Annotated in this window: 52 protein-coding genes (1 of these 52 running past the window's edge); 36 read left to right on the top strand and 16 right to left on the bottom strand. The window is 65.8% G+C overall.

The window, feature by feature from the left end:
• Window positions 1-171, top strand: partial view of a LysR family transcriptional regulator gene (locus AC6LJW_RS13695; protein ID WP_498087558.1) — the 3' portion only. It extends 741 nt beyond the left edge of the window; only the last 171 of its 912 coding nucleotides appear in the window; the start codon falls outside the window, past its left edge; its stop codon occupies window positions 169-171.
• Between the two features lie 13 nt (window positions 172-184).
• On the opposite strand, the gene AC6LJW_RS13690 is transcribed toward AC6LJW_RS13695, so the two are convergent.
• The gene (locus tag AC6LJW_RS13690; protein ID WP_056562068.1) at window positions 185-568 is read right to left on the bottom strand and encodes a hypothetical protein; all 384 of its coding nucleotides are present in this window, start codon (window positions 566-568) and stop codon (window positions 185-187) included.
• 42 nt (window positions 569-610) lie between these two features.
• Window positions 611-1,063 carry a DUF4189 domain-containing protein gene (locus tag AC6LJW_RS13685; protein WP_162253553.1) on the bottom strand — a complete coding sequence of 151 codons (453 nt, stop codon included), beginning with the start codon at window positions 1,061-1,063 and terminating at the stop codon, window positions 611-613.
• 188 nt (window positions 1,064-1,251) lie between these two features.
• Between AC6LJW_RS13685 and AC6LJW_RS13680 the strand changes: the two genes are divergently transcribed.
• The 3 genes from AC6LJW_RS13680 (at window position 1,252) to AC6LJW_RS13670 (ending at window position 3,323) form a co-directional block, all read left to right on the top strand.
• On the top strand, window positions 1,252-1,674 hold the full coding sequence (locus tag AC6LJW_RS13680; protein WP_056562063.1) for a ribbon-helix-helix domain-containing protein: 423 nt from the start codon (window positions 1,252-1,254) through the stop codon (window positions 1,672-1,674).
• A gap of 29 nt (window positions 1,675-1,703) precedes the next feature.
• Entirely contained in the window at window positions 1,704-2,801 is a 1,098-nt protein-coding gene (locus AC6LJW_RS13675; protein WP_498087557.1) for an extracellular catalytic domain type 1 short-chain-length polyhydroxyalkanoate depolymerase, read from the top strand.
• 117 nt (window positions 2,802-2,918) lie between these two features.
• The gene (locus tag AC6LJW_RS13670; protein ID WP_056566636.1) at window positions 2,919-3,323 is read left to right on the top strand and encodes an Imm1 family immunity protein; all 405 of its coding nucleotides are present in this window, start codon (window positions 2,919-2,921) and stop codon (window positions 3,321-3,323) included.
• Here AC6LJW_RS13670 and AC6LJW_RS13665 read toward each other — a convergent pair.
• The 4 genes from AC6LJW_RS13665 to AC6LJW_RS13650 form a co-directional block, all read right to left on the bottom strand.
• Window positions 3,313-3,813 carry a hypothetical protein gene (locus AC6LJW_RS13665; protein ID WP_498087556.1) on the bottom strand — a complete coding sequence of 167 codons (501 nt, stop codon included), beginning with the start codon at window positions 3,811-3,813 and terminating at the stop codon, window positions 3,313-3,315. The two genes, AC6LJW_RS13670 and AC6LJW_RS13665, sit on opposite strands and share 11 nt — an antisense overlap.
• A 123-nt stretch (window positions 3,814-3,936) precedes the next feature.
• Entirely contained in the window at window positions 3,937-4,314 is a 378-nt protein-coding gene (locus tag AC6LJW_RS13660) for a DCC1-like thiol-disulfide oxidoreductase family protein (protein WP_056562054.1), read from the bottom strand.
• 85 nt (window positions 4,315-4,399) lie between these two features.
• Window positions 4,400-4,609 carry a hypothetical protein gene (locus tag AC6LJW_RS13655; RefSeq protein ID WP_498087555.1) on the bottom strand — a complete coding sequence of 70 codons (210 nt, stop codon included), beginning with the start codon at window positions 4,607-4,609 and terminating at the stop codon, window positions 4,400-4,402.
• A 100-nt stretch (window positions 4,610-4,709) separates the two neighbouring features.
• A complete protein-coding gene (locus AC6LJW_RS13650) occupies window positions 4,710-6,083 on the bottom strand; it encodes an HdeD family acid-resistance protein (RefSeq protein ID WP_498087554.1) in 1,374 nt (457 codons plus the stop codon).
• Between the two features lie 277 nt (window positions 6,084-6,360).
• On the opposite strand from AC6LJW_RS13650, the gene guaB reads away from it, so the two are divergent.
• From guaB to AC6LJW_RS13635, 3 genes are all read left to right on the top strand, one after another.
• The gene (gene guaB / locus AC6LJW_RS13645; RefSeq protein ID WP_056562050.1) at window positions 6,361-7,821 is read left to right on the top strand and encodes an IMP dehydrogenase; all 1,461 of its coding nucleotides are present in this window, start codon (window positions 6,361-6,363) and stop codon (window positions 7,819-7,821) included.
• Between the two features lie 100 nt (window positions 7,822-7,921).
• Window positions 7,922-9,514: a glutamine-hydrolyzing GMP synthase gene (gene guaA / locus AC6LJW_RS13640; protein WP_056562047.1), complete on the top strand. Its 1,593-nt coding sequence runs from the start codon at window positions 7,922-7,924 to the stop codon at window positions 9,512-9,514.
• Window positions 9,515-9,723: 209 nt separating this feature from the next.
• Window positions 9,724-10,863, top strand: coding sequence for a hypothetical protein (locus tag AC6LJW_RS13635; RefSeq protein WP_498087553.1), 1,140 nt, complete (start codon window positions 9,724-9,726; stop codon window positions 10,861-10,863).
• A 179-nt stretch (window positions 10,864-11,042) separates the two neighbouring features.
• Here the strand turns inward: AC6LJW_RS13635 and AC6LJW_RS13630 are convergent, their stop codons facing one another.
• A complete protein-coding gene (locus AC6LJW_RS13630) occupies window positions 11,043-11,840 on the bottom strand; it encodes an aminoglycoside adenylyltransferase family protein (protein ID WP_498087552.1) in 798 nt (265 codons plus the stop codon).
• Between the two features lie 90 nt (window positions 11,841-11,930).
• On the opposite strand from AC6LJW_RS13630, the gene AC6LJW_RS13625 reads away from it, so the two are divergent.
• Together AC6LJW_RS13625 and AC6LJW_RS13620 are read left to right on the top strand one after the other, a co-directional pair.
• Entirely contained in the window at window positions 11,931-12,743 is an 813-nt protein-coding gene (locus tag AC6LJW_RS13625; RefSeq protein WP_498087551.1) for an SDR family NAD(P)-dependent oxidoreductase, read from the top strand.
• A gap of 71 nt (window positions 12,744-12,814) precedes the next feature.
• Entirely contained in the window at window positions 12,815-13,504 is a 690-nt protein-coding gene (locus tag AC6LJW_RS13620) for an imm11 family protein (RefSeq protein ID WP_498087550.1), read from the top strand.
• A gap of 75 nt (window positions 13,505-13,579) precedes the next feature.
• Here the strand turns inward: AC6LJW_RS13620 and AC6LJW_RS13615 are convergent, their stop codons facing one another.
• Window positions 13,580-15,193: an NAD(P)/FAD-dependent oxidoreductase gene (locus AC6LJW_RS13615; RefSeq protein ID WP_498087549.1), complete on the bottom strand. Its 1,614-nt coding sequence runs from the start codon at window positions 15,191-15,193 to the stop codon at window positions 13,580-13,582.
• 104 nt (window positions 15,194-15,297) lie between these two features.
• Window positions 15,298-16,338 carry an MBL fold metallo-hydrolase gene (locus AC6LJW_RS13610; protein ID WP_498087548.1) on the bottom strand — a complete coding sequence of 347 codons (1,041 nt, stop codon included), beginning with the start codon at window positions 16,336-16,338 and terminating at the stop codon, window positions 15,298-15,300.
• 125 nt (window positions 16,339-16,463) lie between these two features.
• Here AC6LJW_RS13610 and AC6LJW_RS13605 point away from each other — a divergent pair, with 125 nt between their 5' ends.
• On the top strand, window positions 16,464-17,108 hold the full coding sequence (locus AC6LJW_RS13605) for a TetR/AcrR family transcriptional regulator (protein ID WP_498087547.1): 645 nt from the start codon (window positions 16,464-16,466) through the stop codon (window positions 17,106-17,108).
• A 40-nt stretch (window positions 17,109-17,148) separates the two neighbouring features.
• On the opposite strand, the gene AC6LJW_RS13600 is transcribed toward AC6LJW_RS13605, so the two are convergent.
• Complete coding sequence (locus tag AC6LJW_RS13600; protein WP_498087546.1) at window positions 17,149-17,715, bottom strand: hypothetical protein; 567 nt, start codon at window positions 17,713-17,715, stop codon at window positions 17,149-17,151.
• 365 nt (window positions 17,716-18,080) lie between these two features.
• On the opposite strand from AC6LJW_RS13600, the gene AC6LJW_RS13595 reads away from it, so the two are divergent.
• The 6 genes from AC6LJW_RS13595 (at window position 18,081) to AC6LJW_RS13570 (ending at window position 26,704) form a co-directional block, all read left to right on the top strand.
• Window positions 18,081-18,794 (top strand): gluconate 2-dehydrogenase subunit 3 family protein, encoded by a 714-nt coding sequence (locus AC6LJW_RS13595; RefSeq protein WP_427984714.1) that lies wholly within the window; start codon window positions 18,081-18,083, stop codon window positions 18,792-18,794.
• A gap of 3 nt (window positions 18,795-18,797) precedes the next feature.
• Window positions 18,798-20,573: a GMC family oxidoreductase gene (locus AC6LJW_RS13590; RefSeq protein WP_498087545.1), complete on the top strand. Its 1,776-nt coding sequence runs from the start codon at window positions 18,798-18,800 to the stop codon at window positions 20,571-20,573.
• A gap of 12 nt (window positions 20,574-20,585) precedes the next feature.
• Window positions 20,586-21,905, top strand: coding sequence for a cytochrome c (locus AC6LJW_RS13585; RefSeq protein ID WP_498087544.1), 1,320 nt, complete (start codon window positions 20,586-20,588; stop codon window positions 21,903-21,905).
• Window positions 21,906-22,213: 308 nt separating this feature from the next.
• Entirely contained in the window at window positions 22,214-22,753 is a 540-nt protein-coding gene (locus tag AC6LJW_RS13580) for a P-loop nucleotide/nucleoside kinase family protein (RefSeq protein WP_498087543.1), read from the top strand.
• 37 nt (window positions 22,754-22,790) lie between these two features.
• A complete protein-coding gene (locus AC6LJW_RS13575) occupies window positions 22,791-24,437 on the top strand; it encodes a VRR-NUC domain-containing protein (RefSeq protein ID WP_498087542.1) in 1,647 nt (548 codons plus the stop codon).
• A complete protein-coding gene (locus AC6LJW_RS13570; protein WP_498087541.1) occupies window positions 24,434-26,704 on the top strand; it encodes an ATP-dependent DNA helicase in 2,271 nt (756 codons plus the stop codon). The genes AC6LJW_RS13575 and AC6LJW_RS13570 overlap by 4 nt, the downstream gene beginning before the upstream one ends.
• 33 nt (window positions 26,705-26,737) lie before the next feature.
• Here AC6LJW_RS13570 and AC6LJW_RS13565 read toward each other — a convergent pair whose 3' ends face one another.
• On the bottom strand, window positions 26,738-27,217 hold the full coding sequence (locus AC6LJW_RS13565; RefSeq protein WP_235512052.1) for a group III truncated hemoglobin: 480 nt from the start codon (window positions 27,215-27,217) through the stop codon (window positions 26,738-26,740).
• Between the two features lie 168 nt (window positions 27,218-27,385).
• Here AC6LJW_RS13565 and AC6LJW_RS13560 point away from each other — a divergent pair, with 168 nt between their 5' ends.
• From AC6LJW_RS13560 to AC6LJW_RS13520, 9 genes are all read left to right on the top strand, one after another.
• A complete protein-coding gene (locus AC6LJW_RS13560) occupies window positions 27,386-28,999 on the top strand; it encodes an alpha/beta hydrolase-fold protein (RefSeq protein ID WP_498087540.1) in 1,614 nt (537 codons plus the stop codon).
• A 162-nt stretch (window positions 29,000-29,161) separates the two neighbouring features.
• On the top strand, window positions 29,162-30,625 hold the full coding sequence (locus tag AC6LJW_RS13555; protein ID WP_056561994.1) for an amidase: 1,464 nt from the start codon (window positions 29,162-29,164) through the stop codon (window positions 30,623-30,625).
• A gap of 267 nt (window positions 30,626-30,892) precedes the next feature.
• On the top strand, window positions 30,893-32,512 hold the full coding sequence (locus AC6LJW_RS13550) for a methyl-accepting chemotaxis protein (protein ID WP_498087539.1): 1,620 nt from the start codon (window positions 30,893-30,895) through the stop codon (window positions 32,510-32,512).
• 8 nt (window positions 32,513-32,520) lie between these two features.
• Window positions 32,521-33,063: a chemotaxis protein CheW gene (locus AC6LJW_RS13545; RefSeq protein WP_427984703.1), complete on the top strand. Its 543-nt coding sequence runs from the start codon at window positions 32,521-32,523 to the stop codon at window positions 33,061-33,063.
• Entirely contained in the window at window positions 33,060-34,367 is a 1,308-nt protein-coding gene (locus tag AC6LJW_RS13540; RefSeq protein WP_498087538.1) for a CheR family methyltransferase, read from the top strand. The genes AC6LJW_RS13545 and AC6LJW_RS13540 overlap by 4 nt, the downstream gene beginning before the upstream one ends.
• Window positions 34,360-35,022 carry a chemotaxis protein CheW gene (locus AC6LJW_RS13535; protein WP_498087537.1) on the top strand — a complete coding sequence of 221 codons (663 nt, stop codon included), beginning with the start codon at window positions 34,360-34,362 and terminating at the stop codon, window positions 35,020-35,022. Before AC6LJW_RS13540 ends, AC6LJW_RS13535 begins: the two co-directional genes overlap by 8 nt.
• On the top strand, window positions 35,019-37,349 hold the full coding sequence (locus AC6LJW_RS13530; RefSeq protein WP_056561989.1) for a hybrid sensor histidine kinase/response regulator: 2,331 nt from the start codon (window positions 35,019-35,021) through the stop codon (window positions 37,347-37,349). The genes AC6LJW_RS13535 and AC6LJW_RS13530 overlap by 4 nt, the downstream gene beginning before the upstream one ends.
• Entirely contained in the window at window positions 37,346-38,356 is a 1,011-nt protein-coding gene (locus tag AC6LJW_RS13525; RefSeq protein ID WP_056561987.1) for a chemotaxis response regulator protein-glutamate methylesterase, read from the top strand. Before AC6LJW_RS13530 ends, AC6LJW_RS13525 begins: the two co-directional genes overlap by 4 nt.
• 34 nt (window positions 38,357-38,390) lie before the next feature.
• Complete coding sequence (locus AC6LJW_RS13520) at window positions 38,391-39,404, top strand: response regulator (RefSeq protein ID WP_056561986.1); 1,014 nt, start codon at window positions 38,391-38,393, stop codon at window positions 39,402-39,404.
• A gap of 49 nt (window positions 39,405-39,453) precedes the next feature.
• On the opposite strand, the gene AC6LJW_RS13515 is transcribed toward AC6LJW_RS13520, so the two are convergent.
• Complete coding sequence (locus AC6LJW_RS13515; RefSeq protein WP_498087536.1) at window positions 39,454-40,527, bottom strand: flavin reductase; 1,074 nt, start codon at window positions 40,525-40,527, stop codon at window positions 39,454-39,456.
• A gap of 158 nt (window positions 40,528-40,685) precedes the next feature.
• Window positions 40,686-41,621 (bottom strand): LysR family transcriptional regulator, encoded by a 936-nt coding sequence (locus AC6LJW_RS13510; protein WP_427984700.1) that lies wholly within the window; start codon window positions 41,619-41,621, stop codon window positions 40,686-40,688.
• Window positions 41,622-41,727: 106 nt separating this feature from the next.
• On the opposite strand from AC6LJW_RS13510, the gene AC6LJW_RS13505 reads away from it, so the two are divergent.
• From AC6LJW_RS13505 to AC6LJW_RS13455, 11 genes are all read left to right on the top strand, one after another.
• Window positions 41,728-43,092 carry an LLM class flavin-dependent oxidoreductase gene (locus AC6LJW_RS13505; RefSeq protein ID WP_498087535.1) on the top strand — a complete coding sequence of 455 codons (1,365 nt, stop codon included), beginning with the start codon at window positions 41,728-41,730 and terminating at the stop codon, window positions 43,090-43,092.
• 11 nt (window positions 43,093-43,103) lie between these two features.
• Window positions 43,104-44,468 (top strand): acyclic terpene utilization AtuA family protein, encoded by a 1,365-nt coding sequence (locus AC6LJW_RS13500; RefSeq protein WP_235512049.1) that lies wholly within the window; start codon window positions 43,104-43,106, stop codon window positions 44,466-44,468.
• Between the two features lie 15 nt (window positions 44,469-44,483).
• A complete protein-coding gene (locus AC6LJW_RS13495; protein WP_056561978.1) occupies window positions 44,484-44,795 on the top strand; it encodes a DUF4387 domain-containing protein in 312 nt (103 codons plus the stop codon).
• An 84-nt stretch (window positions 44,796-44,879) separates the two neighbouring features.
• Window positions 44,880-46,055, top strand: a complete 1,176-nt coding sequence (locus tag AC6LJW_RS13490; RefSeq protein WP_498087534.1) for an ABC transporter substrate-binding protein — start codon at window positions 44,880-44,882, stop codon at window positions 46,053-46,055.
• Between the two features lie 20 nt (window positions 46,056-46,075).
• Window positions 46,076-46,939: a branched-chain amino acid ABC transporter permease gene (locus tag AC6LJW_RS13485; RefSeq protein WP_056561976.1), complete on the top strand. Its 864-nt coding sequence runs from the start codon at window positions 46,076-46,078 to the stop codon at window positions 46,937-46,939.
• Between the two features lie 7 nt (window positions 46,940-46,946).
• Window positions 46,947-47,954 (top strand): branched-chain amino acid ABC transporter permease, encoded by a 1,008-nt coding sequence (locus AC6LJW_RS13480; protein ID WP_235512048.1) that lies wholly within the window; start codon window positions 46,947-46,949, stop codon window positions 47,952-47,954.
• Window positions 47,951-48,748 (top strand): ABC transporter ATP-binding protein, encoded by a 798-nt coding sequence (locus tag AC6LJW_RS13475; protein WP_056561972.1) that lies wholly within the window; start codon window positions 47,951-47,953, stop codon window positions 48,746-48,748. Before AC6LJW_RS13480 ends, AC6LJW_RS13475 begins: the two co-directional genes overlap by 4 nt.
• Window positions 48,735-49,448 carry an ABC transporter ATP-binding protein gene (locus AC6LJW_RS13470; protein ID WP_056561970.1) on the top strand — a complete coding sequence of 238 codons (714 nt, stop codon included), beginning with the start codon at window positions 48,735-48,737 and terminating at the stop codon, window positions 49,446-49,448. Before AC6LJW_RS13475 ends, AC6LJW_RS13470 begins: the two co-directional genes overlap by 14 nt.
• A gap of 21 nt (window positions 49,449-49,469) precedes the next feature.
• Entirely contained in the window at window positions 49,470-50,273 is an 804-nt protein-coding gene (locus AC6LJW_RS13465) for an N-acyl homoserine lactonase family protein (protein ID WP_427984696.1), read from the top strand.
• Window positions 50,274-50,331: 58 nt separating this feature from the next.
• On the top strand, window positions 50,332-51,735 hold the full coding sequence (locus tag AC6LJW_RS13460) for an MmgE/PrpD family protein (RefSeq protein WP_498087533.1): 1,404 nt from the start codon (window positions 50,332-50,334) through the stop codon (window positions 51,733-51,735).
• A 143-nt stretch (window positions 51,736-51,878) separates the two neighbouring features.
• Window positions 51,879-52,769 carry a LysR family transcriptional regulator gene (locus tag AC6LJW_RS13455; protein ID WP_056561963.1) on the top strand — a complete coding sequence of 297 codons (891 nt, stop codon included), beginning with the start codon at window positions 51,879-51,881 and terminating at the stop codon, window positions 52,767-52,769.
• 531 nt (window positions 52,770-53,300) lie between these two features.
• Here the strand turns inward: AC6LJW_RS13455 and AC6LJW_RS13450 are convergent.
• The 3 genes from AC6LJW_RS13450 to AC6LJW_RS13440 are packed head-to-tail and all read right to left on the bottom strand — an operon-like array spanning window position 53,301 to window position 56,772.
• Window positions 53,301-54,209, bottom strand: a complete 909-nt coding sequence (locus AC6LJW_RS13450; RefSeq protein WP_498087532.1) for an NAD(P)-dependent oxidoreductase — start codon at window positions 54,207-54,209, stop codon at window positions 53,301-53,303.
• 18 nt (window positions 54,210-54,227) lie between these two features.
• Window positions 54,228-55,259 (bottom strand): Bug family tripartite tricarboxylate transporter substrate binding protein, encoded by a 1,032-nt coding sequence (locus AC6LJW_RS13445; protein ID WP_056561959.1) that lies wholly within the window; start codon window positions 55,257-55,259, stop codon window positions 54,228-54,230.
• A gap of 37 nt (window positions 55,260-55,296) precedes the next feature.
• A complete protein-coding gene (locus AC6LJW_RS13440; protein ID WP_498087531.1) occupies window positions 55,297-56,772 on the bottom strand; it encodes an aldehyde dehydrogenase in 1,476 nt (491 codons plus the stop codon).
• Between the last annotated feature and the right edge of the window lie 188 nt (window positions 56,773-56,960).

Here is a 56,960-nt window from a genome sequence, read left to right as displayed (position 1 = left end):
GAGCTGCGTTTTGAAGGTGTCGTGTTCCGGCCGATCGGCCAGCGCGATCTCTACGCGGACATGTACCTCGCCTGGCACGCGCAGCACGACAACCCGGCACTGGATGCGTTTCTGCAGCGCGTGGCCAAGCGGAACAGCCCGGAAACTGCCGGAAGCCGAGGACAGGCGTGAGCCAGACTTCTATCTAGCGGCGCTTGGGGCGGTTCGGCGCAGACAGCGGCGCGCCGACGTGGCTGGCCAACCAGTGTTCGATCTTGTCGTCCCGGCGGGCGGCCCAATCCTTGCCGATTTCCAGAATGAGCAGGTTGCGCGTGTCGCCATAATCCTGGCCCGGAGCCTTCTGGAACATCTCGCGCCAGATCTCGGAGGCGACCAGTTCCGTCGTCACCAGCACACCGATTCCCTTCGCGTCGATCCACAAAGGCGCGGCGCGCTCATCCACGTGCGTCTTGATGTTTTCCAGGATTTTTTGCGCGAGCGCGGCGTTGTCTTTGGATGCCGCGATCAGGACCAGATACTGCCGATGGTCGCTGGACGGCTCGTCGGAATCGCCAAACGGATTTTCCATGATGCTTTCCTTTCGGGTGAATGTTGCCCGACAGACTGTAGTTCATTGGACAAGCGGGGCGGCGTAATGGGCCTGGAAATCCGTCCTTATCCCCCCGTCCGGGCCGGCGCGGACGCTTTGGTCCTCCAACTGCTGCGCCTGGGTCGAGCACGCGCTAAGCACCAGTCTGCACCCGGAACCCGTCTGGTCGCGGCATAACCCCAGGCTGTAATCGCCGGTCCGCTGTCGGTCCCACGCCTTGTCGCCGATGGCGACGATGTGCTGCGCGCCGTTCGCGGCCACCGCCACGCATTGGTTCCTGAAGCTGGCATACACCGCGCAGGTGGCCCGGGGCTCATCTTCCCGGCAAGCGGTGAGCGCGCTGCGGCGGGCCGCGGCGTCGGTGCCATACAGGATCGAGGCGTAGTAGCGATAGGTTGAAGAGACGATCAAGGCGCCGTACAGGTCGGGCGGAACCGGCTGGGCGATGGCCGCCGCGGAGCAGGCAATTGACATGAGCAATCCCGATGCAAGGCGTGGCGCCATGGAAATCCCCTGGGGTTCACGACGACGGTAGCGGAGCTCAGTCCGCCTTGCCAGCGTCAATAAGACCGGCACCCTAAGACCAGCACCCGCTGACCAGGCAGATCTATCAAGTTGAAACATCCATAGACCATCCAAGTGGATGGTTTATGATTCGATCCATGCCGCCTCGCACCTCTCAACTCGCCTCCACCCCCAAGCCTGCGGACGAAAAAATCACCATCAACCTGGGTTATGTCGACCTGGGTCAGATTGATTTGCTCGTCCAGGAAGGGTTCTACGCCAACCGCACGGATCTCATCCGCACGGCCATCCGCAATCAACTTGCCACCCACGGCGACGCCGTACGCCAGGCCGTCAGCCGCAAGACGCTTGTGCTCGGCATCCAGCACTACACCGCCCAGGATTTGCTTGCGGTCCAGGCGGCGGGCGAAATGCTTCAGATCCGGGTGCTGGGCCTGGCAACCATCGCCTCAGACGTCACGCCCGAGCTTGCGCTCGCCACGATCGAATCCCTGACGGTACTGGGGGCGCTGCATGCCAGCCCCGCCGTCAAAGCCGCCCTGCGTCAGCGCATCCGCTGATCCTCGCGGCGCAAAAAAAAGGTCACCTCATGCACCCTGACTTTCAGCACCTCATGCACCGGGCTACCCAGCTCACCCAGGCCGGCGATCTATCGGCGGCAACTGCCGCCATCCAGGCCGCCCTGCGGGGCGGGCTGGCCGCCGCGCCGCGCCGGCAGGACGATGCCGACGTCATCGACGTTGAAGCCTGGGAGGTTCCGGATCCTGCCCGGGCCTCCGACGCGACGCCGCACGTTGCCGGCGACGCTGCGCAGCCCGTCCCGAAACCCGCCGTTGCGGGCGATACGTTCACTGCGGGAACATTCCGCAATTCGTCCGGGCAGCGCGGCTACAAGCTGTATGTGCCGCCCAACCCGGATGGCGCGCCGCGTCCGCTGGTCGTCATGCTGCACGGCTGCACGCAGGACGCCGACGATTTCGCGGCGGGCACCGCCATGAATGCGGCCGCGCGCGAGCAGGGCTTTCATGTGCTGTATCCCATCCAATCGCGCGACGCGAATCCGCAGAAGTGCTGGAACTGGTTCAAGCACAACCACCAGCAGCAAGGCCGGGGCGAGCCATCTATCCTGGCCGGTATGACGCGCGAGGTCATCGCCGCCCACAACATTGATCCCACGCGCGTGTATGTCGCGGGCCTGTCGGCGGGCGGGGCCATGGCAGCAATTCTGGCGGGCGCCTATCCTGAGCTGTATGCGGCGGCAGGCGTGCATTCGGGGCTGGCTGCGGGCGCGGCGTCGGATCTGCCGTCAGCGCTGTCCGCCATGAAGGGCGTGGGCCTGAAAACCGCCGCTCCGGCCAGCCACGGCGTGCCTGTCATCGTCTTTCATGGCGACCGCGACGCCACCGTGCATCCCGCCAATGCCGACAGCGTGATCGCGGCCAGCGTGAGGCCCGGCGTGCGTGTCGAAACCGTTCGCGTGGCGGGCGCCGGCGGCAAGCGCGACAGCACCCGCCACGTGTACCGCGACGCCGCGGGCAACATCGTTGCCGAACGCTGGGATGTCCACGGCGCCGGCCATGCCTGGGCAGGCGGATCGGATCAAGGGTCCTACACGGATCGGACCGGGCCGGATGCGACGGCCGAGATGCTGCGATTCTTCTTCGCGCGCACGTCGCGCGCTCGGTGATTCGTTCACGTTCAAGCGCGGTCATGGCGGCTTGGATCATGGCCGATGTAGTATCGGCCGTGATTCCCTTGCATGCGACCCCACCTCAACGCGCCGCTAGCCGGCGAATGGAGCACCGTGAAAATCGTCAGAATCATCGAAGACATGCGTCAAGGCGACCAGGAACAGACCCGCGCGCATGAATCCCCGACCGAGGGCGACCTGCTCGCCGCCCTGGACAGGCTGGATGGCGCGGTCTTCAGTTCGACCGCCTTCGTGATTGACGACGACACGGTCATGTCGATCGGCGGTGGCGGCGACGGCGCCTATGTCGTGTTCATCTCATCCGGCGGCGACACGCGGATCCACACGCTGATCGACCCCGCCAAATCCGAGGATCACGACCAGGACCTGGTGGCGGGCGGCCAATCGGGCAGTTATCCGCAGTTCCAGTGCGTGGACCGTTCCAAGGCGGCGTCCGCACTGTTGTACTTTCACGCGCACGGCGCCGCGTCGCCGGATTTGAACTGGGCTAGCGAATAGCCACCGGCTTGCCGTAGAACACCCGCGCGCACAGCAGACCGGCGATAGCGGCGGGCAGGGCGCCCATGAACAGCGGAAATCCCAGCGCTGCCAACGACCTTTCGCGCATGCCGAACGTCAGCAAGAAGACAAAGGCATACGCCGCGCCAATGAGCCCCATGCGCAGGACGGCCAGCCAGGACGGCGCGACGGGCTTGAGCGCGCCCGCCGTCATCCCGCAAAAGAGCGCCGGCACGCCACCAAACAGATACGCCCACGGCAGCCCATAGAGACCGAACAGGAGCAGTTCCGGATCCTGGGCTCCGATGGATAGGGTCACGGCGATAAGCACCATGGCGACGGCCGGTCCCATGAATGCGAAGATCGCAGCGCCCGACAGCATGTCGCGCGACATGGCGCGGCCGGAGTCTTCAGGTCTGCGCTGCATGCGGCGGTAGACGGCAGCGGCCAGCGTAGACGCGAGAAGCAGGGCGCCAAAGATGTAGATCATCAGGTCAGTTCCGGTTGTTGGGGTGTAGAGGCTTTCGGGTGGCCGGCCTGCAGCTTGCGGATGTGCGTTCCGCAGGCGTGCGCCTCGCCGCCCGCATTGTGCGGGAATCGCGCCGCACGTGCGTCAAGGCATCTTTTTCTTGCCCAGCAACGTCAGCGTCAGGCTGCGGCCGGTGCGCATGAAGGGATACAGCGCCTTGGACAGGCAAGCGTTGCTGAAGATGGTGGCATTGAGCCGGTTGAACACATCGCTGCCCGTGCTGAGCAAAGCCAGCCGGTGGATGGCGTCCGCGCCCCAGTAGTCGCGGCCGTCCAGGTGCAAGAGCATGCCCTGGTTCAAGTCGTAGCCTTGCGCGCGATGGTGCGCGGCCAGGTCGGGATGGTCGCGCATGTTCAGCATGGCGATGGGCCCTGCGGCCTTGCGCAGCCGCATCATCCGCACGTAGTTCGAGCAGAACGGGCAATCGCCGTCATAAAGGAGGTAGTTTTCGTCGGACTGCATCGTCGGGATCCGTCGGTGTTTGCAGAAACATACCGCAAAAATCCGTTCGGGCGGTCCGCGGGCGGCAAACAGGGGGACGGCGCCTTCAGCCGCCCCGATGTCCGTGATAGCGCGGCGCCGCCACGGCGCGCGTGTTTTCCTTGTGCTGTGAACCGACCAGCGTCTTGCGCCGGGCCTCTTCGTGCTGGTGATCGGACTTTGCGCGCGCTTTGTCCGCAGGCGGCGGCGCATGCGTATCGGGCGCGGCGGCAGGGGCCGCGGGATGGGGATCGGAGCGGGAAGTTGTGGGCGTCATGATGCGTACCTGCAAAGGCAACGCGGCATATGCCGCGTTTTCACGTTACGCCCGCGTCTGGCGATTCTCCAGGCTTCAATTGCAACAGCGAGCGCGCGGATCAGGTCCGCGGCCGGCGGGCCGGCGATTCCCGGTCCTGGTTCCGCCATCCAGCGCGCAATTCGGCGATCCGGCGCAACGCGCGCTGCGACATCTTCCACCACCCGAATGGCCGCGGGTCCGCCAGCATGCTCATGGCCCGGGCGTAATCCAGAGTCAGGCCCGGGGTCCAAGCCATCGTGAGCGCACGCTTGCGGATTTGCGCGGCCACCCAAAGCTCAGGCGTCAGCAACAGCCGGATCAGCACCCGCCAGCCGGCCTCGCCGCCATGCAGGCGCCCCACAACTCCGTCAAGCGCGGCGTCCAGCGCCCGCGAAACGGTGCTTGAGCAGTTGCGGTGGGTGAGGTTGTAGGTGGCGTTCTTGCGGTACTCCTGCCAGAAGGCCGCCAGCTTGTCCGCGTCGTAGTTGCGGATCCGCACGCGCACGTTCGACGGGCACCAGGCGTTCGACTCGGTGGCGTAGTCGGGTTGATAGACCCCGGGAATGTCGTTGTCGGCCGTGGCGCGAAGCAGCGCGCCGAAGTCGTCGGGCGACCGGTCGATTTCTTCCTTTGGGTACAGGCTGATGTAGACGCCCTCAGGCGACTCCAGCGCCGCGTGGCCCGTGGAGATGACGCCGTTGACGTCGACTGCTGCGATGTAGCGGTCCACCAGCGGATAGCTGCGGGTCTGCGCCTTGGCGGAGCCCGATGGCGTCCAGACATGGACGGTCAGCGCGCGCTCGGAATCGGCGGGCGGGCCGTCCCAGATTTGAGGCGTGGCCTGTTCCGGCCCGGCAGGCGCGAAGCCCACCGACTGCGTGGCGGCAAAGGCGGGGTTGGAAGCCAGATGCCGGACGCGGCGTGCCAGCCACAGCAGCTTCGCGCCGGCGATGCCCAGGAACAGGCCAAGGCAATACGGCACGGTGCCGACGTAATTCGTGGGATAGGGCTGGAAGAAGAAGATCGCCAGCAGGATTTCCGCCACGCCGCCGGCAAACGCGTAGCGCCAGCGCTCGTAGCGCACGACGTACCCGGCGATGCATTGCAGCAACCCATCCACTAAGAACAGCGCGCCGAAGATCATCGACAGGACAAAGTGTCCGTGATGATGCCCCGCCAGAATCAGCCCGCCCGCCACGAGGACAAACAGACCTTTCGCATAGCGCAGCACGCGCTGCCCCCCGACGCCGCTGGAAGCGATCAGCAGCGTGCCCAGACCTTCGATGATGAAGAGAACGGCAAAGGCGTTGAGCGGAAAGTAGGGGGCGCCGTCCAGGGCATCGATGAACACGACGATACCGGCCACGAGGAACACCGCGCCCGCGATCGCCAGCGCGCGCCAGCGCTGCCGCAGGTAAGGGACGCCCAACAGAAGCAAGACCAACTGCGGCATGGCGGTGATCCCCGCAAAGTCGATAACGTATACACGAACATAAAAGCAGGCGGGCGCGTGCGTCAATGCGTGCCGGGTGGCCACGCCAGATTCAGCGCATGGCGGCGCACACCCTCCGGCCAGGCTCGACATGAATCGGTATGCAGTCCAGGCAAAAGTTCGCAGTCCGAAAATTGGGGCCCGATCAAGTGTCATAAATATCTACCCAGACCTATGGTTAACACCTAGTCAAAACATGCTGGCGGCGTATAATCTTGCTTTGCGCCCGGAGTTACCCATGCGTCTCGTTCAAAAAGCGCTCACCTTCGACGATGTGTTGTTGGTGCCTGCGTATTCCGAGGTGTTGCCGCGCGACACCTCCCTGGCCACGCGCCTGACTCGCAACATCAGCCTGAATATCCCGCTCGTGTCCGCCGCCATGGACACCGTCACCGAATCGCGTCTGGCCATCGCCATGGCGCAAGAAGGCGGCATCGGGATCATCCACAAGAATCTCTCCGCCGACGCCCAAGCGCGTGAAGTGGCTCGCGTCAAGCGCCACGAATTCGGCATCGTGATCGATCCGGTCACCGTCACCCCCCAGATGAAAGTGCGCGACGCCATTGCGTTGCAGCGCCAGCATGGCATCTCGGGCCTGCCGGTCGTCGAAGGCCGCAAGCTGGTCGGCATCGTCACCAACCGCGATCTGCGCTTCGAAGAAAACCTGGATCAGCCCCTGCGCAACATCATGACGCCGCAGGAACGCCTGGTCACCATGAAGGAAGGCGCCACGCTCGAAGAAGCGCAGGCCCTGATGCACAAGCACCGTCTGGAACGCGTGCTGATCGTGAACGACGGCTTTGAACTGCGTGGCCTGGCCACCGTCAAGGACATCGTCAAGAACACCGAGCACCCGATGGCCAGCAAGGACGGCCAAGGCCAGCTGCGCGTTGGCGCGGCCGTGGGCGTGGGCGGCAACACCGAAGAACGCGTGGAAAAGCTGGTTGCTGCTGGCGTCGACGTGCTCATCGTCGATACCGCGCACGGCCACTCCAAGGGCGTGCTCGAAGGCGTGCGCTGGGTCAAGCAGAACTACCCCAAGGTTGAAGTCATCGGCGGCAACATCGCTACCGCTGCCGCCGCGCGCGCGCTGGTCGAACATGGCGCCGACGGCGTCAAGGTCGGCATCGGCCCCGGCTCCATCTGCACCACGCGTATCGTGGCCGGCGTCGGCGTGCCGCAAATCCACGCCATCTCCGAAGTCGCCAAGGCGCTGGAAGGCACGGGCGTTCCGCTCATCGCCGACGGCGGCATCCGCTACTCGGGCGACGTCGCCAAGGCGCTGGCCGCCGGCGCGTTCTCGTGCATGATGGGCGGCATGTTCGCCGGCACCGAAGAAGCGCCCGGCGAAGTCGTGCTGTTCCAGGGCCGGTCGTACAAGTCGTACCGCGGCATGGGCAGCCTGGGCGCCATGACGGAAGGCTCGGCTGACCGCTACTTCCAGGACCCGGCCAACAACGCCGACAAGCTGGTCCCCGAAGGCATCGAAGGCCGCGTCCCCTACAAGGGCAGCGTGCTCGCCATCATTTACCAACTGGTCGGCGGCATCCGCGCCTCCATGGGCTACTGCGGCGCGGCCACCATCGACGACATGCGCACCAAGACCGAGTTCGTGGAGATCACCTCCGCGGGTGTGCGCGAGTCCCACGTGCACGACGTGCAGATCACCAAGGAAGCGCCCAACTACCGCGCCGACTGATCCGCACAGTCAACTACAATGTCATGCATCACGCACCGGCAGATCCGCAAAGAACAGCGGGTCTGCCGGTGCGGTTTTATTTCCAACGGGTAGAGTCTCCATGCACCAGCGCATTCTTATCCTCGACTACGGTTCGCAAGTCACCCAGCTGATCGCCCGCCGCGTTCGCGAAGCCGGCGTCTATTCCGAAGTCCACCCTGGCGACGTCGACGACGCCTTCGTGCGCGAACAGAAGGCGCAGGGTCTGAAAGGCATCATCCTGTCCGGCAGTCACGCTTCGGCCTACGAAGAAGGCTCCATGCGCGTGCCGCACGCCGTGTTCGAGCTGGGCGTTCCCGTGCTGGGCATCTGTTACGGCATGCAGTCCATGGCGCAGCAACTGGGCGGCGTGGTCAGCTTCTCCGACCACCGCGAATTCGGCTACGCCGAAGTCCGCGCCCACGGCCATACCAAGCTGCTGGAAGGCCTGGAAGACTTCAGCACGCCCGAAGGCCACGGCATGCTCAAGGTCTGGATGAGCCACGGCGACAAGGTCACCGAACTGCCCCCGGGCTTCAAGCTGATGGCGTCCACGCCGTCCTGCCCCATCGCCGGCATGGCCGACGAAGACCGCCGCTTCTACGCCGTCCAGTTCCACCCCGAAGTCACGCACACCGTCCAGGGCAAGGCCATGCTGGCCCGCTTCGTGAACGAGATCTGCGAATGCACGGGCGACTGGAACATGCCCGACTACGTCTCTGAAGCCGTCGCCCGCATCCGCGAGCAGGTCGGCACCGACGAAGTCATTCTGGGCCTGTCCGGCGGCGTGGACTCCTCGGTTGCCGCCGCACTGATCCACAAGGCCATCGGCGACCAGCTCACCTGCGTCTTCGTCGACCACGGCCTGCTGCGTCTGGACGAAGGCAAACAGGTCATGCAGACCTTTGCCGAAAACATGGGCGTGAAGATCATTCACGTCGATGCCACCGCGCAATTCATGGGCAAACTGGCCGGCGTCGCCGACCCCGAAGCCAAGCGCAAGATCATCGGCCGCGAATTCGTCGAAGTCTTTCAGGAACAAGCCGGCAAGCAACAGAGCGCCAAGTGGCTGGCCCAGGGCACGATCTACCCCGACGTCATCGAATCCGCCGGCGCCAAGACTGGCAAGGCCACGTCGATCAAGTCGCACCACAACGTGGGCGGCCTGCCCGACACGCTGAACCTGCAACTTCTGGAACCCCTGCGCGAACTCTTCAAGGACGAAGTCCGCGAACTGGGCGTGGCACTGGGCCTGCCGCCGCAGATGGTGTACCGCCATCCGTTCCCGGGTCCGGGTCTGGGTGTGCGCATCCTGGGCGAAGTGAAGCATGAATATGCCGAACTGCTGCGCCGTGCCGATGCGATCTTTATTGAAGAGCTGCGCAATACCAAGGACGAGGCCAGCGGCCTGACCTGGTACGAGCTGACCTCGCAGGCATTTGCGGTTTTCCTGCCGGTGAAGTCGGTGGGCGTGATGGGCGACGGGCGTACGTATGAGTATGTCGTGGCGCTGCGCGCGGTGCAGACGTTTGACTTCATGACCGCTGATTGGGCACCGCTGCCGCATCCGTTGTTGGCTCGCGTTTCGTCGCGGATCATCAATGAAGTGCGCGGGATCAATCGGGTCGTGTACGACGTGTCGAGCAAGCCGCCGGCGACGATCGAGTGGGAGTGATCCTGCGGTAGCGGGTTTTGCAATGGCAAAAAAGGCGCTTCGGCGCCTTTTTTGTTGCCGCAAAATGATCGCGTTTACCAACCGAAGTAACCCAATGCGAAGCTGCGCGGTCCTGGTTCAAAGCTGCAGTTCGTATGCTTTTTTATTGGTGCCAGACCATTGATATACTGCCCGATCTCATTTAGGTAACAACCAACAGGAGATATCGGATGCGCTTAAAGGCCCTTGCACTTGGTTTGATGACTATTAGTGGTACGTCGTTGGCTGCACAGGACAGCACGCAAACCTTGCAGCATGCCTTGAAGCAAGTACCGCAGGTGGTGCTGAGCGCCCCTGAAGCGATACAGATATCTTTCCTGGACGTGCAGGCGTGGCGTGGCCTTGAAAAGTCCGGGCCCACAGCTGACGCCATGCGCCGTTTGTCCATTGCCCAGGCGATCAGTCCGCTTCAATCCATTGGCCACGGTCTGGATAAGTGGTCCGATAGCGCGCATATCCCTTTCGACGAGTTGTCCTATTTTGCCGGATTTGGCCAGTCGCCCGGCAATGTCACCTACTGGGGGCTGAAGGACAAACAAGCCACGGCGAAGTTTGTGGATCGCTTGATGCAGGCCGAGTTCAAACCGGTAAGTGGCGATGTGGCCGGCCTGATGGCGAATGGTGAAGCCAATAAGCCCGATCTGACCAAAGCCACCGGACAACAGCCATGGCGGGGCACGATGGGCATGCCGACATTTGTCTTGCCGCTTGATACGGCGTTGGTGCAGGCGGCAGGGCCGACGGGAATGAAGACGCTGTCTCAGACCGCGCCGTCCGTTGCGGACAGCGAGATCGTGGCGGCCGCCGTGGCCGGGTTGAAGGAAGCCGTGCCTGCGGATGGGGGGAAGATCGTGCAAGCGGCCGTCATCTCGCCGGTGTTTGGTCTGCAAGGGGTAGATCCGGCGAAGGTGTTGTCGGGTTCGCCCGGCGATCTGGATAGCGCGAAGCAGAAGCTTCAGGCGGCCGCGGCGTCCAGCGGGCGCGGCATTCCGCCTTACTTTGCGGGCATCATTGCGGATGTGCAGGTCAAGGATGTGCCGGCGGTTGTGATTGCTCTGACGTACGCAGATTGCGCCGTCGCCCAGCAGGCGGTCGATGGTGTTGGCGCTGCGTGGAAGCAGGGCATGGCGGCGGCGGTGCGGGCCGATGTGAAGGGTCGGACCGTTCAGGCGGGCAAGCTATGCGCGGCAGTCGTCGGCCTGACTGCTCCGAAAGCTGAGAATGCGGGCAACCCGATTCTTAGCCAGATCATGAACCGCTATATGCAGCGCGACGCTTCGATTCTGCAGATCGGTTCGTCGCAGCAGTAACCGGCCGACTTCCGAATCTGCGACTTGATGTGCAGGTTTGGCAGTCGCCGCACCAAGCATAGGGGGCAGGCGGCACGCCGTGTTGCTTGCACCCGCCCTGCGCTTCAGCAGTAATGCCAGCGGCCAGCTGGACTCCCGATGACGCAAGGCGCAATGAATGTCATGCGCCGGTTTCGCCGTCAGTGGGCGGGGCAAAGACCCTCGATGATTCGGCGTGCGTGAAGGATGAACGCCTCGGTTTCAATCGCATGCCGCTGCGCCAAATCGTCCGGCGCCTGCCCAAGATAAATCGCCCGCGCGTGACTGAGGATCGGCCGATACTGCGGTTCGATCCGCGCCAGCAGCCACGCCGCCGCGTCCGCCTTCGAAGCGATTTCTCCCGTCACGGCCGTGTACCAGATGCGCGCCAGCGCCAGGATGATGTTCCGCTCGTCGTCCGCCCAGTCCTCCGGCTGGTTCCACTGGGCAACCGTGTCGAGCAGCGCACGCGTGAGATCTTGGCGCGGCACGGCTTCAAAAAGCTGGTCGGCGGGCGGGCCGACGACCGGGATGCTGTGGCCCAACACCTTTGTCAGAACGATGGCGAGGTCGTGGTCTTGCATGGGCGGCTCCACGATGCCCGCCAGCAAATCCTCGCGTAGCCATTCGCCAAACTGCAGTTCGCGGCGGGCCGGGTGGCGCCAAGGCACGACATGCTGAAGCGTCATCACGGTGACTTCAAGCGCGCGCAAACTGGGCGACTGGCCCGGTGGCGCCGAGACCGTCAGCAGTTCTATCGCCAACGCACGGAGCGTGCCCGCGTCGGGCGACTCAGTCACGGTGACGAGCAGGTCGATATCGCTGTGAGGTTGCAACCCGCGGTCGACGGCGGAGCCGAACAGATGGATCGCGGCAAGGCGGGTTCCGAGATGGCGTTCGATGAGGCGTCTGGCGTCCTCGAGCTGCGTCGCGATTGCAAGGGGCGGGGCTTGGATCATGCAAGGATAATAGCCAAGCGTCGGGGCCTTGCGCCAGCCGGATCGTTACGGCGTGCGATTCGTATCCATAACAATCTTCATCGAAGCTTCATGACCAACTACCCCCAACTATTCAGTCTTCAAGGCAAGATCGCGGTCGTACTCGGTGCGGCTTCCGGCATTGGCCAAGCATCCGCGCACGCGCTGGGTGCGATGGGCGCCTACGTGATGTGCGCGGACCGCGACGAGGACGGCGCGCAGGCGACCGCGCAGCAGATCATCGACGGCGGCGGCGCGGCCGCCTGGATGCAGACCGATGCCGCCAGCGGCGAGTCCATCGCGCAGTTGGCCGCTAGAGTTCTGGACGAGCAAAAAAGGATCGACATCGCGGTTGCGACGCCGGCGCTGAACATCCGCAAGTTGATCGTCGATTACACGGAAGACGAGTTCGACCAGGTGGTGAACCTGAACCTGCGCGGCGCCTTTCACTTCATGCGCCACTTCGGCCGGCCGATGATGAAGCAGGGCGCGGGCAGCATGATCCTGTGTTCGTCGATGCGCGCCGTGACGATCGAGCCGGGGCTGGGCATCTATGCCGCCACCAAGGCGGGCATCGAGCAGATGGTGAAGGCGTTTGCGGCTGAGGTCGGCAGCTACGGCGTGCGCGTCAATGCGGTGATGCCGAGCATCATCGAGACCCGTCTGACCGAGCCACTGAAGGAACGTCCCGAGATCTACAACACCTACGCCGGCCATACGGTATTGAACCGCTGGGGCCAGCCTTCCGAGGTGGGCGCTGCGGTGGCGTTCCTGGCGTCGGATGCCGCGAGCTATATCTCGGGCAGCAGCCTGGCGGTGGATGCGGGATGGACGGCGATCGACGGACCGCCCACGGGGCTGACGCAGACGCGGCCGTCTGCATAATCGCGGTGGCGCTTGTTGGCGTTACGATTGTGAGCCTTTAGTTCTGTCGCACGCCGGCCTGACTGGCCGGTATGCCGCTACCGACTTTCAACGCCTGGCCGTTCAGACGCGCGAGGCCTTGCCCGGAGAATGCTCACGTGATGACGTTTGAATCGCAGAAGGGAAAATACTTCGTCCTTAGCGCAAGCCACTGGGGCGATGGCATTGGCCCGGGCCTGGTAATCGCCAACGAGGAAAAGCTGATTCGGCCCGGCATGTACACGATGGAAGCGCCCGACGGCGATCCTTCGCAATATTGCGAACGGCCGCACATCGTCCATGTGCTGGAAAAAGGCGGGGCGCTTCGACAATTCGAGCAGTGGTGCGGCATCTGGATCGTCTCGGAGCCGTTGAGGCAGGTCTTCGAATCCGTCGATCCCGAGGCCTTTGTATTCAGCGCTTGCGACTATACGCAGGCCGACGGCTCGCCGGGACCGCAATACTATTTTTGCAATGTGATGCGCACGCTCGACGCGCTGGATGTGGACGCGTCGCGGGTCAAGAAAAAGTACGACCGGAATTTCCTGACCGGCGAAGACGAGCTGTATTACAGCGTCGTGGGCGGCGCCAATCTCGTATTTCGAGACGAGCGCGTCGGCAATGCGCACATATTCCGCCAGACGCTGATGTCGATCGACCCGGTGGTCGACCGGGAGATGTATGACGCGCTGTGTGCCGCGGATTTGGATGGCGTGCGGCTGCGTGACGCGGCGGATTTGTGATTGCAACTGCCGTCCGGCGAGTGCGCCGGGCGGCAGGCTGATCGGCACTTATCGCTGATCTCTGACCGCGATCCCTTACCCCACGCGACCCATGATGCTCAGCGCCACCGCCTCCGCAATCTTGATCCCGTCCACACCCGCCGACAAAATCCCGCCCGCATAACCGGCGCCTTCACCCGCGGGAAACAAGCCCTGCGTGTTGATGCTTTCCAGCGTCTCGTTATCGCGCTTGATGCGGATAGGTGAAGACGTCCGCGTTTCCACGCCCGTCAGCACGGCATCGGGCATGTTGAAACCCTTGATGGTCTTGTCGAAGGCCGGCAATGCCTCGCGAATGGCGGTGATGGCGAAGTCGGGCAGGGCGGTGGCCAGGTCGGTCAGGTGGACGCCGGGCGTATAGGACGGCTGCACGGAACCGAATTCCGACGAGGCTTTTCCTTGCAGAAAGTCGCCAACCAACTGCCCCGGCGCGCTGTAGTTGCGTCCGCCCAGCTCGAAAGCCTGCGATTCCCACTTGCGCTGAAAGTCGACACCGGCCAGCACGTGCTCCGGATAGTCGACCTCAGGCGAAATCCCCACAACGATGCCGGCGTTGGCATTGCGTTCGTTGCGCGAATACTGGCTCATGCCGTTGGTGACGACGCGGTTGGGTTCGGACGTGGCCGCGACGACCGTGCCGCCCGGGCACATACAGAAGCTGTAAACGGAGCGGCCGTTGCTGGCGTGATGGACCAGTTTGTAATCGGCGGCGCCCAGGATCGGGTGGCCGGCGTTGGGGCCGAAGCGCGCGCGGTCGATCAGGGACTGCGGGTGTTCGATCCGGAAGCCGATGGAGAAGGGCTTGGCTTCCATGTACACGCCCTGGTCGAGCAGCATCTGGAACGTGTCGCGCGCGCTGTGGCCGATGGCAAGGGCGACATGATCGGCTTCGATGTGCTCGCCGTTTGCCAGCGTGACGCCGGTGACCCTGCCGTTCTCGCGGTGCAGCGTTTCAACCCGGCTGGAGAAGCGGACTTCGCCGCCCAGCTTGGTGATGGTGTCGCGCATGACTTCGACCATGCCGACCAGGCGGAACGTGCCGATGTGGGGCTTGCTGACGTAGAGGATTTCCTCGGGCGCGCCGGCCAGGACGAATTCCTTGAGGACCTTTTCGCCGTAGTGCTTGGGGTCCTTGATCTGGCTATAGAGCTTGCCGTCCGAGAACGTGCCCGCGCCGCCTTCGCCGAACTGGACGTTGGAGTCCGGGTTCAGGATGCGCTTGCGCCAGAGGCCCCACGTGTCCTTGGTGCGCTCGCGCACGGCCTTGCCGCGTTCCAGGATGATGGGCTTGAAGCCCATTTGCGCCAGGACCAGGCCGGCGAAGAGACCACAGGGGCCGGTGCCGATGACGATGGGGCGCTTGTTGAGCGTGGAGGGTGCCTGGGCGACGAACTTGTACTCGGTGTCCGGAGACGGCTTGACGTTGCGGTCGTCGTGAAAGCGCTGGAGCAGCGCGGCTTCGTTGGCGACGTCGACATCCAGCGTGTAGATGAGCAGGATGTTGTGCTTTTTGCGCGCGTCGTAGCTGCGCAGGAAGATGGTGTAGCCGTTCAGGTCGCTGGCGGGAATGCCCAGCTTCTTGAGGATTGCCGCGGGCAGTTCCTCGGGCGTGTGGTTCAACGGCAGCTTGATTTCAGACAGACGCAACATGCTTGGGGTCCAGACAGATGGGCGATCACAACGTCGCCAAACGCGAATTGTACTGGACCGCCGCCGTCGGCTGGCCCGGCTTGTGCGGCCGGGCATGCCCGCGTTTACGGCTGCGCTTGGCCGCCGCGCCACCATGCCGTGCCGGCTTGCGGCGCATCGATATCGACGCGCTCTCCCATGACCGGTGTGGCCAGATCGACACCCCGTTCCCGCGCCAGTGCCGAGATGCGCTCGAACGGCTGCTCCCACGGATGCAGCGCCAGGTCGAACGTGCCGTTGTGGATTGGAAGCAGCCAGCCGCCGCGCAGGTCCAGGTGCGCTTGAAGGGTTTCTTCGGGCTGCATGTGGACGAAGGCCCAGCGCTCGTCGTACGCGCCGGTTTCCATGAGGGTCAGGTCGAACGGGCCAAAGGCGTCGCCGATGGCCTTGAAGCCGTCGAAGTAGCCGCTGTCGCCGCTGAAAAAGACCCGCAGGTCGGCGTCCTGGATGACCCACGAGGCCCACAGGCTGCGGTCGCTGTCGGTGAGGCCGCGGCCGGAGAAGTGCTGGGCGGGTGTGGCGGTCAGGCGCAGGCCGTCGACCTCGGTGGACTGCCACCAGTCCAGTTGCTCGACGCGGGCGGGGTCGATGCCCCAGGCCACCAGTTGGTCGCCGACGCCCAGCGGCGCGATAAAGCGGGTGGTCTTGTCCGCAAGCTTTGCGACGGCGGCGCGGTCCAGGTGGTCGTAATGGTTGTGGGACAGGATGACGCCTGCGATTGGAGGCAGGTCGTCGATGCTGATGGGCGGCGCATGAAAGCGCGCGGGGCCGGCCCATTGCACGGGCGAAGCGCGTTCTGAGAAGACCGGGTCGGTCAGCCAGAAGCGGCCGCGCAGTTTCATGAGGATGGTGGAGTGTCCAAGCCGGTAAAGGCTGCGGTCCGGCGCGGCTTCCAGGGCTGCGCGGTCCAGGGTGCGCACGGGGATGGCGATCTCGGGAACCGTGCCGCGTGGCTTGGCAAAGAGGACAGTCCAGGCGAGCTTGACGCCCTTCCAGAAGCCCATGGCGGGGCGCGGACGCGGATTGCTGAAACGTCCGTCGCGCTGCTGGGGGGATTGCGGATAAAGGGGCAAGGCGCGGCGGTTGCAGGCGGTGAGGGCGGTCACGGCGGGTTTTTCCCATGAGGTTTGGAAATGGCGCGTCGGCCGGAAGCTGATCGCGCCAAAAATTACACTGCACAGTGTAGTTTCCAAAATCGAAAAAGTACACCGCCCGGTGTAGAATTTCGCCCATGCCGACAACAGCCTCTGATTCCGCTAACCAACGTCCGTCCACGCGCCTGACCGACCGCAAGCGCGAGGACATCGTGCGCGCCGCGGTGGAGGAATTTCGCACTGCCGGGTTTGAGGCGACCAGCATGGACCGCATTGCCCAGGCCGCGGGCGTGTCCAAACGCACGGTCTACAACCATTTCCCCAGCAAGGAAGCGCTGTTCGCGCTGATGCTGGAGCAGTTGTGGGCCAGCAGTGCTGCGAGCGTCGACATGGCCTACCGGCCCGATCTTCCGCTGGCGCAGCAATTGCGTCAGTTGTTGATGCAGAAGTTGGAGTTGCTGGGCGACGCCAGCTTCATTGATCTGGCGCGCGTCGCCATGGCGGAAATCATTCATTCGCCGGACCGTGCGCAGGACATCGTGTGCCGGATGGACGAGAAGGGCAGTGGGGTGACGGCGTGGATTCAGGCGGCGATCGCCGATGGACGCCTGAAAGCAGTCGACCCGGGCTTTGCGGGCCACCAACTGGAAGGGCTGGTGAAGGGCTTTGCGTTCTGGCCGCAGGTCACGCTGGGGCAGCCGCCATTGAAAAAGGCAGAGCGTGAGCGCGTGGCGGATTCAGCGGTTGGAATGTTCTTGGGGTATTACGCGCAGGCTGATTGAGTCTGCGTGCGTCCGCGGTTGCGCGCCGCCGCAACGCCCCTCAGAAAAGCTTCAGCGCCTGTGCCACGCACAGCGCCAATCCGATCACGATGCCGATCATAAGTGTCTTGCGCAGGCCGCCGCGTGCGGGAACGGCGCCTGGGGCCGGGCCGGCCTCAAAACCTTCAGTCGAAGCGCGTGGCGACGGGATCGCCGCCGCGTCGGGTGATTCGGTCTCGATGGTGAACACGGGCCGGGCCTGCCGATCGGGCATCAGGCCGCTCAAGTCCTTGCTGTCCAAGCCCGCGCCGCGCAGCATGTCCCACAGGCCAGTCATGGCCTGGCCATTGCGCAGGGCCTCGATGCGTTCGCGCTCTGCGCGGGGCACTTCGTCCAGGCTTGCGTAGCGGCGTCCGTTCACGGTGACGGCGCCATCGTCGATCTGGACGTTGAACGTCTCGCCGTTTTCGGTGCCTGAATAGCGCCACGATTCACTGACCGCCACGCCATCCATTCCGCCGTCCAGCAGGACTTCGATTTGCGCGCGCTGCTCGGGCGTGAGGTCCGTTGTGGAACTCCAGCTTCGGGTGATCGTCGAACTGCGCCAGGTCTTTGTGTTGTCGCTCATGTGGGATCTGTCATGGGTTGCAGGGGCCGCCGACAGGACCGTTGCCTCGGCGTTCATGCACGCGCATTGCCGCGCAAATATACCGAATCCATTCACCTTGTTGTCAGAAAAGCCCGCATTCGCGGGCTTCTTACGTTGTCCTTAATGCAAAAGACTTTCCCACGTCAAGAAATTCCATCTGATACGGTCGAACGAGCGGATCAGAAGCGCATAATGCCGACACCTGCTCTTACGTCCCTTTTCAAAGAGCAGTGTTGATTTTGAGCAAGAAAAGAGCGTGTTGTCACTAGCTCGGGCAGTTCGTGTTTCCAGGTTTCATGTTCGGTAGCGCGCTAGGACAACTTGGAGTAATCACGGAGATGTCCATGACTGATGACGCACAGCCGCGCCGGCGGTTTCTGCAGGCGATGGCCATTGTGCCAGCGTCGACGCTGGCGGTCGGCGGCCTGACCGTCGGCTGTACCAACGCCGCCGACGGCAACGCCGCAAAGGCGGCCAAGCCCTACGAACCCACCTATTTCACCAAGGCCGAATGGGCCTTCATCGTTGCCGCGGTGGATCACCTGATTCCCGCCGACGAGTACGGCCCTGGCGCGATCGTGGCCGGCGTGCCCGAGTTCATTGACCGTCAGATGGAAACGCCCTTTGGCCACGGCAAGCTGTGGTACATGGACGGGCCGTTCCACACCGACCAGGTGCCGGAACTGGGCTACCAGCTCGACCAGAATCCCCGCCAGGTCTATCGCAACGGCATCGAGGCCTGTGATGCCTGGTGCGTGAAGACGCACGGCAAGGCATACGCCGAACTGGACAAGGCCCTGCAGGAACAGATCCTGAAGGATCTGCAGTCGGGCAAGATCGCGTTCGAATCCGTGCCGTCCAAGACGTTCTTCAGCTTCCTGCTGGCCAACACCAAGGAAGGTTTCTTTGCCGATCCGATCTACGGCGGCAACAAGAACATGGTGGGCTGGAAGATGGTGGGCTTTCCCGGCGCGCGCGCCGATTTCATGGACTGGGTCGACCAGCCCAACGTGAAGTACCCCTATGGCCCCGTGTCGATCTCTGGGGAGAAGGGTTAAATCATGGCGATCAAGAAAGACAAAGTTGATGCGGTGCTGGTCGGATTCGGCTGGACCGGCGCGATCCTGGGCCAGGAGCTGACCGAAGCGGGCCTGCAAGTGCTGGCGCTGGAGCGCGGCGGCATGCAGGACACGCCCAAGGACGCCGAGTACCCCAAGGTGATCGACGAACTGAAATATTCGGTGCGCGGTTATCTGTTCCAGGACCTGTCCAAGGAAACCGTGACGATCCGCCACGGCGTGGACGACGTGGCCGTGCCGTACCGCCAGAACGGTTCGTTCCTGCTGGGCACGGGCGTGGGCGGCGCGGGCTTTCACTGGAACGGCATGCACTACCGCGTGCTGCCCGAAGAGCTGGAACTGCGCACGCGCTACGAAACGCGCTATGGCAAGAAGTTCATTCCGGAAGGCATGACGATCCAGGATTTCGGCGTGACGTACGACGAGCTGGAGCCGTATTTCTCGAAGTTCGAATACGTGTGCGGTACGTCGGGCAAGGCCGGCAACCTGGACGGCAAGATCGTCGAAGGCGGCAATCCGCTGGAAGGCAAGCGCAGCAAGGAATTCCCGCTGCCGCCGCTGGCCACGACCTACGGCGCCTCGCTGTTCGACAAGGCTGCGCGCGAAGTCGGCTTCAATCCGTATCCCACGCCGGCCGCCAACGCATCGGGCCCGTACACCAACCCGTACGGCGTGCGCCTTGGCCCCTGCAATTTCTGTGGCTTCTGCGAGAACTACGGCTGCTACATGTATTCGAAGGCCTCGCCGCAGACCACCATTCTGCCGGTGCTGCTGAAGAAGCCGAATTTCGAGCTGCGCACGCGTGCGCAGGTCATCAAGGTCAATCTGGATTCGACCGGCAAGAAGGCCGTGGGCGTGACGTACATCGACGCAGACGGCAACGAGGTCGATCAGCCCGCGGATCTCGTGATCCTGTCGGCGTACCAGATGCACAACGTGCGTCTTCTGCTGCTGTCGGGCATCGGCAAGCCGTATGACCCGAAGACCAACGAAGGCGTGGTCGGCAAGAACTACGCGTACCAGATGAACGGCGCGGTCAACGTGCTGCTGCCCAAGGGCACGCAACTGAACCCCTTCGTCGGCACCGGCGCGGGCGGTGTGGGCATGGACGACCTGAACGGCGACCAGTTCGACCACGGCCCGCTGGGCTTTGTGGGCGGCGCCAGCATCCGCCACGTGCGCTACGGCGGCCGTCCCATCAAGCAGACGCCGACGACGCCGGGCACCCCGACGTGGGGCACGGCCTGGAAGGCGGGCGTGCAGGACGCCTATCAGCGCTTCATGACGATCGGCATTTCCGGCTCGGTGATGTCGTACCGCGACGCCTACCTGTCCCTCGATCCGACCTACAAGGACGCCTATGGCCAGCCGCTGCTGCGCATGACGTTCGACTGGCACGACAACGAGTTCGACATGCTGGGCTACATGGGCAAGCGCATGGAGACCGTGGCCAAGGCCATGAATCCTGAAAAGCACTTCGTAGCCGTGCGCAAGAAGGGCGCGCGCTACGACACGCGCGTCTACCAGAGCACGCACAACACGGGCGGCGCCATCATGGGCTCCAACCCCAAGGAAAGCGTGGTCAACAAGTACCTGCAAAGCTGGGACGTGCCGAACGTGTTCGTGATGGGCGCCTGCGTGTTCCCGCAGAACATGGGCTACAACCCGACCGGTCTGGTCGGCGCGCTGGCCTACTGGTCTGCCCAGGCGATCCGCGAGCAGTACCTGAAGAACCCCGGCCCGCTGGTTCAGGCTTAAGGAGACGGAACAATGATCAAGCACTCCATTGTTGCGGCCCTCTCGGCCCTGGTTGCCAGCGCCGCGTTCGCGGCCGGCGGCACGCCCGCATTGACCGACGCGCAGATGATCAAGCAGGGCGAGTACCTGTCGCGCGCCGGCGACTGTATCGCCTGCCACACGGCGTCGGGCGGCAAGCCCTTTGCCGGTGGGTTGGGTATCGATTCGCCGCTGGGCATGATCTATTCGACGAACATCACGCCGGATAAGGAAACGGGCATCGGCAATTATTCGTACGAGGACTTCGACCGGGCCGTGCGCCACGGCGTGGCCAAGGACGGACATTCGTTGTATCCGGCCATGCCTTACACCGCCTACGCCAACGTCACCCCCGACGATGTGAAGGCCCTGTACGCCTACTTCATGCACGGCGTCGAGCCCGTGAAGCAGGAAAACAAGGACACGGACATTGTCTGGCCGATGTCGATGCGCTGGCCGTTGACGGTGTGGCGTTGGGTGTTTGCGCCCGACGTCGTCACGGCGCCGGTCACCATCGACGCCAGCGGCGCCGACAAGCAGGCGCTGCTGCGCGGCCGATACCTCGTTGAGGGCCTGGGCCATTGCAGCACCTGCCACACGCCGCGCGGCGTGGCCTTGCAGGAAAAGGCGCTGACCGACGCGGACGGCTCGGCCTTCCTGTCGGGCGGCGTGGTCGAAGGCTGGCTGGCCAAGAACCTGCGCGGCGACGCGACCGACGGCCTGGGCGCCTGGACCAAGGAAGACATCACGACCTTCCTGAAGTCCGGCCGCAACGGTCATTCGGCGGCGTTCGGCGGCATGGCGCAAGTGGTCGAGGAAAGCACGCAGCACCTGACCGACGACGACCTGAATGCCATCGCGGTGTACCTGAAGAGTCTGCCGCCGGTGAACAAGGACGCCACCAAGCCGCTGGCCTATGACGAGTCCGTGGCAAATGCGCTGCGCACCGGCAAGGACAAGAGCGACGGCGCCATGGCCTTCCTGAACAACTGCGCGGCTTGCCATCGCAGCACGGGCAAGGGCTACACCGAGACGTTCCCGCAGCTCGCGCTGAGCTCGACGGTCAACTCGGCTGATCCGGCGTCGTTGATCCACATCGTGCTCAAGGGCGCCCAGATGCCGGGCACGGCGTCGGCCCCCACCGCGTACGCGATGCCGGGCTTCGACTGGCGCATGACCGACAAGGAAGTCGCCGACGTGGTGAGCTTCGTTCGGTCGAGCTGGGGCAACAAGGGCGCGGCAGTCAGCGCGTCCGACGTGGCCAAGGTGCGCAAGGACATCGGCGCCGCGCCGCAGCCGGTGCGCGCGCAGTGATGTGACGATGTCGTGATCGACTCCCGCCGGGGTATGGGCGGGAGGCAAACGGCGCTGGACAGCCTGAGGCTTTCCGGCGCCGTTTTTCATGCGCGCTTTTCATGCAATGCGGGATGCGGGTTTGACAAGCCGCAAGCATCGGAGCAAGCTGCGCAACATGTCTCGGACCCGCGCGCCTTCCGCCCTGATTATTGCCACCATCGGTTTGATGGTGGGTTAGCGCGTTTACCGGACATCGCTACACAAACCCGCCAAGAGGCGGGTTTGTCGTTTCCGCCTCCTGGTTTTTCTTCTGACAGGAGCTTTCCATGCCTTCCCCTGCAACCGTCCACGACACTGCCGAACCCATGCTGCATTTCCTGTGCGGCAAGATCGGCGCGGGCAAATCCACGCTGGCTGCCCGATTGGCGGCGCAGCCCCGGACCCTGCTGCTTAGTGAAGACCGCTGGCTGGCGGCGCTGTATCCGGGCGAAATCGTGGACGTGACGGACTACGGGCGCTGCGCCAGCCGCCTGCGCAACGCCATGGGCAGCCATGTCGTGGCGCTGGTGGCGGCGGGGCTGTCGGTGGTGCTGGACTTTCCGGCCAACACGCGCCGCAGCCGCGAGTGGCTGCGCGACGTGGCCAAGGAGGCTGGGTGCGCCCACACGCTGCATTATCTGGACGTGCCCGACGCGGTCTGCAAGGCTCGGCTGCGCGTGCGCAATGCATCGGGCGAGCACCCCTTTACCACCAGCGAGGCCGAGTACGACGCCATCACGGCATATTTCGTGGAGCCGGATCAGGCAGAGGGGCTGACCATCGTGCGTCACGCTTGGACAGAATCCGGACAGGCCGGCCTGCTATGATTACTGGATAAATAAACAGTCCACCCGGCTGCCGCCGATGTTGCCCCCGCACCGTTACTACTATCTGCACAATTTCCAGCGCGCGCTGGCGTGGGTCTCGGACCGCTACGCCGACCTGCTGGACGAAGACGATTGCCGCTTTCTGGCGGATTTCGCGGCGTTGCCGCAGGCGTCGCAGGCGTTGATGGTGCGCATGCTGATGCGGCGCGGCCCGTGGTTTCGTGCCAGCCGGCTGGTGTACGAAGAGATCCCGGCCGTCCAAGAAGCGGCCGCGGCGCTGGAAGCGCTGGGGTGGCTCAACACGCGGGCGCCGATGTCGCTGAATGAACTGTTTGCGCTATTGACCAAGCCCGAGCTGTGCCGCGTGTTCGCATCGCAGGCGGCAGCCAAGCCGGGCGCGCGCAAGGCCGACATGCTGGAGACGCTGCGGGCAGAATTGCCCGACGCCCGGCCGTTCTGCGGCTGGGCGCCCGATTTCTTGGAAGCCGTCTGGCGCGTGATGGTGGCGGACCGCTGCGAACGGCTGCGCCTCATGTTCTTCGGCAATCTGCATCAGGATTGGTCGGAATTCGTGCTGGCAGACCTGGGCGTGTTCCAGTACGAGACCGTGCCGTTCGATGCGGCGTCGCGGGCATTCCAGACGCGCGCGGACGTGGACTGCTATCTGGCGCTGCACGCGTGCCGCCGGGCGCTGGACGAGGGCGCGGCCGTGGACGACCTGCTGCGCGCGGCACAGGCGTGCGTCAGCGGCAACGCCTGGTTGGAAAAGCGCCGCGCCAAGGTGTTGTTGCGTATTGGACAAGCCTGCGAACGCGCGCAGGACTGGGACGCCGCCCAGCGCGTGTACGCGGCCTGTGGCTATCCGGGCGCGCGGCATCGGCGCATCCGGGTGTATGAACGGATGCAGCGGTTCGAGGACGCGATGGCGCTGGCCTTGACGGCCGCCGACGCGCCCGAAAGCGAAGAAGAGTCCCAACGCGTGGCGCGCATGATGCCGCGCTTGCGGCGCGGGCTGGGGCAGGGCGCGGCGGCACGTGCGACGGCGCCCATCCTGCCCCGCACGGAACTGGCGCTGGCCCGCCCGGCGCAACCGTCCGCGGTGGAATACGTAACGCGCGATCACCTGCATCACGATGACGCGCCGGTGCATTACGTCGAAAACGCGCTGATCAATTCGCTGTTCGGGTTGCTTTGCTGGCCGGCCGTGTTTGCGCCGCTGCCGGGCGCGTTCTTTCATCCGTTCCAACGGGGGCCCGCCGACCTGGAAGCGCCGGATTTTCACGCGCGGCGGCAGGCGCACTTCGATGCCTGCCTGGCGCAACTGGATACGCCCGCCTATCGCGACGTCATCCTGCAACGGTACGCCGACAAGGCGGGCTTGCAGTCGCCGTTTGTGTTCTGGGGCGCCTTGTCCGACACGTTGCTGGCGCAGGCGCTGGACTGCCTGCCGGCCGCGCATCTGAAGCTCTTCTTTACGCGGCTGCTGCGCGACGTGAAGGGCAACCGGACCGGCCTGCCGGATCTGGTGCGCTTCTGGCCCGCCGAGCGCCGCTATGAATTGATCGAGGTGAAGGGGCCGGGCGACAAGCTGCAGGACAACCAGATCCGCTGGCTGCAGTATTGCGTGGCGCACGGGATGCCGGTGCGCGTGTGCCACGTGAGCTGGTTGCAGGAGGCTGCATGAGTTACGCGGTGGCGGTGCGGGCGTTGTGCGAGTTCACGGCACGGGCCGGTGATCTGGACCTGCGTTTCACGCCCGCGCCCAGCGGCCTGGAAGGCATGGCCGGGCACGCGATGGTGACAGGGCGGCGCGGGCCGGATTACGAAACCGAAGTCTCGTTGTCCGGCGTGTTTGGCGATCTGCTGGTGCGCGGGCGTGCCGACGGCTACGACCCGGCGGCCAACCAGCTCGAAGAGATCAAGACCTATCGCGGACAGTTCGACAGCGTGCGCGAGAATCATCGCGTGGTGCATTGGGCGCAGGCTAAGGTGTACGGCCATCTGCTGTGCCAGGCACGCGATCTGGCGAACGTGCGGGTGGCGCTGGTCTACTACAACGTGGCGACCGAGGAAGAGACCGTGCTGGTGGAAACGCACGAGGCCGCGGATCTGGCTGCGTTCTTCCAACTGCAATGCGAGCGCTTTCTTGCGTGGGCCAAGGCGGAATTGGCGCACCGCCAGGCGCGCGACGCGGCGCTTGAGACGCTGGCGTTTCCGCATGGGGAGTTTCGTGCGGGCCAGCGCGATCTGGCGGTGGCCGTGTACCGCACGGCCCGCGATGGCCGCTGCCTGATGGCACAGGCTCCCACCGGCATCGGCAAGACGTTGGGCACGATTTTTCCGCTGCTCAAGGCCAGTCCGGGCACGGGCCTGGACAAGGTGTTTTTCCTGGCGGCAAAGGGGTCGGGCCGCGGGTTGGCGGTTGAAGCGCTGGAAACCATCAATGCGCAGCCCGCCAAGCCGGGCTTGCGGATCCTGGATCTGCAGGCGCGCGATAAAAGCTGCGTGCATCCGGACCTGGCCTGCCACGGCGATTCGTGCCCGCTGGCGCGCGGCTTTTACGACCGCCTGCCGCAGGCCCGCGCCGCGGCGCTGGAACACACGCGGCTGGACGCGCCTGCCGTGCGCGCCACCGCGCTGGAACACGACGTGTGTCCGTATTACCTGTCGCAGGAGCTGATCCGCTGGAGCGACGTGGTGGTGGGCGACTACAACTATTACTACGACGCCACGGCCATGTTGCATGCGCTGACGCAGGCGCATCAATGGAAGGTGGCCGTGCTGGTCGACGAAGCGCACAACCTGGTGGACCGCGCGCGCCGCATGTACACAGGCGAGCTCGACCAGAACCGGCTGACCGCCGCGCGATATGCGGCGCCGAAGGCGCTTAAAAAGTCGCTGGACGGACTGCACCGGTCGTGGAACGCGCTGAACAAGAAGCAGACTGAACGCTATCAGGCGTATGACGCCGCGCCGGCCGGCGTGCTGACGGCGGTGCAGAAGGCGGTGGCGGCCATCACCGAGTTCATCGGCCAGACGCCGCTGCCGCAGGACGATCCGTTGGTGGGGTTCTATTTCGAGGCGCTGCATTTCATGCGGCTGGCCGAGCAGTTTGGCTCGCATGCGTTGTTTGACGTCACGCTGGGCGAGGCGGGCGTCAGCAGCGCCAAGACCCCGCCGTCGACGCTGTGCGTGCGTAATGTGATTCCCGCGCCGTATCTGGCCGCGCGCTACGCGACGGCGCACGCGACGGTGCTGTTCTCCGGCACGCTGAGTCCGCAGCAGTTTTACCGGGACACGCTGGGCCTGCCGAAGGACACGCCCTGGATCGACGTGGCCGCGCCGTTTCAGGCGGGGCAGCTTGCCGTGCGCGTCGTGGGCAACGTGTCGACGCGCTTTCGCGATCGCGAGCGTTCGCTGGCGCCCATCGCGGACCTGATTGCCCGGCAGTACGCCGAGCGGCCGGGCAATTACCTGGGCTTTCTAAGCAGCTTTGACTACCTGAAGCGCGTGGCCGACCTGATGCGCGAGCGCCATCCCCAGGTGCCGATCTGGCTGCAGACGCCGGGCATGGACGAGCCAGGCCGTGCGGCCTTCCTGGCGCGGTTTAGCGAAACGGGGCAGGGCGTGGGATTCGCGGTGCTGGGCGGCGCATTTTCGGAAGGCGTGGACCTGCCGGGCAAGCGGTTGATCGGCGCGTTCATCGCGACGCTGGGGCTGCCGCAGGTCAATCCCGTGAACGAAAACATGAAGCGCGCCATGGACTTGCGCTATGGCGAAGAGAACGGCTACGACTATACGTATCTGTACCCGGGCATGCAGAAGGTGGTGCAGGCGGCAGGCCGGGTCATCCGGACCGAACACGATGAAGGCACCGTGCACCTCATCGATGACCGCTATCGGCGCGCCAAGGTGCGCGGGTTGCTGCCCGGGTGGTGGCGAGTGGACTGAACGTGCGAGGCGAGAAGCGAGGCGCGCGAGGCGCTAAGCGATGCGCGGTTCGGGGTGCAGATCGGAGTGCAGTTCGGGGTGCGCCGGCGAACGCAGTTCGGTCAGCGGCTGGTTGGGATCGCGCGACAACTGATAACCGTACCAAAGGCTGCGCGCCATGCGCTTGGCCATTTCCTGCGCGGCGTCGGCCAAGGCGCGGTTGGGCAGCGCGTCGGTTGTCTCGTTGAACAGAACCAGCCAGCGTTCGAAGAGCTCGGCTTTCAGGTTGGGCATGGCCGCGTGCTTGGGCATGGGCATGCCGGTAAAGCGGCGTGTGCCCAGGATGACGGCGGACCAGAAGTCCGAGAGCGTGGCCAGATGCTCGTCCCAATCGTGAACCATGCCGTTGAAGATGGGGCCGAGCGCGTCGTCGGCGCGCGCCTTGGCGTAGAAGGTGTGGACCAGGTCCTGGATTTCGGCCTCGGTGCAGATGTCGGCGGTGTCGGTGTCGGTGGCGATGTCGTGCGTGGTCAAGATGGTCTCCGGGCGGGGGGGCAGGAGGCGATCTTAGGGCGAGGGCGGAAGCCCACGGGTTGATATGGCTCAAGCGACGCGACGGAATTTATTCGGACGCGTGCGCCGGCGGGATCAGCATCCGTTTTAGGCAATAATGATATCCATTCTTATTAAGGCAGGATGGATATGCGACAGATGAACGGGCAGCGCAATGGCCTGACTTCGACGGTATTGGCCGTTGCGTTGAAAGCGGCAATGACCGCCGCGCTGGCCGCGACGGCGCCCGGCCTGGCGGCGGCACAGTCCGCGCAAGGCGCGGTGACGCCGCAAGCCCACGCCGACAAGCCGCTGCCCATGCAACAGGGCGAATTCTTGGCGGGGACGTGGTCGGCGGACAGCGGCGTGACACTGGATCTGCTGGACCCGCAAGGGCGGCACGTGCGCCGGCTGAGCGACCGTGAAAAGCCGGCCGGCGTTTTGATGCTGGTGGGGCCGGCGGATGGAACGTACACGGTACGGGCGCAGGGGCAGGGCGCGTATGAATGGTCCGTGACCGAACGCCTGCCGCTATCCGGGCAGCATGCGCCGGCGCCTACGCTGGATAGTCCGCGCCTGGCTACGCTCGCGCAGACGCTGGCACAGGGCGGCACGACGGCCGCATTCTGGGACGAGATGAAGCGCCAGGGCACGCCGCTGATCGAGCCCGCAACCGCCACGCATGATCGCGTGACCTTTCTCTGGCAGGGCGCGCAGCGCAACGTCCGCCTGTTCGGCGGTCCGTCGACAGATCACGCGCAGTTGTCGCGGCTGGGCGATTCCGACGTCTGGTACGTGAGCTTCCTGGTGCCGAAGACGGCGCGCCTGTCGTACCGGCTGGCGCCCGATGTGCCGGAACTCCCGGGGACCGGCATGGCGCGGCGCCGCGCGATCCTTGCCACGGCGCAGGCCGACCCCAACAATCCCAAGGTCTATCCCGAGCGCGGCATCGACGCGTTCCAGACCTATTCGGTGATGGAACTGGCGGACGCGCCGCCGCAGCCGTGGGTCGAGCCGCGCGCGGACGTGCCCGCCGGCAGCGTCGAGGCGCTGGAGCTGCGCAGCGACATCCTGGGCAATACGCGCACGATTCACCTGTACCGGCCGGCGGGCTGGAAGCCAGATGGTGCGGACAATCACGTGCTGGTGCTGTTCGACGCGGGCGCCTATCTGGGGCGCGTGCCCACGCCGACCATCCTGGACAACATGATCGCGGCCGGCGCCATTCCGCCCACGGCGGCGCTGCTGATCGACAACCCGACCGCGGACTCGCGCGGCCGCGAGCTGCCGCCCAATCCGGCTTTTGCCGAATTCCTGGCGCGCGAGCTCATGCCGTGGGCGCGCAAGCAGGGCATTGCGGCGCCGGCGGCGCGCACGGTGATCGGCGGGTCGAGCTATGGCGGTCTTGCGTCCTCGTATGCGGCGCTGCGCCATCCCGAGGTCTTCGGCAACGTGCTCAGCCAGTCCGGGTCGTACTGGTGGTCGCCGCCCGGCGAGGAAGACCAGTGGCTGACGCGGCAATTCGTGGCGGTTCGCACGCTGCCGGTGCGGTTCTTCCTGGGCGCGGGCCTGTTCGAATCGGGGCGCGGCGGCCAGCCCGGCATCCTGGAGACCAACCGCCATCTGCGCGACGTGCTGCGGGCCAAGGGTTATCTCGTGACCCATCGCGAGGTGGCGGGCGGCCACGATTATCTGAGCTGGCGTGGGACCTTGTCGGACGGGTTGCTGGAACTGATCGGCAAGAACGGCCTGGCGCGGCAGTAGACGGGGCGCCGGCCCGCGCTGCATGCAGCCGTCGTTCCCTGCGCGCGGGGCCGCCGATTTGCGTAGTATTGTCGCGATGCGCGCGGCTGGCGGCCGCGCTGCGCCCAATGACAATACGCGCGCCCGGCGGATCCGCGGCGCGCGCCAAGGAGACGAACGCCCATGCCTACCCCCGCCCCGCTCAATGACATCGTGGCCATGCCCGCGCACGCGCTGTCGGACGCCATCCGCAGCCGCCGGGTGTCCTGCCGCGAAGTGATGCAGGCCTATCTGGCGCATATCGACCGGGTCAATCCCAAGCTGAACGCCATCGTCGCGCGCCGCGACAGCGACGAGCTGCTGCGCGAGGCCGATGCGCGGGATGCGCAGTTGGCCGCGGGGCAATGGCAGGGCTGGCTGCACGGCATTCCGCAAGCGCCCAAGGACTTGACCGCCGTGCGCGGCATGGTCACCTCGATGGGCTCGCTGGTCTACAAGGACGTGGTGACGGCGCACGATTCGATTCTGGTCGAGCGCATGCGCGCCGCCGGTGCGATCTTCATCGGCCGCAGCAATGTGCCGGAATTCGGCCTGGGCTCGCACACCTACAACAGGGTCTATGGCGCCACCGGCAATCCTTATGACGTGACCAAGACCGCCGGCGGCAGCAGCGGCGGGGCGGCGGCGGCGTTGGCAGCGCGCATGCTGCCCGTGGCTGATGGCAGCGACTTCGGCGGCTCGTTGCGCAATCCGGCGGCGTTCTGCAACGTGTATGGCATGCGGCCCTCGGCCGGCCGCGTGCCTTCCGGCCCGTCGCCCGAGGTCTTCCTGAAGCAGCTTTCCTACGAAGGCCCCATGGGGCGCACGCCGCGCGACGTGGCGTTGCTGCTGTCGGTGATCGCCGGCCACGACAAGCGCGCGCCGCTGTCGCTGACGGACGATCCGGCGCTGTTCGCGCAGCCGCTGGACGCGGACTTGTCCGGCAAGCGCGTGGGCTGGCTGGGCGATTGGGGCGGCTACCTGGCGATGGAGCCCGGCATCCTGGACCTTTGCGAAGCGGCCCTGAAGGACCTGGTGACAGCCGGCTGCCAGGTCGACGACTACCAGGTGCCTTTCGCGGGCGACCGGCTGTGGCGCATCTGGCTGGCGCACCGCCACCTGATGGTGGGCGGGCAGTTCCACGCCCTGGTCAACAACCCCGAGACCCGTAAGCTGGTCAAGCCGGCGCTGATCTGGGAGGTCGAAGGGCTGGAAGGCGTGACCGCCCGCCAGATCTATCAGGCGACCGAGGAACGCAGCGCGTGGTACCAGACGGTGCTGCGCATGTTTGAAGACGTCGACTACCTGGCGGTGCCGTCGGCGCAGGTGTTTCCGTTCGATGTGAACCTGGATTGGCCCAAGGCGATCGCGGGCCGGCCGATGGACACCTATCACCGCTGGATGGAGACAGTGACACCGTGGACGCTGGCTGGTTGCCCTGTTATCAGCGTGCCGGTGGGCTTTAACGCCGAAGGGCTGCCGATGGGCATGCAGTTGATTGGTCCGCCCCGGGGCGACCTTGCCGTGCTGCAACTGGCTCACGCCTATGAAAAGGCGCGCGACTGGGTGCAGGAGCGGCCGCCGGCGGCGCTGTGGGGCGTCGCGTAATGACCGTTACGCAATGACCGTCACGTACCGATGCTCACAAACTTCGATTGATTTTGTGTAATAAATCTTTGCATTTTTCCGACAAGCTAGCCATGTTTTGCGTTTTCCCGCGTTTTTCATGGCTGTGACACGGCACCTTTGTAATAATTGTCGAAATTTCCCACATTCCCGCCTAAACCTCCGGCTGCGGGCAGGCCGGCGCGGGAATAATCCAGGGGCGTCCCGCCAGGGCGTCGACGAGTCGATACAGTACAAAGGTCTCCCGGTATGAAGAATGTGACGCTCCGCCAGCGCATCCTGGTCAGTTTCCTGGCGGTTCTCGCCATCATGACGCTGATGGTGGTGGTGGACTACCGGCGGCTACTGCATGTCGAAGCCCAAGCCGAAATGATCAACAACGATGCCGTGCCCGGCATCTACTACAGCACGTCGATCCGGGCGTCGTGGTTCGCCGGGTTTGTGGTGGTGCAGGACGCCTTCAACGCGTCCACCGAGGCGGAGCGCCGCGCCGCGCTGGAGACGCTGCCACGCAATGATGTGCAGCTTGACGAGCACATCGAGTTCTACCGGCGCACCATCTCCCGGCAGGACGACCAGCAACTGTTCGACGAATTCGAAAAGGAGCTGCAGGCGTACAAACGCATCCGGGCCGAGATCCTGACGCCCGCGATGCTGGCGGATCCGAACCGCGCGCAAACGCGCATCGTGTCCGAGCTGCGGCCGTCGTTTTACCGGGGGCGCGATACCCTGGCCAAGATGGTTGCCGAAAACAAGCGGCAGGCCGACGACGCCGCGGTCAGCATCAAGGAGTCGGTGGACGCCGCCGAGACCGGCATGCTGGTGTCCTTGGCGATGGCCATCGCCGCGTCCATCGTGTGCGGGTTCCTGCTCCTGCGCGCCATCGTCAACCCCATGCGCGACATCGTGAAGACCCTGGAAGCCACGGGAAGCGGCGACCTGACCCGCCGGCTGAAGCTGGCGCGCAACGACGAGTTCAACGCCATCGAAACGGGATTCAACGGCATGGTCGACGAGCTGACCGGTCTGGTCGCCCGGACGCAGCGATCGGCCGTGCAGGTGGCCACGTCGGTGACGGAAATCGCCGCGACGTCCAAGCAGCAGCAGGCCACCGCGTCGGAAGTGGCCGCCACCACCACCGAAATCGGCGCCACGTCGCGCGAGATCTCTGCAACGTCCCGCGAACTGGTGCGCACCATGACCGAAGTTTCCAGCGCGGCCGAACAGACCGCCACGCTGGCCGGCAGCGGACAGGTCGGCCTGGCGCGCATGGAAGACACCATGCGCAACGTGGTGGGTGCGGCGGGCTCGGTCAACGCCAAGCTTGCGGTGCTGAATGAAAAGGCCGGCAATATCACGCAGGTCGTGACGACCATCACCAAGGTGGCGGACCAGACCAACCTCTTGTCGCTGAACGCGGCGATCGAAGCCGAGAAGGCGGGCGAGTACGGCCGCGGCTTCGTGGTGGTGGCCACCGAGATCCGACGCCTTGCCGACCAGACGGCGGTGGCGACCTACGACATCGAACAGATGGTGCGTGAGATCCAGTCGTCGGTGTCGGCCGGCGTCATGGGCATGGACAAGTTTTCCGAGGAAGTGCGCCGCGGCATGGCCGACATGCAGCAGGTGGGCGACCAGTTGTCGCAGATCATCCAGCAGGTGCAGACGCTGGCGCCGCGCGTGCAGATGGTCAACGAGGGCATGCAGGCGCAGGCCACCGGGGCCGAACAGATCAACCAGGCCCTGCAGCAGCTCAGCGACGCGGCACAGCAGACGGTCGAGTCGCTGCGGCAGTCCAGCCTTGCCATTGAAGAGCTGACGCTGGTGGCCAACGACCTGCGCAGCGGCGTGTCGCGCTTCAAGGTGTGATCGTTTCCATGACTGCTCCTGCCGTCCGCGCACGCACCGCCGCGGGCCATGCCGGCCCCGCGCGCCGGCTGTATCTGCTTTTCAGAATTGGCGCGGATCGCTATGCGCTGGATGCCGGGGATATCGCCGAAGTGCTGGGGCTGCGCGTCCTCAAGCAGGTGCCGGGCGCGCCGCACTGGGTGGCCGGCATGATGGAGCGCCGCGGCGTTGCCGTGCCGGTCATCGACATGAGCGCGCTGGCAGGCGCGGGTGCGTTTGCCGCCGTCACCAGCACGCGACTTGCGCTGGTGCGCTACCGGCCCGATCACGGAGACGCCGAGCGCCTGCTTGGGCTGATCCTGGAACAGGCCACGGAAACCGTCCACTATGACCCGGCAGCGTTTCAGCCGCATGCGCTGGACAATGCCGAGGCGCGCTATCTCGGTCCGGTCCTGAACGACGCGCAAGGCATGGTGCAGGCGGTATCCGTGAATGACCTGTTGCCCGCTTTCGTGCGGGCGCTGCTGTTTCCGTCCGGCAATGACGCGTCGACAGCCGAGGCGCAGCCATGAGTCTGGTCGAGGAATTCAGCGGCCTGCTCAAGCGCCGCATGGGACTGGACAGCGGGTCCATCGGCCAGGCGGCCGTCGAGCGCGCGGTGCGGCACCGCATGCACGCGGCGGGCGTGGACGATGAGCAGGACTATCTGATGCGCGTGCAGGCCTGGCCCGACGAGATGCAGCAGCTCATCGAGGCCGTGATCGTGCCCGAGACCTGGTTCTTCCGGTATCCGGAATCCCAGGCCGCCATGGCGAAGCTGGCGCGCGACCGCCTGTTTGCGCCGGGCTGCGACGCACGCGTGCTGCGTGTGCTGAGTGTGCCGTGCTCCAGCGGAGAAGAGCCGTACTCCATCGCGATGGCGCTGCTGGATGCAGGCGTGCCGCCGCACCGGTTCCATGTGGACGCGGTGGATATCAGCGTGCGCATGGTCGAATTCGCGCAGCGCGCCGTCTACGGACGCAATTCGTTCCGCGGGGGCGACTTGGCGTTCCGCGACCAGCATTTTTCAGAGGTGCCGGACGGCCATCAACTGGCTGCGCGCGTGCGCGGGCAGGTGCGTTTTCAGTCCGGCAACCTGTTCGATCCGAACCTCCTGGCGGGCGCCGCGCCGTATGACTTCGTGTTCTGCCGCAACCTGTTGATCTACTTCGACATGGCGACGCAGGAACGGGCCGTGCAGGTGCTGCGCCGGTTCGCGCGGGACGACGGCGTGTTGTTCGTCGGGCCTGCCGAAACCAGTCTTCTGACCGGACGCCGCCTGCCTTCCGTGCCGCTGGCGCGGTCTTTTGCTTTCCGCGCAAAACCCGCGCCCGCGCCGGCAGAGATGCCGGCCGCCGCGCGCACGCCGCTGTCCAGTCAGGGACCTATCGTGCATGCCTGGACGCCGCCGCGCCGCCCGGTCGCGCAGGCGCCCGCGCCCCGGCTGCCGTTGCCGCATGCGGCAATTGCCGACCCGCCATCCGCACCGCAACTCGCACCGCGCACCGTCGCAACGGGGCAGGCCGCGCAGACGTCGCTGCGCGAGATAGCCGCCCTGGCCGACCTGGGCCGGGTGCGCGAAGCGATGGCGCAGTGCCAGTCGCACATCGACATCCATGGCGCCAGTGCCGACGCGCTGCATCTGCAGGGGCTGCTGCTGGACGCCGAAGGGCAGTCGCGGCAGGCGCAGGCAGCGTACCGCAAGGCGTTGTACCTGGACCCGAACCACCGCGAGGCCTTGCTGCACCTGGCCGCGCTGGTGGCCTCCGATGGCGATCACGAGGGCGCGCGTCGCCTGCAAGCGCGCGCGGCGCGCGGGGAGGCACGACGTGACTGACGCGATTGAAGCGCTGTCCGGCGTGGACGACTGCTGGAACCGCATTGGCATACGTGGCGACAAAAGCTGTCCGCAGCTTGCCGAGCACGTGCATTGCCGCAACTGCCCGGTGTATGCCGCGGCGGCCAAGCGCATCCTTGACCGCCTGCCGCCCGCCATGCAAGAGGCCGACGAAGCCGCGCCGCCGCAGCATTCGGACAATCTGTCGTCGCTGCTGGTGTTCCGGCTGCACCGCGAATGGATGGGCCTGCCGACCCGGTCGCTGGACGAGGTGGCCGGCACGCGGGGCATCATCAGCCTGCCGCACCGGCGCGATCCGGCGGTGCTGGGCGTGACCAACGTGCGCGGCACGCTGACGGTGTGCGTGTCGTTGCAGCGCCTGTTGGGGCTGGACGCGGCGGCGCCGCAGTCGCGTGAGCGTCCCGCCACCGCGCGCATGCTGATATTCGGCGGCGCGGGCCGCGCCGTGGTGCTGCCGGTGGACGAGGTCGAGGGCATGCACGAGGTGGACCTGGACGCGCTGGAGCCGCTGCCGTCGACGGTGCAGGGCGCAAGCCTGAAGTATTCGCGCGGCGTGGCGCGCTGCGGCGGCCGCGCCGTCGGCGTGCTGGACGAAACCCTGCTGATGCAGGCACTGGAACGGAGCCTCGCGTGAATCCCGATCAGATGCGCGACGCGTCGCTCCTCGAACTGTTCCAGCTCGAAACCCGCACCCAGGTGCAGGTGCTGAACGACGGGCTGCTCGCCCTGGAAAAGAACCCCACGTCCGCGCCGCACCTCGAAGCCTGCATGCGCGCCGCGCATTCGCTCAAGGGGGCGGCGCGCATCGTGGACCTGCATCCGGCGGTGCGCATCGCGCACGCCATGGAAGACTGCCTGGTGGCGGCGCAGGAAGGCCGCCTGCGCCTGCAAGCCGCCGACATCGATGCCTTGCTGCTGGGCACCGATTTGCTGCAACGCGTCGCCACGCCCGGCGTCGAACTGGACGCCGAGATCGGCGATCTGGTGGCGAGGCTGAGCAGCGCGCCCAATCTCCCGAACTTATCCAAAGCGCCCGGCACGCCCGCCGCGACGCCGGCCCCGGCGCCGCGCACGGGGCGGCCGTCCGACTACCTGCCCCCGATCGTGCGGATCGAAGACGAGCCCGCCGTCGCCGCGCCGGCCCCCGCTGCAAAGTCTCCCGCGCCCGCCGCGCTGCCATCGCGCCGCAGTTCGGACGGCAGCGTGGGCGAGGGCGAGCGGGTGCTGCGCGTTACCGCCGACACGCTGAACCGGCTGCTCGGCCTGTCCAGCGAAACGCTGGTCGAGTCGCAATGGGTGGGGCCTTTCAGCACCGCCATGCTGCGGCTGCGGCGGATGCAATCGGGCGCGGCGCACGCGCTGGACGGCCTGCGGGCCGTGCTGGCCGAGCAGCAACTGGACGCACGCGGCCAGGCCGCGCTGGACGATGCCCAGCGCATCCTTGAACAGTGCCAGCGTGAACTGACGCAACGCACCAGCGAAGTCGACGAATTTGGCTGGCGCATGAATCACCTGACGCGGCGCCTGTATGACACCGCGCTCGCCTGCCGCATGCGGCCCTTTGGCGATGGCGTGGGCGGCATGCCGCGCATGGTGCGGGATCTGGGCCGTTCGCTGGGCAAGCAGGTTCGCCTTGAGATCGAGGGCGAAAACACGCAGGTGGATCGGGACATCCTCGAAAAGCTGGATGCGCCGCTCATGCACCTGCTGCGCAACGCGGTGGATCACGGCATCGAGGCGCCCGAGGTCCGCGAACGCGCCGGCAAGCCGGCCGAGGGCCTGATCACGCTCTCGGCGCGCCATTCGGCGGGCATGCTGCTGGTTGAGCTGGCTGACGACGGCTCCGGCATTTCGCTGGACCACCTGCGCGAAGAAGTCGTCGAACGCAAGCTCACCAACGCCGAGACCGCGTCGCGCCTGAGCGAAGCCGAACTGCTGGAATTCCTGTTCCTGTCGGGCTTCAGCACGCGCGACGAGGTGACCGAGATTTCTGGCCGCGGCGTGGGGCTGGACGTGGTCCAGACCATGGTCCGCCAGTTGCGCGGCGCGGTGCGGGTCTACCAGCAGCAGGGCCGGGGCACGCGTTTCGTGCTGGAGATGCCGCTGTCGCTGTCGGTAGTGCGCAGCCTGCTGGTCGAAGTGCAGAACGAGATCTACGCGTTCCCGCTGGCTTATGTCAGCCATGCGTTGCAGGTGGACGCCAAGGAGATCGAGCAGCTGGAAGGCCAGCAGCATTTCCGCTTCCAGGACCGGCAGATCGGCCTGGTGTCGGCGCGGCAGATCCTGCGCGCCGGCGAGGCCGCGCCGGCCGCCGATACCTTGTCCGTGGTGGTGGTGGGTGACCACGACCGGCTCTACGGCATTGCCGTGGACCGCTACGTGGGCGAGCGCACGCTGGTCGTGCAGCCGCTGGATCCCCGCCTGGGCAAGGTTCAGGACGTGATGGCGGGCTCGCTCATGGATGACGGCACGCCGCTATTGATCCTGGACGTCGAGGACATGCTGGTGTCCGTCCAGAAGCTGATCGAGGGCGGGCGGCTGTCGCGGGTCGACGGCGGGTCGGGCGCGGCCGCCGCGCGCCGCCGCAAGCGCGTGCTTGTGGTGGACGATTCATTGACGGTTCGCGAGCTTGAGCGCAAGCTCCTGCTGAACCGCGGATTCGATGTCGCGGTCGCCGTGGACGGCATGGACGGCTGGAACATGCTCCGCACCGAGGACTTCGACCTGATCGTGACCGACGTCGACATGCCGCGCATGGACGGCATCGAGCTGGTGTCGCGGATCAAGGCGGATCCCAAGCTGCAGACCCTGCCCGTCATGGTGGTGTCGTACAAGGACCGGGAAGAGGACAGGCAGCGCGGGCTGGATGCCGGCGCGGACTACTATCTGGCCAAGGGCAGCTTCCATGATGATGCGCTGCTCGACGCCGTTGAAGACCTCATCGGGAAGGCACGGACGTGAGAATCGGGATCGTCAACGATATGCCCCTCGCCGTCGAAGTCCTGCGGCGAGTCATTGCATTGGAACCCGGCCTGGAGGTCGCATGGACGGCTTCCGACGGCCTGGAGGCCGTCCAGCAATGCGCCCGTGACCGTCCCGATGTCGTGCTGATGGACCTCATCATGCCCGTCATGGATGGCGTCGAGGCCACGCGCCGCATTATGGCCGAAGCCCCCTGCGCCATCGTTGTCGTGACGTCCGACGTGGCGGGCCATACATCGCGGGTCTTTGACGCCATGGGCCACGGCGCGCTGGATGCGGTGGACACGCCGGTGGTCGGCGCCGCCGACATGCGCACGGCGGCGGCGCCGCTGCTGCGCAAGATCCGCAACATCGGCTGGCTGATCGGCCGTTACGGCAACCGTCCGGCGCTGACGCCGGTCAGCAAGCCCGCGGCGCCCGCAGGCGCGCGCCGGCTGCTGGCGGTGGGCGCGTCAGCCGGCGGCCCGGCGACGCTGGCCCAGTTGCTGCGCGATCTTCCGCTGGATTTTCCGGCCGGCATCGTGCTGGTGCAGCATGTGGACGCGTCATTCGCGGCGGGCATGGCGGATTGGCTCAATGACCAGGTGCCGCTGCCGGTCAGGCTGGCCCGGGAAGGCGAACGGCCGCTGCCCGGCCAGATCCTGCTGGCGGGCACGGATGACCATCTCGCGCTGTGCGACGATGGTACCCTCCGGTACACGGACTGCCCGCGCGAAAGCCTGTATCGGCCTTCGATCGACGTCTTCTTTCACAGCGTCGCGCAGCACTGGCGCGGTGCGGCGGTCGGCGTGCTGCTGACCGGCATGGGCCAGGACGGCGCGCGCGGCCTGAAGGCGCTGCGCGAGCGCGGTTGCCTCACCATCGCACAAGACCAGGCCACCAGCGCCGTCTATGGCATGCCGAAGGCAGCCGCAGCCATGCAGGCCGCGGTGGAAATCCGGCCGCTCGAACAAATTGCGTCCCGCGTCATCCAGGCTTTCGCCTGAGCCGCGGCACATCGTTGGACATCAAGGACTTACTATGCTCCCATCCCCTGACGACACGGTCTCCGCGGATCTCAATTCGCACGGGGCGATGGTGTTGCTTGTCGACGACCAGGTCATGGTTGGAGAAGCCATCCGGCGGGCGCTGGTGCCCGAGGGCAACATCGATTTTCACTACTGCTCGGATCCCTACAAGGCGTTGAGCGTCGCGATCCAGACCCGCCCCACGGTCATCCTGCAGGACCTGGTGCTGCCCGGCGTGGACGGCCTGAGCCTGGTCCGTGAGTACCGGGCCCATCCCGTCGCGCGTGACATCCCGATCATCGTGCTGTCCACCAAGGAAGATCCCGCCATCAAGAGCGCGGCCTTCGCGGCGGGCGCCAACGACTACCTGGTCAAGCTGCCGGATTCCATCGAGCTGATTGCGCGCATCCGCTACCACTCGCGTTCCTACATGGCGCTGGTGCAGCGCGACGAGGCCTACCAGGCGCTGCGCCAGAGCCAGCAGCAACTGCTGGAAAGCAATATGGAGTTGCGCCGGCTGACCAATTCGGACGGCCTGACCGGCCTGGGCAACCGGCGCTATTTCGATGAATACCTGAATGCCGAATGGCAGCGCGCGGGACGCGATGGCCGCGAGATCAGCATGCTCATGATCGACGTGGACCACTTCAAGTCCTACAACGACACCTATGGCCACATCGCGGGCGACGAGGCGCTAAAGCGTGTCGCCAACACTATCTTCGCCAGTTGCGACCGCTCCACCGACCTGGCGGCGCGCTTTGGCGGCGAGGAATTTGCGCTGGTGTTGCCCGGCACGCCCGGCGGCAGCGCGCGGCTTGCCGCCGAAAAGCTGCGCCGCGCCGTGGAAGCCATGCAGATTCCCCAGCGCGACGCGGGCTTTGGCCCGTGGCTGACGGTAAGCATCGGATTGGCCACGGCGGTCCCGCAAGCGGGTCAGCCGTGCACCGAGCTGATCCAGGCCGCCGATCGGGGCCTGTATGAAGCGAAGCGGCAGGGGCGCAACCGGGTGGTGCCCGGACAGCTCTGATGCGCCTGCCCGCTAGTGCCGCGTGTGCCGCCCCGCTAGGGGCGGGTTGCTACACGTCGATGACACCTCCCAATCGATGCGACAGGTCGCGCGCCGCCGCGAGCAGCGCCGCAGGCACGTCGCCGTCCCAGTCCGCGGGCAGGCGTTCGGCCTCGCAGGTCGTGGAGATCGCCATCACCATGTGGCCGGCCGCGTCATAGACGGGCGCGCTGAATGCGTTGACCGTGACCTGGTGGCGGGGCGAGGCGGCCGTGCCCACGGCCCGCGCCAAGCCGTGCTGCCGGGCCTCGGCAATTCGCTGCGCGAACTGGCCGTTGTCGGGCTGGCCGCTGCGAGCCCTCGCCCGAAGTTCCTCGTCGATGGCCGCCTGCGTTTGCGCTGGCGGCATGAACGCGGCAAAGGCGATGCCGGTGGCCGATTGCGTGAGGCTCACGACCACGCCCGCTTGCAGGTAAGGACTGACGGGATGCGCGGACGGTTCCCAGCCCACGATGGTGGCGCCCTGGTTGCCCCACACCGCGATGCCGACCGTGCGCTGGCCGATGTGTTCGCAGATGGCCGGCAACGCCGCCATCGCGATCCGCTGCGCCTTCAGGGTGCCGAGGCCCGACGCGCCGGTCTGGCTGCCGACTTCGCCCAGGTCGTGTGCGAAGGTGCGCAGGTACTTGCCGTCGCCAAACGCGAGCGAATGGTGGCCGCTGCGAAAGATCTTTTCCACCTGGCCCAGGTAGACGACGTGGTCGCCGCCGGGATAGGCGGCGACCTTCACGCATTCCAGATGCGCCGCGCAGTCGTCGATGATGGGCACGCCGCCCAGGCCGGTCATGACGGGGACTTCGCGGAACTTGTCGGCGCCCGACTTCGCAAACTGGTTCGAGACGTGGACCTGATGGTCAGCCAGGATGTTCACGACAAAGCGCGGACAGTCGCGAAACGCCGGGTAGCTGCTGGAGGTGGTGGACTGGCTCCACAGGATCAGCGGCGGGTCCAGCGACACCGAGCTGAACGAATTGGCGGTAACGCCGTAGGGCTTGCCTGCGGCATCGCAGGTAGTGATCACCGTGACGCCGGTGGGAAACGCGCCAAGCGCGCGGCGGAATTCCTTGCTGTCGAAGGGTGTCATGCTCGCATCCTGTTTCGTGGGCGCCAGGCCCGCGGCAAGGCATGCAACCCGCGCCGCCGCTTCCCGCCTGGCATGGCGCCAAGTCTAGGAGCGGCGGGGAACCGGCCACAAATTGTGTTCCGGTATGCGTCTATTACGTACCGTTATGAATGACGGACTCAGACCGGTTCGGCAAGCTGCTCGCGAAAGTGCTTGCGCAGGTAGTCCTTGAAGGCTTGCGCGGCGGCGGACAGCTCGGCCCGGCGCGACAGGATGCAGCCCCAGTGGCGGGTGGCGTCCAGGTCCTGGATCTCGATCAGCACGCGCGACGACTGCGCGTTGCGCTGGACCATGGTGCGCGGCAGGAAGGTGACGCAATTGCCGGCGTCGATCATGCCGAGCAGCGTGGGCAGGGTCGACGCCGTGGTGTGCTCGAAGCTCAGCCCCTGCTTGGCGAATTCTTCCGTCAGGTGCTTGCGCAGCGACAGGTAGCGGTCCAGGAACATGATCCGGTAGGGCGCGATCATCGACAGCGTGACGCTGGCATGCGCGGCGAGCGGATGGCCGGCGGGCACGACGAGCATGACCTTTTCCTCGGCCAATGACTGGAACTGCAACCCGCGCTGCTTGGTGTCCAGCGCCGCCACGGCGAAGTCCGCCGCGTCCTGTGTGATCGCCTGCACCACCTGCGCATAGGGCAGGTCCCGCAGCACGACCTGGATGTCCGGATAGCGCTGCTGGTAGTCGTGGATCAGACGCGGCAGCACCGTCGCAGCCAGCATCGGCGTACACGCCACCACGATGCGGTGGCGGCCGGTTTCGGCGCTGAGCTGGAACTGGCGCATGACGTCGCGCAGCCCCGCCAAGGCGGCTTCGGCTGCGTCCCGCAGGCGGATGCCCTCGGGCGTCGCGCTGACCTGGCGCGTGGTCCGCTGCAGCAGCTTGGTGCGCAGCTTGTCTTCAAGCCGTTTGACGCGATTGGTGACGGCGGGCTGGGACAGATGCAGCTTGCGCGCGGCTTCGCTGAAGCTGCCTTCGCGCACGACCCAGAGAAAGGTTTCCAGCTCGGAGAGTTCGAGCCGGGTGAGGGCGGACGGGTCGTTGGATTGATTCATGGTGGTTATAGATGTATCACGCCGCGGAAATTGTGCATATCCGAGTCGACACCAATACTGAGCCCACTTCGACCTCTTCACGAACCCACCGGAAACCGGAAAAGCAATGAGCACAACCGCCCGTCAAATGGCCCTGGTGGCCTTCCTGCAAGCCCAGAATTGCTCCAATTATGTCGGCTCGTGGAGAAATCCGTCGAGCATGACCGACTATCTGACGCCGGAGTACTACCAGCGCATCGCGAGGACGCTGGAAGACGGCTGCTTCGACATGGCGTTCTTTGACGACCGCCTGGCGATGCCGGATATCTACAACGGCAATCACCACGAGACCGTGCGCCACGGCGTGCGCGCCGTGAAGCTCGAACCCACGGCGGTGCTGATGGCAATGGCGATGGCCACCCGCCACCTTGGACTGGGCGCCACGTACTCCACGACCTACTACGAACCGTTCCACGTGGCCCGCCTGTTCGCGACGCTGGACCTCATGACCAAGGGCCGCGTGGCCTGGAACGTGGTCACCTCGATGAACGATTCGGAAGCCGCCAACTTCGGCCACACCGAACACCTGGAGCATGACCTTCGCTACGACCGCGCCGATGAATTCATGGAAGTGGTCATGGGCCATTGGGACACCTGGGAAGACGACATCATCGTCGCCGACAAAGCCGAAGGCTTCTTCGCCGATCCGGACAAGGTGCGGCGCTTGGACCACGAAGGGCGCTTCTTCCGGTCGCGCGGCCCGCTGACCGTACCGCGTTCGCCGCAGGGCAACCCGGTGATCCTGCAGGCCGGCCAGAGCGGGCGCGGGCTGGCGTTCGCGGCGCGCTGGGCTGAAGTGGTGTTCGCCAAGTACCCCACGCTGGAAGGCGGCATCAAGCAGTATCAGGCACTCAAGGACGGCGTGGCCAAGGCCGGCCGCAATCCCGACGACCTGAAGGTGGCCGCCGAGGTCAAGATCATCGCCGCCGAAACCGAAAGCCTGGCCCGCGAAAAGCGCGAGATGATCGCCGGCCTGTCGCGGCCCATCGACGGCCTGACGATGATCGGCGAGACGGCCAACATCGACTTTTCCGGCCGGCCCTACGACCAGCCCTTCACCGACGCGGAGCTGGCCGCGATGTCCTGGCAGAGCCTGCGAGACAAGGTCGTCCAGGTGAGCGGCAAGAAGAATCCGTCGGTGCGCGACTTCGTCGAGGCGTCGGGCCGCGGCACGCTGAACGACGGCCCCGTCTTCTGCGGCACCGGCGAGCAGGTGGCGGACATGATGGAAGAGTGGTTCAGCAAGGGGTGCGATGGCTTCGTGCTGTCGGCGACTGCGGTGCCCGGCACTTACGAGGAGATCGTGCGGCTTGTCATTCCGCACCTGCAGAAACGCGGCTTGGTGCGCAAGGAGTACGCCAGCGGCACGCTGCGCGGCAACCTGGGCCTCTCGCGGCCGCGCGCGGGCGACTGGAAGATCGGCAGCCGCTAAGGACCACGGACATGACCACTCAAAGCGTGCGCATGATGTCGGCCAGCGGCATTCTGGGTTACGGGTTTCCGGAGGCCTCGATCAAGGCGGCCATGGAGCTCAAGCCCCACATGGTCGGTGTGGACGGCGGTTCCAGCGATCCCGGTCCGCATTACCTGGGGTCCGGCAAGACATTGAATTCCCGCCTGGCCATGAAGCGCGACCTGTCGCTGCTGCTGCGCGCGGCCATTGGCAACGGCATCCCGATGATGGTGGGCACGTGCGGAGGCGCTGGAGGCGAGCCGCACCTGCAGGCCTGCGCCGACATCGTGCGCGAGATCGCCCGCGAACATGGCCTGCATTTCAAGATGGCGCTGATTCACGCCGAGCAGGACCCGGCCGTGATTCGTCAAGCGATCGCCGAGGACCGCATTCGGGCGCTAGGCACGGCGGACGCATTGACGGCGCAAGAGGTCGACGACGCGGTGCGCATCGTCGGCATGATGGGTCCGGAGCCGTATCGGCAGGCTTTGGCCGAGGGCGCGCAGGTGATCCTGGGTGGGCGGGGCACGGACCCGGCGCCTTGGGTGGCGCTGGCGATGCACCACGGTCTGCCCGAGGCGCCCGCCTGGTATGCCGGCAAGATGCTGGAGTGCGCGTGCAACGCCGCGATCCCCAAGAAGCACGATTGCCTGATGGTCACGGTGGGCGAGGACTATGTGGAGGCCGAGCCGCTCAACCCAGAATTGCGCTGCACGCCGCTGTCGGTGGCGGTGCAGGCGCTGCACGAGAACGCCAGCCCCGTACTGCGCTATGAGCCCGGCGGCTGCGTTGACACCCGCGATTGCGAGATCCGGCCGGTGTCAGACCGCCGTGTGCGGATCACGGGCATGAAGTGGGAGCCTCAACGCTACACGATCAAGCTGGAAGGCGTGAAGCGGGCGGGCTACAGCGCGGTGGCCTTTGCCGCCACGCGCGACCCGGGCCTGATCGGTCAGGCCGACAGCTTCCTGGACTTCGTGCGCACATCCACGGCGACGAAAGTCACGGCCCTTGGACTGGACCCCCAGGACTGGAAGCTGGTGCTGCGGGTCTACGGGGCAAACGGCGTGATGGGGGCCTGGGAACCGAACCCCGGTTTCCTGCCGCAAGAACTCGCCATCGTGGCGGAAGTCGTGGGCAGGACGCAGGAGATCGCCAATGCGGCGCTGTCGCTGGCCCGCGTGACGCTGCTGCATTCGGACTTTCCGGGGCGCATGTGCCGCGAGGGAAACATGGCCTTTCCGTTCTCGCCGTCGGATATCGAGCGCGGTCCGATCTACGAATTCTTCATGCAGCACGTGATCGAAGTGGCTGATCCGCTCAGCCTGTTTCCCATCGAATACGAAACCGTCTGAGCGGGGAGAGCCGACGTGGCCAGACTGAAAGACATTGCCAAGGCCTGCAAGAGCAAGAACGCCGGGCCGTTTTCCATCACGCTGGACATCATGTTCGATGACCCGGCGTTGTTCGAGCGCGTGCGCGCCACGGGCGTCGTCAGCGCCGCGCTGATTGCACGCCTGTACGGCGTGCGTGAGCAGGACGTGCTGTTCACGGAATACCCGCCCGCGCTGGCGTGGAAGGCGACGTTGCCGCGGCCTGTGGCTTCGGGCGCGGTGGGCGACGTGGACGTGTACGGCGCGCAGCAGCACGCGCCGCTGCTGGATATCGAAATTCCCCTGTGACGCCGGACGGCCGTCCGCGGCCGTCCCCAGCGCACGACACCTGATGTTCACGCACTGACTACACAAAAAAGACAGGAGAGAGACATGAATCGAATTTGCAAGGTGGTGCTGCCCCTGGCGTTAACGCTGCCCGCCGCGGCCATGGCGCAGGACACGCTGAAGATCGGCGCACTGGTGACGCTGTCCGGCGCAGGCGCCGCGTGGGGCCAGGCGCTGCTGTACGGCGCCGAACTCGCGGCCGACGACATCAACGCGCAGGGTGGCCTGGAGGTCGGCGGCAAGAAGTACAAGATCAGCGTCATCCCCTATGACGACAAGTACCAGTCGGCCGACGCGGTCACGGCGGCCAACCGCCTGGTCAGCGACGACAAGGTCAAGTACATCATCGGCCCGATGGGGTCCGCGCCGGCGCTGGCCGTGCAGCCGGTCACCGAGCGCGAGAAGGTCATCATCATGACGCTGGGCTTCACCAACAAGGCGCTCAGCCCGGAAAAGCCGTACTCCTTCCGTCCCAATCTGACGACCGAGGAGACGGCGCCGCCGATCATCGCGTGGCTGGTCAAGCGCTTCAATCTGAAGAAAGTCGGCGGCCTCTTTCCCAACGACGAGTCCGGGCAGCAGATTTCCAATGACCTGGCCAAGGCCTACGAAAAGGCGGGCGCCGCGCTGTCGAGCAAGGAATTCTTCGAACGCCAGCGGGTGGACATGGTGCCGCTGCTGACCCGGATGATCAGTTCGGGCATCGACGCCATCGAACTGGACGGCAACTCGCCGGCTACCGCGGGAATGATCGTGCGGCAGGCGCGGGAGCTGGGTTTCAAGGGGCCGATCGTGCGCAATGGCGGACCGGCCACGCCCGAGATCGTGGCGGTGGCGGGCAAGACGGCGACCGAGGGCATGATGGTCACGTCGCTGCAGGATCCGAATAACAAGGAGGTGGCGCATTACGCCCAGCGCTACCAGGACAAATACAAGAAGAACATGAACGGATTCAGCCCGGCCTTCTACGACGGAACGCACATGCTGTTCAAGGCCATGCAGAACGCGGGCACCGTGGCTGACAGCACCAAGGTGCGGGATGAGCTTGCCAAGCTGAAGGACTACAAGGGCATCCAGGGCATCGTGAACTGGAGCGGCAAGGCGCGCTATGGCATCGACCATCAGGTCGCCTCGCCGTTCTTCATCTCCGAGGTCCGTAATGGCCAGGAAGTCACCGTGGCGCGTTGCGATATCGACAAGTGCGTCGATATCCAGAAATAAGCCGGCGAAAGGGGATTTTCATGTCCAATTTGTTAGCCCAGGCGCTGGTCAATGGCGTCATCATCGGCCTGCTTTACCTGCTGATGGCGGTGGGGTTCACGCTGGTATTCGGCGTGATGCGGGTCGTCAACTTTGCGCACGGCCAGTTCTACATGGTCGGGGCGTTCGCGACCTACGTTCTGATGAGCCACTGGCAGGCGCCGTTCCTCGTGGCGTTGCTGGGCGCCTTCGTCGTGACAGCGGCCCTGGGCTGGCTCGTGGAGTGGGCCGTGCTCAAGCCCTTCCGCCACGATGAGCTCAACGGCATGATTGCAACCATCGGCGTGGGGATGATCCTGCAGTCGGTGGCGCTGGTGGTGTTCGGACCAGACTCGCAGATCATGCCGCAGGTCGCCGAGGGCGTGTTCCACCTTGGCACGGTGATCATCCCCGCGTCGCGGCTGTACGTCGCGGTCTGCTCGGTGATCGTGCTGGCGGTGCTGTATGGGTTCCTGATCCATACGCGGCAGGGCAAGGCGTTGCGTGCCGCGGTGCAGGACATGGAGATCGCGACGGCGCAGGGCGTGCGGGCCAAGCTGATGTACCCGCTGGGCTTCAGCATCGGCGTGGGGCTGGCGGCGATCGCGGGGGCGCTGATGGCGCCGCTGTTTTCGGTCTCGCCCTTCATCGGCAGCACGCCGCTGCTCAAGGCCTTCATCGTGGTGATTCTTGGCGGGCTGGGCAGCGTGCCGGGCGCGGCGGCGGCTAGCCTGCTGCTGGGCGTGTCGGAAAGCCTGGCCAGTTCCTTCATGAGCAACAGCCTCGCGGAAATCCTGATCTTCGCGCTGGTGATGGGCATCCTGGTATTGCGGCCCGCCGGGCTGCTGGGCAAGGCGGAGGCGTGAGATGGATATGAGCAAAGCCGTGTTGCCGTCGATACCGCCGGGCCAGACCGAATCGCAATCCCTGATCCGAGGGGCTGCCGCGCCGCAACCGCTGGGGGTGGTGGGCCTGGTAGGCCTCGCGGGACTGGTCTGCATCCCGTTCCTGCTGAATCAGGCCTTCACCTATCACCTGGCCATCTTCATCTGCATCAACACCATCGTCGTGACGTCGCTGTCGGTACTGGCCAGGGCAGGGCAGATCTCGCTGTGCCACGGCGCACTGGCCGGCATCGGGGCCTATGCGTCGGTGTTCTGCGTCAAGGGCCTGGGGCTCCCGTTCGCCGTCGGGATCGTGGCGGCAATGGCCGCCGCAGGTCTGGCCGCCTATCTGCTCGGGCGCATCGTGCTGCGATTGCAGGGCGTGTACTTCGTGCTGGTGACCTTTGCCTTCGGCGAACTGTTGCGCCTGGTGCTGCTGGAATTCGGCGATGTCACGGGCGGCGCCAACGGCATCACCAACATTCCCCCGGCCGCCATCGCCGGTTACGTCTTCCTGGACAAACCGGCGTTCTATGCGCTGGCGGCGGTAATCGCCATTGCCGTGCTGGCGTTCTTCCGCGGGTTTTACGCGTCGCCGGCAGGCGAGGCAGTGGACGCCGTCGGCGAGAACCCGGCGCTGGCCGAGTCCAGCGGCATCGGCGTGCGCCGGACGCAGCTGTTCGCGTTCACGCTTGCCAGCGTCTTCGCCGGGCTGGGGGGCGCGCTGCTGGCGCATTACGTCGGCTACATCTCGCCCGAGTCGTTCAACATGCACCTGTCGGTCGCACTCATCATCATGATGGTGGTCGGCGGGCGCAGATACCTGCTGGGCGGGCTGGTGGGCGCGCTGGTCATGACGCCGCTGCCCGAGTTCTTCCGCGGCGCGGTGGAATCGCAGGACATCCTGTACGGCGTGGCATTGATTCTGATGTTGCGGTTCCTGCCGCAAGGGCTGGCCGGCATGCGCCTGCCGCGTAAATGGAGGAAGCAGCCATGACGACGTCAACGACTTCGCGGCCCCTGCTTGAGGTCAAGGGCCTGTCCAAGCGATTCGGCGGCCTGCAGGCGGTCAGCGGCCTGGACCTGCATGTGGCGCGGGACGAGGTGGTGGGATTGATCGGCCCGAACGGCGCCGGCAAGAGCACCGCCTTCAACCTGATCAGCGGCACGCTGATTCCCACGGCCGGCCAGGTGGTGCTGGAGGGCGCGGACATCACGGGCAAGGCGCCCAGCGCGGTGGTGCGGCGCGGCCTGGCCCGTACGTTCCAGTCGACCTCGGTCTACCAGGGCGCCACGGTGGCGCAGAACCTGCTGCGCGGCGCGCTGTCGACGCTGCCCGGCTCCGTGTGGACGCACACCGTCACCACCCGCGCCCGCAAGGCCGCGTTGCAGCGCGTGGCGCGCGAGGTGGACGAGATTCTGGAGCTGTCCGGGCTGGGGCCGTACCGGGACGTGGCGGCGGGCGGGCTGGCCTACGGCCACCAGAAACTGCTGGGCGTGGCGATCGGCTTTGCGACCAATCCCAAGATCCTGCTGCTGGACGAGCCCGCCGCCGGCCTGAATGGCGAAGAGTGCGCCGAACTGGGCCGGCTGCTGCAGCGGCTGCGCACGCATCGCGGTATTTCCGTGCTGTTCGTCGAACACCACATGGCCGTGGTGATGGAACTGTGCCATCGCATCTATGTGCTGGTGCAGGGGCGCAAGATCGCGGAAGGCACCCCGCAAGAGATCCAGTCCAACCCTGCCGTGATCGAAGCCTATCTGGGAGCCCCCGACTATGCCCATGCTTGAAGCCCAATCCATTGCCGTGCGCTACGGCCAACTGGAGGCCGTGCACGACGTGTCGCTGCAGGTCGGCGACGGCGAGATCGTGGCGCTCGTGGGATCCAACGGCGCCGGCAAGTCCACGACGCTCAAGGCGATGATGGGACTGAAGACGCTGGCGCGCGGCGACCTGCGCTGGGATGGCCAGTCCATCGCCGCCATGCCCGCAGCGGGCCGCGTGGCGCGCGGCATCGCGCTGTCGCCCGAGGGCCGGCGCCTGTTTCCGCGGATGACGGTCATGGACAACCTGGAACTGGGCGCGTACACCACGCGTTGCGCGGCCACACGGCGGCGCACGCTCGACATGATCTATGGACTGTTTCCGCGCGTGCAGGAGCGGCGCGCGCAGATGGCCGGGTCGCTGTCGGGCGGCGAGCAGCAGATGGTGGCGATCGGCCGGGCGCTCATGGCCCAGCCGAAACTGCTGCTGCTGGACGAGCCGTCGTTGGGCCTCGCGCCCAAGGTGATCGCGGAAATTGCCCAAGCCGTCGAACGGCTGAACCGGGAATCGGGACTGTCCATCGTGCTGGTCGAGCAGAACGCCCGGCTGGCCATGCGGCTGTCGCACCGGGCCTACGTGCTGGAGCGCGGCGAAGTCGTGCGCACCGGTACGGGCCAGGAACTGCTTGAAGACGATTTCGTAAGGCAAGCCTATCTTGGCGTATAAGGGCGTAGGAGGCGCCCGGCCATGACCGACAACTTACCCTGCTATGAAGTCTATGCGCTGCGATACGCGCGCATGACCCGTCCGGCCTCGCACAATTTCATCCTGCACGACGCGCACGATGGCACCGTGGAGATGGACTTTTACGTGTGGCTGATCAAGCTGGGCGACACCGCGATTCTGGTGGACACCGGCTTTGGCGAGCGCGGCGCGACGCAGCGCGGCCGGCCGCTGGACTGCTGCCCCATCGACGCGCTGCGCCATCTTGGCGTGCGGCCCGAACAGATCCGGGACGTGATCCTGACGCACCTGCATTGGGATCACGCCGGCAACCTGGACAAGCTGCCCAATGCGCGGTTTCACCTGCAGGAGGCCGAAGCGGCGTTTGCGACGGGCCCGTGCATGTGCCAGCCCGTGCTGCGCCGCGCGTTCTCGGTCGAGGATGTCTGCGAGTTCGTGCACCGGCTGTACGAAGACCGCGTCGAGTTTCACGATGGCGACGACGTGCTGCAACCCGGCATCGAACTGCTGCGCATCGGCGGCCATACCAAAGGGCTGCAGGCGGTGCGGGTGCATACGGCGCGCGGGTGGGTAGTGCTGGCCTCGGACGCCGCGCATTACTACGACAACGCGACGCTGAAGCTGCCGTTTCCAGTGGTGGTGGATGTGGAACAGATGCTGGCCGGGCACAAGCGCCTCTTGAAGCTGGCGGGATCGGTCAGCCACTTCGTGCCGGGCCACGATCCCCAGGTGCTCAAACGCTATCCCCGTCTGCCAGGCGACCTGCCCGTGCCGGTCGCCGTGCTGCACGAAAGCCCCCTGGATTGAACACCCAAGCGGCGCGCCCGCCGGGCGCACCGACTCTCACATTGGAACCCTGGTCATCATGCATGCAACCTCCAATCTGCGCGCCCCGTCATCCAGCCTGGCGCTGGGCCTGGCCCGCTTCGCGCGCGGCCTGACGCTGGAATCGCTTCCGGCGGCGGTGCGCGAAAAATCGCTGCTCCACATCATCGACGCCATCGGGCTGGGCCTCGCCGCGCATCAGTTCGACTTCGCCGGACCCGGCCTGGCCGGCATCCGCGCGGCCGGCGCACCCGGCGATGCCACCGTCATCGGCGGCGGCCCGGCCTTGCAGGCCCGCGACGCGGCCATGGCCAACGGCTACCTCATGCACGGGCTGGATTTCGACGACACGCACCCCGGCGCCATCGTGCATCCCTCGGTGGCGTGCCTGCCCGCCGCGCTGGCGCTCGCCGAGACCCGCGACCTGCGCTGGGGCGAGTTGCTGAGCGCCTACGCGATCGGCATGGAGGCGGCCATCCGCCTGGGCCGGTCCGTCAAAGGCGGCTTCCATCAGGGCGGCTACCACGCCACCGGCGTCGTGTCGCACTTCAGTTCGGCGCTGGTCGCCGGCAAGCTGCTGGGCCTGACCGAGGAACAACTCGTGGCCGCGCAGGGCATCGCGGCCAGCACCGCGTCCGGCGTCCAGGTGTTCCTGGAAGACGGCGCCTGGACCAAACGCCTGCATCCGGGCTGGGGCGCCTTTGCCGGCATCACCGCTGCGCAGATGGCGCAGGCCGGCTTCTTTGGCCCGCGCCGGCCCTATGAAGGGCAGTTTGGCCTTTACGAGACCCACATGCAGGCCCGCGCCGACCAGGTCGACGCCGATTCCGTCATCAGCGCACTCGGCCACGAATGGACGCTGCTGGAAACCTCGATCAAGCCGTACCCCGTCTGCCACTTCATCCACGGCTGCGCCGAAGCGGCGCTGCGGCTCCAGGCCACCATCCAGGACGCCGGCCGCATCCGCTCGGTCGCCTGCGAGCTGCCTGCGCCCACGCTGCCCATCGTCGCCGAGCCCGCGCACATCAAGACCCGGCCGCGCAGCGACTACGACGCCAAATTCAGCGTGCAGTTCGTCGTGGCCGCCTGCCTGGCGCTGGGCCGCTTCACGCTGCAGGAACTGGCGCCCGCCCGGTTGTCGGATCCCGCGCTGCTGTCGCTTGCGGGACGCACCATCTGCCGCGCACAGGAAGTCACGGCGTTCCCGAAATACTTTTCCGGCGCGGTGACGGTCACGCTGCACGATGGCACGCAACTGCGCGAAGAAGTGCCCATCAACCTGGGCAGCGGTGAACGCGCGCTGCGCCAGACCGACATTGTCGACAAGTTCCGCGCCAATGCCGGCCTCACGCTGCCGGAAGTGCGCACCACGCTGATCCTGGACGCCTTCCTGTCGGCAGAGCCGTCCACCCCGGTCCGTGACCTGACGAAACTGCTGGCCTGATCGCCGCGCCTGGGACATCGGCGGGATGGGCAAGGACGGCCGGCCGCAGTATGCTAGCCAGCCGTCCAATGGGGGCCCGCCGCCGGCGGCGCCGCGCCCGCGGGCGATTCGCACCGCTGACCCCAACAAGAAGATGTCACGCCATGGACATGCGCCAACTGCGCTACTTTGTGACGGTTGCCGAAGAGCTCAGCTTCCGGCGAGCCGCCGAAAAGCTGAACATCTCGCAGCCGCCGCTCTCGCAGCACGTCAAATCGCTTGAAGAGGAAATGGGCGTGCAGCTCTTCCAGCGCACCCGCCGCGAGGTTCGGCTGACGCCTGCTGGGCAGGCCTTCCTGCGAGAGACCCGCATCCTGCTCGACCAGATGCGCACCGCGGTCAACGCCGCCGTGCGCGCCGGCAACGACGACTCCGGCGTGCTGAGGGTGGGCGTCGCGACTTCCGCACTGTTTCACCTGGTCTCCGTCATCCAGCGCCAGGTCGCCGCGGAATTCCCGGGCGTGACGCTGTCGCTGGTGGACATGGTGTCGGCTGAGCAGGTCAGGGCGGTATCGCTGGGCCTGCTCGACGCCGGCATTGTCCATGCCCGCCCGGAGCGTACCGAGGTACGGCGCCAGCTCATCCACCGCGAGCCCTTGGTCGCCGTACTGCCCAGCCGGCATCCCTTGGCGCAGAAAGAAGGCTTTCAACTATCCATGTTGTCGGACGAACCCATGGTCGCGCTGCATCGCGAGCATGGGCCCGCGATCTACGACGCCATCGTCGCCTGCTGCCACGAGGCCGGCTTCAGCCCCGACATCCGCCACATGGCGCGCAGTCCGCTCACGATCTTCCAGATGGTCCGGCTCGGCCTGGGCGTGTCGATCGCGCCGGCGTCCTATGCCACCACGGGCTTTGCGGGCGTGGTGTTCCGCGAACTGCCGCAGAGCGCGGGTCAGGTCTGCATGGAAATCATCTGGAGTGAAAAGCACGCCACGGATTTGACGCGGCGTGTCGTGGGGCATGTGGCAAAGCGCATGGCGCTGGACGCTTGAGGCCTGCGCGGGGGGGGGCGTGCTGTGGCCGGTGTCAGACACCCGGCAGCACCATCCGCAAATTCAAGCATCAGTGCATGAGGGTGTCAGACACCTGAATCAGTCCTACACACCACGAGCGCGCAGCGCAGGCCCGTGGACGCAAGATACCGCGTAAGCCCCACGAGGCCGCCCGTGCGGCCAATGTGGGGCGGGCCCCGCAAGCTGCTTCAAACCGACACCGACGCCAACAAGAACCTCAAGAACTCATCCCTCCCCAGCGCCCGTGAAGTTCAAACCACCAGAGCCCGGTGTGGCGGCGGCCTGGGGTGCGCGGGCGTGTAGATGCGCCCGAGGGAATCTGAAGGGAAGGCCGAGAGGCCTGGACGAAGATGACGAAGGGGCAGTCCGGAGCGAAGGCTCCGGCCCGCAATCGTAGCCCCGCGCGACCCGGGCCGCCGCCGCGCCGGGCGTCAACAGAACACCCCCCTAAGCCAGCCGCAACTCCGATTCCGATATCTCCGACCGCGCAAACGGACAGCATCCACCACTTCAAACCCGCTCAGGCAATTCAACCTTCACACGCCCATCGATCAACTGAATGACAGCAGGGTGGTAGTTCAACGCAAACCCCGCATCGCGCGCCCGGCACATCATGTCGTGCGTATACGCCCCGATCCGCGGACTGAACCCGCCTTCCTTGGCCAAATCCAGCGCCAACGAGCAATCCTTGATGGCGTACGTCATCGGAAAGGTCTTCTCCGGAAAGTCGTCCTTGGCCAACGACTTCATCCCATGGTTTCTCAGCACAAAACTGTCAGCCGACCCCTGAGACAACAGCGACAGCAGCTTCTCCGCTTCCATCCCAGCCTGGCGGCCGATCGTGATCGCTTCGGACAGCGCATTGACCGTCATGAAGACCATGTAGTTGTTCAGGATCTTCACGATCTGCCCGCTGCCCACCTCGCCGCAATGCAGCACATCGCTGCCCATGCAATTCAGATAGGAAACGACCCGCGCAAAGTCCGACTCGGCGCCACCCACGCTGATGAACAGCTTCCCTTCCACAGCCGCCTGCTTGGTGCGGGCCACCGGCGCATCCAGAAACGCAATGCCTTCCGCCTTCAGCCGCTCCGCCAGCGCCCGGGTGCGCGACACATTGCTCGTGCTCATGTCCACGATCAGGGACGGCCGGCGCGGCGCCGCCAGGATTGCCTCGCACACCGATTCGACCTGATCAATGGACGGCAGCGACAGGAAAACGATGTCCGCCTTCTCCGCCACCCGCGCCACGCCGTCGGCAATCTCCGCGCCATGCGATTTCGCCTCATCGGCCGCCGCCTGCACCGAGTCGTACGCCACCACCTTGCGGCCGCTTTTCTTCAGCAGATTGGCGCACATCGGCCCGCCCATCACGCCAAGCCCGATGAACCCCAGAATCTCCGATCCGTTCTGTTCCATGCCATGTCTCCTTGTTGTTCAGGTGCGCGGCGCGGCATTCGCGCCCCGTGCCTTGATAGCTTTGATGACTTTCTCGTAGGTCTTGTATTCGTTGGCCTGAAAGGCTGCGAAGTCTTGCGGGCTGGACCCCACCGGGATGAACGACAGCGCCTCGAACTTTGCCTTGACCGCCGGGTTCTGCAACGCTTGCTGCGTCGCGGCATACACCTTGTCGATCACCGCCTGCGGCGTGCCCGCCGGCGCCCAAATGCCATACCAGCTCGGCATGTCGAATCCCGCGTAACCCGCCTCGGCCACCGTCGGAATGTCCGGAATCGCCGCCACGCGCTGGCTGCTCGTTACCGCCAGCGCCCGCAGCTTGCCGTCCTTCACGTGCGGGTAGGCCGACGCCATCGGCTCGGTCATCGCCGTCACCTGGCCGCCCATCAGATCGACCAGCGCCGGACCGCCGCCGCGATACGGAATCACTTCCATCTTCACGCCCGCCTGCTCGTTGACCAGCTCGCACGCCAGATGGCCCGCCGCCCCGTACGCCGCGATGGCCCAGGTCAGTTCCCCCGGCTTGGCCTTTGCGCCTGCCACCAGATCCTTGAGCGACTGGTACGGACTATCCTTGCGGACCAGTACAAGCTGCGGCTGGGCGCCGATCTCGGTGATCGGCGCGAAATCCCGGAGCGCGTCGTAGGTCACCGTATCGAGCAGCAGCGGATTGGCGACCTGCAGCGACGCGTTCAGCAGCAGCGTATAGCCGTCCGGATCCGCCTGTTTCACATAACGGGCGCCTAGCACGCTGCTGGCGCCCGGCTTGTTCTCGATAATCACGGGCTGGCCCAGCGCCTCCTGCAAAGCCTGGCCCAACGTGCGCGCCACCGTATCCACGGAACCCCCTGGCGGAAACGGCACCACCATGCGGATAGGCTGCGTCGGCCACGGGGCCGTCGCATGCGCCGCGTGCGACAGGGGCAGGGCGGCCGCGGCCACGAGCGCCGTCAAGGCGGCGCGCAGGACGCGGCGCCTCGCGGGCCGAGGCTCCAGTTTTCGTGCGTTCATGTCTCTTCCTTTGGCAGATTGGCCTGGCTCGAACGGCTCAGGTCCGAATGGCGAAGGGGTCTCGGACCGCTTCGGAAAAATCGATCATGACGTTGCGGGTGGTCAGGAACTCGCGCAGCCCGGCTTCGCCGCGCTCGCGGCCGATGCCCGATTGCTTGAAACCGCCAAAGGGCGCCTGGGCGGCGATGGCGCGGTAGGTGTTTACCCAGACCGAGCCCGCGCGCATGGCGCGCGACACCCGCATGGCGCGGTTCAGGTCCCGTGTCCAAAGGCCGGCCGCCAGGCCATAACGGGTGCCGTTAGCCATACAGATGGCGTCCTCCTCCGTATCGAAGGGAATGACGGCCAACACCGGCCCAAAGACTTCTTCCTGCGCCAGGTCGCTGTCATTGTCGACCCCCGAGAAAATGGTCGGCTCGATGAAGTAGCCATGCTCCAAGCCCGGACCTTCGGCCCGTTTGCCGCCGCAAGCCAGCTTGGCGCCGGCGCCTTGCGCGCGGTCGATGATGGCCAGGATGCGATCGAATTGCGGCCGGTTGGCAACGGTGCCCATCTCGGTCGCCGTATCCAGCGGATTGCCCAGCCGGATCTTGCGCGCCCGGTCGATCAGCGGCGGCAGAACCCTGTCCATCACGCTGCGCTGCACCAGCAACCTTGACCCCGCCACGCAGGTCTGGCCCGTCGCGCCGAAGATGCCGGCCAGCGCACCCACGATCGCCTTGTCGAGGTCCGCGTCCTCGAAGATGATGTTGGGCGACTTGCCGCCCAGTTCCAGTTTCATGGGCGTCAGGCGCCGGCCCGCCATCGAGGCGATCTCGGCGCCCACCCCGGGGCTGCCGGTAAAGCTGACGAGTGCGACGCCGGGGTGCTCGACGAGCGCGCGGCCCGTGTCGGCGCCGCCCGTGACCACATTGAACACCCCGTCCGGAAAGCCGGCCGCCTGCACGAGGCTGGCGAACTCCAGCGTCGAGGCGGACGCGTGTTCGCTGGGCTTGACCACCACGCAATTGCCGGCGGCCAGCGCCGGCGCCAGCTTGTTGGCCAGCAGCGCCAGCGGCGAGTTCCAGGCCGTGATCAGGGCCGCGACTCCAAAGGGTTCCAGGCTCAGGTAGTCCAGCGTGTCCGGCTGGTCCAGCGGCACCTGCTGACCATAAAGCTTGTCGGCGTACCCGGCGTAGTAGCGCAGCTGGCGTCCGACCCAGACCATCTGCGGCCGGGTTTCGCGGATGATCTTGCCGTTGTCGGTGGATTCGATGCGCGCCATCCGGTCGGCGTTCTGTTCGATCAGTTCCGCCAGGCGCAGCATGCACTGGGCGCGCTTGATGCCGGGCGTATGGCGCCACGTCTGTTCAAAGGCGTGTTCCGCCGCCTTGACGGCGCGGTCGACGTCCTGCGCGCAGGCGTCGGGGATTTCAGCCCAGACGTCGCCCGTGTACGGGTTGTGGGTGGCGATCATGCGTCCCTGCGCGGGCGGGGTGCTCTGACCATTGATGAACAAGCCATAACGCTGCATGGACACGGTCTCCGATTGGCATGAGGGGATTCTTCTTGCGAAGCGGAGCCGGTAAGTCCGGCGGGTGCCGCTTCGTGCCATGCGCAAAGTCTGGGGCCGCGTGTTGCACGCGTCCAATACGGAATTGCGAATTCAGTGATAGCGAATCGTGGCGTGTGATGGCGCCGCGCCCGGGGTGGGCCGGGCGC

Source organism: Achromobacter sp. 1012554356 (genome assembly GCF_059760815.1).
The sequence above is the reverse complement of the archived record's forward strand: the minus strand, read 5'-3'. Positions and strand labels throughout refer to the sequence as shown.

Coding starts and splice junctions, on each gene's coding strand:
- AC6LJW_RS13630 (WP_498087552.1), bottom strand. CDS start 11,840: ATGATCCAAGCCCCGCCCCTTGCAATCGCGACGCAGCTCGAGGACGCC.
- AC6LJW_RS13555 (WP_056561994.1), top strand. CDS start 29,162: ATGCCTACCCCCGCCCCGCTCAATGACATCGTGGCCATGCCCGCGCAC.
- AC6LJW_RS13635 (WP_498087553.1), top strand. CDS start 9,724: ATGCGCTTAAAGGCCCTTGCACTTGGTTTGATGACTATTAGTGGTACG.
- AC6LJW_RS13520 (WP_056561986.1), top strand. CDS start 38,391: ATGCTCCCATCCCCTGACGACACGGTCTCCGCGGATCTCAATTCGCAC.
- AC6LJW_RS13570 (WP_498087541.1), top strand. CDS start 24,434: ATGAGTTACGCGGTGGCGGTGCGGGCGTTGTGCGAGTTCACGGCACGG.
- AC6LJW_RS13675 (WP_498087557.1), top strand. CDS start 1,704: ATGCACCCTGACTTTCAGCACCTCATGCACCGGGCTACCCAGCTCACC.
- AC6LJW_RS13615 (WP_498087549.1), bottom strand. CDS start 15,193: ATGTTGCGTCTGTCTGAAATCAAGCTGCCGTTGAACCACACGCCCGAG.
- AC6LJW_RS13540 (WP_498087538.1), top strand. CDS start 33,060: ATGAGTCTGGTCGAGGAATTCAGCGGCCTGCTCAAGCGCCGCATGGGA.
- AC6LJW_RS13655 (WP_498087555.1), bottom strand. CDS start 4,609: ATGACGCCCACAACTTCCCGCTCCGATCCCCATCCCGCGGCCCCTGCC.
- AC6LJW_RS13465 (WP_427984696.1), top strand. CDS start 49,470: ATGACCGACAACTTACCCTGCTATGAAGTCTATGCGCTGCGATACGCG.
- AC6LJW_RS13490 (WP_498087534.1), top strand. CDS start 44,880: ATGAATCGAATTTGCAAGGTGGTGCTGCCCCTGGCGTTAACGCTGCCC.
- AC6LJW_RS13585 (WP_498087544.1), top strand. CDS start 20,586: ATGATCAAGCACTCCATTGTTGCGGCCCTCTCGGCCCTGGTTGCCAGC.
- AC6LJW_RS13445 (WP_056561959.1), bottom strand. CDS start 55,259: ATGAACGCACGAAAACTGGAGCCTCGGCCCGCGAGGCGCCGCGTCCTG.
- AC6LJW_RS13620 (WP_498087550.1), top strand. CDS start 12,815: ATGCCGCTACCGACTTTCAACGCCTGGCCGTTCAGACGCGCGAGGCCT.
- AC6LJW_RS13460 (WP_498087533.1), top strand. CDS start 50,332: ATGCATGCAACCTCCAATCTGCGCGCCCCGTCATCCAGCCTGGCGCTG.
- AC6LJW_RS13685 (WP_162253553.1), bottom strand. CDS start 1,063: ATGTCAATTGCCTGCTCCGCGGCGGCCATCGCCCAGCCGGTTCCGCCC.
- AC6LJW_RS13625 (WP_498087551.1), top strand. CDS start 11,931: ATGACCAACTACCCCCAACTATTCAGTCTTCAAGGCAAGATCGCGGTC.
- AC6LJW_RS13470 (WP_056561970.1), top strand. CDS start 48,735: ATGCCCATGCTTGAAGCCCAATCCATTGCCGTGCGCTACGGCCAACTG.
- AC6LJW_RS13500 (WP_235512049.1), top strand. CDS start 43,104: ATGACCACTCAAAGCGTGCGCATGATGTCGGCCAGCGGCATTCTGGGT.
- AC6LJW_RS13510 (WP_427984700.1), bottom strand. CDS start 41,621: ATGAATCAATCCAACGACCCGTCCGCCCTCACCCGGCTCGAACTCTCC.
- AC6LJW_RS13580 (WP_498087543.1), top strand. CDS start 22,214: ATGCCTTCCCCTGCAACCGTCCACGACACTGCCGAACCCATGCTGCAT.
- guaB (WP_056562050.1), top strand. CDS start 6,361: ATGCGTCTCGTTCAAAAAGCGCTCACCTTCGACGATGTGTTGTTGGTG.
- AC6LJW_RS13480 (WP_235512048.1), top strand. CDS start 46,947: ATGAGCAAAGCCGTGTTGCCGTCGATACCGCCGGGCCAGACCGAATCG.
- AC6LJW_RS13650 (WP_498087554.1), bottom strand. CDS start 6,083: ATGCCGCAGTTGGTCTTGCTTCTGTTGGGCGTCCCTTACCTGCGGCAG.
- AC6LJW_RS13545 (WP_427984703.1), top strand. CDS start 32,521: ATGACTGCTCCTGCCGTCCGCGCACGCACCGCCGCGGGCCATGCCGGC.
- AC6LJW_RS13450 (WP_498087532.1), bottom strand. CDS start 54,209: ATGGAACAGAACGGATCGGAGATTCTGGGGTTCATCGGGCTTGGCGTG.
- AC6LJW_RS13505 (WP_498087535.1), top strand. CDS start 41,728: ATGAGCACAACCGCCCGTCAAATGGCCCTGGTGGCCTTCCTGCAAGCC.
- AC6LJW_RS13590 (WP_498087545.1), top strand. CDS start 18,798: ATGGCGATCAAGAAAGACAAAGTTGATGCGGTGCTGGTCGGATTCGGC.
- AC6LJW_RS13550 (WP_498087539.1), top strand. CDS start 30,893: ATGAAGAATGTGACGCTCCGCCAGCGCATCCTGGTCAGTTTCCTGGCG.
- AC6LJW_RS13660 (WP_056562054.1), bottom strand. CDS start 4,314: ATGCAGTCCGACGAAAACTACCTCCTTTATGACGGCGATTGCCCGTTC.
- AC6LJW_RS13440 (WP_498087531.1), bottom strand. CDS start 56,772: ATGCAGCGTTATGGCTTGTTCATCAATGGTCAGAGCACCCCGCCCGCG.
- AC6LJW_RS13680 (WP_056562063.1), top strand. CDS start 1,252: ATGCCGCCTCGCACCTCTCAACTCGCCTCCACCCCCAAGCCTGCGGAC.
- AC6LJW_RS13475 (WP_056561972.1), top strand. CDS start 47,951: ATGACGACGTCAACGACTTCGCGGCCCCTGCTTGAGGTCAAGGGCCTG.
- guaA (WP_056562047.1), top strand. CDS start 7,922: ATGCACCAGCGCATTCTTATCCTCGACTACGGTTCGCAAGTCACCCAG.
- AC6LJW_RS13485 (WP_056561976.1), top strand. CDS start 46,076: ATGTCCAATTTGTTAGCCCAGGCGCTGGTCAATGGCGTCATCATCGGC.
- AC6LJW_RS13515 (WP_498087536.1), bottom strand. CDS start 40,527: ATGACACCCTTCGACAGCAAGGAATTCCGCCGCGCGCTTGGCGCGTTT.
- AC6LJW_RS13690 (WP_056562068.1), bottom strand. CDS start 568: ATGGAAAATCCGTTTGGCGATTCCGACGAGCCGTCCAGCGACCATCGG.
- AC6LJW_RS13600 (WP_498087546.1), bottom strand. CDS start 17,715: ATGAGCGACAACACAAAGACCTGGCGCAGTTCGACGATCACCCGAAGC.
- AC6LJW_RS13605 (WP_498087547.1), top strand. CDS start 16,464: ATGCCGACAACAGCCTCTGATTCCGCTAACCAACGTCCGTCCACGCGC.
- AC6LJW_RS13560 (WP_498087540.1), top strand. CDS start 27,386: ATGCGACAGATGAACGGGCAGCGCAATGGCCTGACTTCGACGGTATTG.
- AC6LJW_RS13455 (WP_056561963.1), top strand. CDS start 51,879: ATGGACATGCGCCAACTGCGCTACTTTGTGACGGTTGCCGAAGAGCTC.
- AC6LJW_RS13595 (WP_427984714.1), top strand. CDS start 18,081: ATGACTGATGACGCACAGCCGCGCCGGCGGTTTCTGCAGGCGATGGCC.
- AC6LJW_RS13575 (WP_498087542.1), top strand. CDS start 22,791: ATGTTGCCCCCGCACCGTTACTACTATCTGCACAATTTCCAGCGCGCG.
- AC6LJW_RS13665 (WP_498087556.1), bottom strand. CDS start 3,813: ATGATCTACATCTTTGGCGCCCTGCTTCTCGCGTCTACGCTGGCCGCT.